This is a genomic window from Luteimonas sp. MC1750 (genome assembly GCF_016615955.1).
Lineage (GTDB): Bacteria > Pseudomonadota > Gammaproteobacteria > Xanthomonadales > Xanthomonadaceae > Luteimonas.
In genome coordinates this window covers 1299766-1357175 of sequence record NZ_CP067113.1, presented here as the reverse complement: position 1 = coordinate 1357175, position 57410 = coordinate 1299766, and the positions used below count along the sequence as shown (strand labels likewise).

Genomic DNA, 57410 nt, shown 5'->3' with positions numbered 1-57410 from the left:
GCGCTGTTCCGGCATCCGATGGGCATGCGCTGGATCCCGCACACCGCGATCATCCCATCGAAGAAGGACGCGCTGGGCGCCAGCCTCGCGGACTTCATCTGCGACCACTTCCTCGGCACCCGCCAGGTGGCGGAAAAGCTCCAGTCGATGGATATCGCCGGGGCCATCGCCGGCAAGCTCGCCGACTCCGCCTTCGCCGGCACCATGGGCCGCGCGCTCGCCAACGCCCTGCCCCGCATCCTCGACGCGCTCGACAGCGACGAGCTGCACCGCTTCCTGCACCGCATCGCCGACGCGCGCCTGCGCCAGGTCGACCTGTCGGGCGTGGTGGCGGTGGTGCTGCGCCAGCTCACCGCCGATGGCCGCCACCAGGCGCTGGTCGATGCTGGACTGGGCTACGCCGGCGAGGTCCTGGCGGCACCCGGAACCCATGAGCGCGTGGCCGATCTCGCCGGGCGCGAGCTGTGGAAGGTGCTGCGCTACCTGAAGATCGATGGCGTGGTGGCCGACAAGGTCGCCGACAAGCTCGTGGCCGGCATGGCCGGCATGGTCAGCGACATGGCCGGCGACCGCGACCACGAGATGCGCCAGCGCATCGGCGCCGAGTTCGAGCGGCTGATCGTGCGCCTGGAGGACGACCCGTCGCTGCGCGAGCGCGTCAACGCCTTCCGCGACCAGCTGATCGAGGACTCCGACCTGTCGCGCTACCTGCGCAGCCTGTGGCGCGACCTGGCCACCTGGATCCGCGAGGACGTGGAGCGCGACGATTCCGCGATCGCGACCCGCATCTCCTCGATCGGTGCGGAAGTCGGCTCACGGCTGGCCGCCGACGATGCCATGCGGGCGTGGATCAACGAAGGCGTGGTGGAACTGGTGCTGCCCGAGGTCGAACGCTACCGCGAAGGCATCCGCGATTTCATCGTCGAGCGCGTGCACCAGTGGAGCGCCGAGGAACTCACGCGCGAGCTTGAACTCGCGGTCGGCTCCGACCTGCAGTTCATCCGCTACAACGGCACCGCCGTCGGCGCGCTGATCGGCGGCGTGCTGTATGCCCTGGTGCACGCGATCCAGGCACTGGTGTGACCCTCAGCCGCGCGGTCCGCCCATCACCGGCAGGATCGCGCCGTTCACGTACGACGACATCACCGGCGACGCGAGGAAGACGTAGGCCGGCGACAGCTCTTCGGGCTGCGCCGGACGCCCCATGTCGCTGTCCTTGCCGAACTTCGCCACGTCCTCCGCCGGCTTGTCCGCCGGGTTGAGCGGCGTCCACACCGGCCCGGGCGCGACGCAGTTCACGCGGATCCCACGACCGAGCAGGTTGCTGGCCAGCGACAGGGTGAAGGCGTGGATCGCGCCCTTGGTCGCCGAGTAGTCGAGCAGCTTGGGATTGCCGAAGATGCCCGTCTCCGAGCCCGTGTTGATGATGCTGGCGCCCTGCTCCATGTGCGGAAGCGCGGCGCGCGCCATGTGGAAGTAGCCCGCGATGTTGGTCTGCAGCGTCTCCTGCAGGTGCGCGTCGGTCAGGTCTTCCAGGCGCTCGACGTGCTGCTGGAAGGCCGCGTTGTTGACCAGCACGTCGAGCCGCCCGAAGACGTCGACCACCTGGCCCACGGCGTCCTCGCAGAACGCCGGGTCACGCACGTCGCCGGCGATGACCAGGCAGCGCCGGCCCTCGGCCTCGACATGGCGACGCGTCTCCTGCGCGTCCTCGTCCTCGGCCAGATGCAGCACCGCGACGTCGGCGCCTTCGCGTGCGAACAGTACCGCCACGGCGCGACCGATTCCCGAGTCGCCGCCGGTCACGATCGCCGCCATGCCCTCGAGCTTGCCGCTGCCGGCGTAGTCCGGCGCGGTGAAGCGCGGCTGGAGGTCGAGGTCGGCCTCCTTGCCGGGCTTGGCGAGATGCTGGGCCGGCAGTCGGGTCGGCTGCTTGCGTGCGCCGGCCTGTGCGGGGGACTTCTTGGCCGGAGCCTTCTTCTTCGCCTGCTTCGCGGCCTGCAGCGCCTCGCGCTGGATGCTCCGCTGGCGCGCGGCGGTCGCCTCGCCCGTCTTCGCACTCCCGCCCGCCTTCGCCGACTTGCCTGCCTTCTTCGTCGCCATCGAAACCGCCTCCCGGAATCCATCGTTGGCCGTCGACGCTACGCGCGCCGGCGTTGGCGACCCGTCATCGCCGCGTGCAGGCGGTGTCAGCCGATTACCGGGAGGGTTTGCGCCAGGGTCTCGAAGCCTTCCCAGGGATCCTTGCGCATGCGCGCCGCGCGCCGGCGGGCGGCACGCAGGTCGAAGGCGGCGGGCCCGTCCACGCGGCCGAGCTCCTCCCAGCGGATCGGTACCGCCACCGGCCCACCCTGGCGCGCGCGCAGGGACCAGGAGGCGACGCTGGTCGCGCCGCGCGCATTGCGCAGCCAGTCGATGAAGATCTTCCCGGGACGCTTGGCCTTGGACATGGTGGCCACGTAGCGCGCCGGCGCCTGCACGGCCATGTGGTTGGCGAACGCGTCGGAGAACGCGCGCGCGTCGTCCCAGGACGGCCCCGGCGCGATCGGCACGACCACGTGCACGCCCTTGCCGCCCGACAGGCGCACGAAGTTCTCGAGCCCCAGCTTGCGCAGCCGGTCGCGCACGTCGCGTGCGCCGCGCAGCACATCGGGCCAGCCCGTGCCTTCGCCCGGATCCAGGTCGAAGACCAGCCGGTCCGGCCGCTCAGGATCCTCGATCCGCGAGCCCCACGGGTGGAACTCCAGCGCGTTCATCTGCACCAGGTCGGTCACGCCCTCGATATCGTCGACATACAGATAGGGCTCGACGCCACTCTTCTGCATCAGGTCGATGGAGCGCACGTCGTCGCCCAGGGACTCGGCGTAGTGCTTCTGGAAGAAACACTGGCCGGCCGCGCCGTCGGGGCAGCGCACCAGCGACAGCGGCCTGCGCGCGAGTTCGGGCAGCATCCAGTCGGCCACCGCGCGGTAGTACTCCACCACGTCCTGCTTGGTGTAACCGGCGCCTTCGAAGACGACGCGGTCCGGACTGGTGAGGCGCGTCGGTTCACCCATGGCCGCGCCTTACCCGGCCTTGCGCGCGGCCGTCTTCGCGGCCTTGGCCGGCGCCTTGCCCACCTTCTTCGCGGCCTTCTTGCCGGCCTTCTTCGCGGCCTTCCTTGCCGGTTTCGCTTCGGCCGCATCGTCCGTGGCCTGGGCCTTGCCGCTGCCCTTCTTCGCCGGCGTGCGCTTGTTGTTGCCGATGCTCTTCTGCAGCAGGGCCATGAAGTCCACCACGTTGGTGGTCGCATCCTCGGGCACGTCGCGATCGTCGTCGTCGGGCCGCGACACCACGCCCTGGGACTTCATCCGGTCGCGGATCACCTTCTCCAGCCGCTCGCGGAACTCGTTGCGGTACTGCGAGGGATCCCACTCGCCGCTCATCGCTTCGATGAGCTGCTTCGCCATCTCGCGCTCCTTGGCGTTGATCCGGTAGTCGGCCGCCTCGCCCTCGGGCAGCCGGTGCTCGGAGGCATCCACGACTTCCTGCGGATAGCGCAGCAGCATGAGGATCAGCGCGTCACCCTGCGGCAGCACCGCCGCGAGGTACTCGCGGGTGCGGATCACGACACGCGCGATGCCGGCCTTGCCGGTGTCGCGCAGGGTCTCGCGCAGGAGCACATAGCCCTTCTCGGCCTTCTTGCCCGGCACGAGGATGTAAGGCTTCTCGTAGAAGGTCGGGGGAATGTCGCTGGCGTCGACGAAGGTCTCGACCTCCACCGTCTCGTGGCTCTCCGGTGCCGCGGACTTGATGTCGTCCTGTTCCAGCACGACATAGCTGCCCTTGTCGTACTCGAAGGCCTTGACCACGTCCTTCCACGGCACCTCTTCGCCGGTCTCGGCGTTGACGCGCTCGTAGCGCACGGGATTCTTGTCGCGGGAATCCAGCATCCGGAAGCTGATGTCGACGCGCCGTTCGCCGGACATCAGCGCAACCGGCACGTTCAACAGCCCGAAGCTCAGGGTTCCGGTCCAGATGGGACGGGCCATGGAGGCCTCGCATGTCGATGGAAGGACTCCGGACGCTAGGCCCGGGGTGGTGAGACGGCGGTGAAACGGGGCGCATCGCGGCGGCCCGGGACCGCCCCGGGGGCTTGCGGGACCCCGTGCCCGCTGCTGTATACTGCGCGGCCACTTCGGGCGGTTAGCTCAGCGGTAGAGCATTGCCTTCACACGGCAAGGGTCGCAGGTTCGATCCCTGCACCGCCCACCAGATCCAGCAAAAACCCCCGGCTTGCCGGGGGTTCTTGTTTGTGCAGCGGCTAGGCCGCCATCAACCCGCCGCGCATCGACGGCCAGCCCGTGACCCAGCGCATCACGTCCGACGCCGGCATCGGCTCGGCGATCAGCACGCCCTGGCCGATGTGGCAGCCGAACTCCCGCAGGCACGCCAGGTCGTCGGTGGTCTCGACCCCGACCGCCACGGTCTGCACGTCGAGTTCGCGTGCCAGCGCCAGCGCCGCCTGCACCATCGCGCGACGCGACGGGTCGTGGGCGACGCCGCGGACGAAGCCCCGGTCGATCTTGAGCTCGGAGAACGGCATCTCCCGCAGCTGCGCGAGGTTGGAAAAGCCGGTGCCGAACTCGTCGATCGCCAGCCGGACACCCTTCAGGCGCAGCCTCGTCATGATGTCCAGCTGCGCCTGTGGCTCCGTCGGCAGGTGGCTCTCGGACAGCTCGAGCACCAGTCGCTCCAGCGGGAAGCCCGCGGCCGCGGCCAGGCGGGCGATGCGCTCCGGGATGTCGAGCGTGGCCAGGTTCGCCATGGTCAGGTTGACCGCGACGTCCAGTTCGCGGCCGCCGGTCGTCCAGTTGCGGGCGTCGTGCAGCGCGTTGGACAGCACGACGCGCGCCAGCGGGCGGATCAGCCCGGCCTTCTCGGCCAGCGGGACAAACTCGGCCGGCATGACGATGCCGCGCGTGCGGTGCTGCCAGCGCGCCAGGGCCTCGACCGCGACCACTTCACCGCTGTGCAGGTCCACCTTCGGCTGGTAGAGGTTGAACAGCTCGCCGGCCGTGATCGCCGATTCCAGTTCGGCCGCGTCCTGCGCGGAGAACCCGGCCGACGCCTCGCCTGCGTCGCCCCTGCCGTCGGCGTCGCGATGGCCGTCCAGCAGGGCGCGCAGCGCCGCGGGCTGCACCGGCTTGGCCAGCGTGCCGAGGACATGCAGCCCCTGGGCGCGCGCCACCTGTTCCGCGGCCTGCAGCACCCGCGCGTCGGCGCCGCTCATCAGCGCCAGCGCGCCGCCGAAACCGGCCTGGGCCAGATGGCGCACGAACTCGACGCCGTCCATGCCGGGCATGCGCAGGTCGCAGATCACCAGGCCGACGCCGGCCGGATCCGCCGACAGCCGCTCCAGGGCTTCCTCTCCGCGCGAGCACAGCTCGATGCTGGAGTACCCGCTCTTCCGCAGGCCCAGCGCCCGCAGCTGGATGTGCAGCAGCCGGGTGGTGAAATCGTCGTCGTCGACTACCAGGATCTTCAAAGCGCGTACCTCGTCATGTCCTGCCCACGCGCGCCGCCAACGGCGCGCCAGCGGCGCATCGCCACCAGCGCCGCGTCGAGCGCCTGCACCACTTCGTCCACCAGCGCGGCGAAACCCGCGCCCTGCACCGACCCGGCGTGTTCCTCGAGCCGCGCGCACAGCAGGCCCAGCGGCGCGGCGCCGACCGATCGCGCGGACGACTTCAGCCGGTGTGCCAGCATCCCGGCCCCGGCGGCATCGCCCGCGGCCGCGGCGGCCAGCAGGTCGGCGCGGATGCCGGTCGCGACCTCGTCGAAATAGGCCAGGATCTCCAGCACCACCGCGGGTTCGTCGCCAACCAGTTCGCGGAGCGCGCCGGCATCGAACTCGGCGCAAGGCAGGATGCCGTCCGCGCGTGCCTGGCTGGCTAGGCCCGGGGCCGCCCGCGCGGATGCCGGCGTTGCCGGCGCCGCCAGCCAGCGGCCCAGCACCGCGCGCAGCCCGTCGAGCTGCATGGGCTTGGCCAGGAATTCATCGAAACCGGCGTCACGCGCCTTTTCGGCCTGTCCGATGCGCACGTCGGCGCTGAAGGCCAGCACGGGCGTCCTGATGGCCGCCTCTTCGTTGCGGATCGCACGCACCAGGCCGAAGCCGTCCATGACCGGCATGTGCAGGTCGCTCAGGACCAGGGCGAAGTCGCCGCCGCGCCACCGTTCCAGGCCTTCCATGCCGTTGCCGGCCATCTCCGCGTCGACGCCGACCATGGCCAGCTGGCGGGCCAGCACGCTGCGGTTGGTGGCATCGTCCTCGACCACGAGGATGCGTCGCCCTTTGCCTGGAAATTCCGTCACGCTCCCCTCCATGGAGCAGCGGAAACGGTCGATGCTGCTTCGCAACATGTTATCCGGAGGGCTTGCCGCCCCCCGTGCTGCGCGTCACAGACCGGCAGCCTCGCAGGCCCGGACGTAGGTGAACGCCAGATCCTCGTAGTCGTAGCTGAAGTCCGCCTCGGGATCGACCTTGGCCATCGTCAGCCCTGGCCTGCCGCCAGCCTCGCCACCAACGTCGAGCCATGCGTCGGCGTCAGGGCCGAGGGTGTCGAAGTCGACCAGGAGCCTGCCTCCCGCACGGAGCACCGGTCCCGACAGCCGCGGCGACTTGGCCGACGTGAAGCGGACGCCGTCGCCCGAGCGACAGACCGTGACCTCGCCCAACCATGGATCGCGGTAGCGGCCCAGCCAGGCCGGCGCGGGGGCTGCGGCGACCGGCGCGCGTGCCGCACCCTGCCCGTCTCCGGAGGCCGCGTCCTGCGGACCGGGCCCGGCGGCCAGCGCCTGGACGTAGTGCGCGACGTTGCGCCGTTCCTGCGGCGCGCTGAAGTGCTTGCCAAGCGTCTGCTCGAGCACGGTCCGCGCGTCGCCCGCATCGCCGTTGATCAGGATCACGAAGCCGACGTCCCGCTCGGGCAGCAGGGTCACGGCGGAATACATGCCCGACAGCGTGCCGGTATGCGCGACCTTGGCCGTGCCGTCGACGTCGCTCAGGCGCCAGCCGTAGCCGTAGGCGGAATAGTGGCTGCGGTTCCAGTCGCGCATGCGCGTGGTCAGCGGCAACGGCATGTGTGCCGTCCAGACGGCGCTGCGCTGCGTTGCCGACAGCCATGGCCGCCCGTCCGGGCCGGCGGTGGCAGGATCCAACCAGGCCTGCACCCAGCGCAGCATGTCCTGCAGGCTGCAGCGCACGCCACCGGCCGCGGCCATCGGCATGTCCGCGACCAGCGGGCCATCGGGCCGCGCCACCCAGCTGCCGTCGCGGCGCCCGTGCGGCGCGGCCACCGGGCCGGCCTCGTCGACGCGCCACTCGCCGATGCGGCAGCCGTCCATGCCCAGCGGCTCGAACACCTCGCGGCGCAGCAGCACGTCGTAGGGCGCCCCGCCCGCCGCGGCCGCGACTTCCCCGGCCACGATGTAGAGCGTGTTGTCGTAGGCGTAGCGGGAGCGGAAGCTCCAGCGCGGCTTCAGGTGGGCCAGGCCGGCGATCACGTCCTCAAGGGTGAAGGCATTGGGTTCCGGCCAGAGCATCAGGTCCCCGGCCCCGGGGCCGAGGCCGCTGTTGTGGATCAGCAGGTCGCGCACCTGCATCTCGCGGGTGACCCAGTCCTCGTGCATGCGGAAGCCCGGCAGGTGCTTCACCACCGGATCGTCCCAGGCCAGCAGGCCGGCATCGACCTGGCGCGCCAGCAGCGCGGCGGTCATGGCCTTGGTATTGGATGCGACCTTGAACAGCGTGTCGGCGGTGATGGCTTCGCCGCTGCCGGCGACACCCTCGCCGCGCAGCTCGATCTGCCGCACTTCGCCGCCTTCCACCACGCCCACGGCGATGCCCGGAAGGCCGTAATGCGCCGCCGCGTCGTCCACCGCCGCGGCCACGGCCTGCGAAGGCCAGTCATCGCCGCCGGCTTGCACCGGGCACGTGGCGAAAAAAATCGCGGCCGTGGCAACGGCCGCGAAGAGGACACCCTTTCCTGCCACACCTACTCCCTTGCGGATGGAGCGGGTGGCGGCTCCGGACCGCCACCCGACCACCCGCGCCCTGCGCCCGTCAGAAGTTCCAGGTCACGACCAGCTGCGCGTAGCGCGGGGCCTGCCACGCGGTTCCCTGCCCGAAGTACGGCATCCGCGTACCCGGCGTGCTCTCGTAGCGCGAGTGCACGTTCACCATGGTCTGGCTGTTGAACAGGTTGTAGACCGAGAAGCGCGCCTTGAGGTCGATGTCCTCCACCGGCAGCGTCCAGGTCACGTTGACGCCGACGTCCTTCACCCACGGCATGCGACCGAAGGCGCCGCGCTCGGAGTAGACCAGCTCGCGCGTGGCCGGGTTGTTGCAGTTGGCCACGCACAGCCAGCCGGAGCCGCCGCCGCTGAACTCGCCAGGGCCACCGGCGCTGCGGGTGTCATCCGGCCAGACCACGCCGAAGGCCGTGATCGGACCGCCCGAACGCGCGGTCGCGGTGGCGCCGAAGCTCCACATCTCGTTGAGGCGATAGCTGCCGCGCAGCTTGAACTGGTGGCGGAAGTCGTTGAACAGCACGCCATAGCGCTCGTTGTTGGCGGGATGGTCGAAGTGCTGCACCAGGTTGGTGTCGGCGTAGCCGGTGTCGGAGTTGACCGGGCCCTCGAGGTTGCCCTCGGTCTTCGACCAGAGGTAGCTGAAGTTCACCGCCCACTTGTCGTCCCACGCGCGATCCAGCTGGAACTCGACGGCCTTGTAGGTGCGCTTGGGCTTGCTGTACCCCATGACAGCGCCGTTGCCGAACGAGGCGATGTAGCCGTCGCGCGACGAGTCGAACTGCACCCAGTCCTCGGTGTCCGGACACCACAGCGTGACCGACTCGCCCGGGTTGATGATCGGCCAGTCGCCCGAGTACCAGTCGCAGCCTTCGACGTGGTTGATGCGCGCGTCTTCCACCGAGCGCGTCACTTCCCGGTAGGTCGCGTTGACGCCGTACGACCAGGCCTGGTTGATGGCCTGCTGGAAGCCGACGATGAACTCGTCCTGGTAGACCTGCTTCAGGTCGCGCGCGACCGCGGTGCGCACGTCGTCCGGCGGCGGCGCGTTCATGTCGGTGTTGACGGCGCCAATCTGCGCGCCGAGGCTCGGGACCCGGTACGGCGCCCCGGTGATCGGATCGATCATGTCGGTCCAGCCGTTGAACACGTAGTAGGTGTGCTCGTCGGTGGTGCCGCCGCCGAAGTAGTCGGTCAGCTTGTTGGTCAGCGGCAGGTAGTAGCGGCCGGCGTTCGCGAACAGCTTGGTGGTGCCGTCACCCTTCATGTCCCAGCTGAAGCCGACGCGGGGAGACACCATGTCCTCGAAGTCAGCGCGGGCGAAGGTGGCGCCCGACGCCAGCTTGTTGTGGAACTTGTCGAAGCGCACGCCGAGGTTCAGCAGGAGGTTGGGGGTGACGCTCCAGTTGTCCTCGAGGTAGAACGCCTGTGCCTCGGTGGTTACCGGGGCACCGGTGATGTAGCGGCGCGCATCGACGATACGGGTCACGCCCGGAGGAACGACGGTCCCGTTCAGCGATGCGCCGGGAGTGACGTTCTGCACCTGGTAGCTGCGGCCATCGCCCGGATAGCGCACGGAGCTGTTGGAATCCATCACCTCCTGGTCGACGCCGAAGCGCAGCAGGTGGTCGCCCAGCGTCCACTCGAAGTCGAGCCGGATGGCCTCGCGCTCGTCCACGCGCCCGCTGATGCTGCTGTTGGTGGGATGGCAACCCCAGTCCTGCCGCGCCGAGCCGGACACCGTCACGATGCTGCAGTCGGCATCCCACGGGCTGCTGCTGGTGGCGCTGCGCTCGTTGATGCCGTACATCGCCTTGGCGACGAAGTTGTCGCTGAAATGTCCGGTGTAGGTCACCGACCAGCTGTCGCCGCCGGAGCCCGCGGTCGATTCGCCGCTCTGGTCGCCGGTCCGGCCCGAAGCCCAGTCATAGTCGTAGGTCCGCGTGGTGGATTCGGCCTTGTCGGAGAAGGCCAAGAGCTCCAGCAGGTGGTTGTCGTTGATCTGCCAATCGAGCTTGGCGCCCCAGAAATCGTTGTCGCCCTTGGTCAGGTAGGCCTCGGTCTCGTCGATGTCCTTGGGGCTGCTGTCGCGCACTTCGTACATGCCGAAGAAGAACAGACGGTCCTTCACCAGGGCGCCGGACGCCCACACGTTGGCCTTGTAGAACGAGTTCCCGTCGCGACTGGTCCGGTCGCGCTCATCCAGCGTGCCGTCGTCGTGATAGTGGTCGTTCCTGGACGAAGCCCAGGCCGAAGGCTCCATCGTGAGTTCCACGCCAGACTGGAACTCGTTGCCGCCCGACCGGGTCACGGCGTTGATCACGCCACCGGTGCTGCGGCCGAACTCCGCCGAGTAGCCGCCGGTCTTGACCTGGAATTCGTCGTAGAAGCCGAACGGCACCGACGAGAAGCCCTGCCGGCGATACGGATCGGTCACGTTGAGACCGTTGATGTAGACCGCGTTCTCGGCGACCGACGCGCCGCCGAAGGTCAGGCCGCCAAACGTCGCACCCGACGCGACCACGCCCGGGGCCAGCAGCGCCACCGAAGCCAGGCTCTGGTCGACCGGCAGGCGGGAAATCTGCTCGCGTGTCACGTTGGTCGCGGTCTCGGTCGAACGCACGTCGACCCGGTTCACCACCCGGTCGCCGACCACGGTCACCGCGGCCATGTCGGCCACGCCGCCGGCGCTGCCGAGGTTGACGGTGGTGGTGCCGCCGAGTCCCACGCTCACAGGCACCGGCTCACCCACGGCGGCGCCGTCGCGCAGGACCTGCACGCTGTAGTTGCCGACCTGCAGCTGGCCCAGGCGATAGCTGCCGTCGGCGCCCGCGGTCACGGTGCGGGTGGCGCCGGTGGTGGCGTTGACCACCTGGATCTGGTCGCCCGCGCTGGCGCGCCCGGCGACCGCGCCGGTGGCGCTCTGCGCCAGCGCCACCGGCGCCAGTGCGGACAGGCAGGTGCCCAGGGCGATACAGAGTGCGGCTCGGCGGAATCGGGTGTGGCTGGCCTTCATTGCGGTTCTCCCCGGAACAGGTGTGCAGGTGTTGGTTGGCGGTGGATCAGGTGCCGTCGTCCGTGACCGGTGGCAGCAACTGCCACTCGAAGTCGTAATTCCACTGGTCGAAATACAGGTTGCCGCCGTCCCACTCGACTTCCCCGCGCTGCAGGTCGACGGTTTCGGAACGTGGGTGGCGCTTGGCCGGCACGAATTCGCGCGACCAGTCGTCGTTGAACGCGATGCGCCAGGCGTCGAGGCCGCCAAGGTAGAAATCCTGGAGTTTCCCGTCGGCACCCGGCAGACGACCGAAGGTCACGTCCATCGGGACCCAGCCGTAGGGGGCCAGGTACATCCAGCCCCAGTCGTGCATGTTGTTGTAGTCGCCGTCGGAGAAGATCCAGCCCGACTGCCAGCGCGCGGGAATGCCGTTCATGCGCAGCAGGGTGATCAGCAGCAGGGTCTGCTGGCCGCAGTCGGCGTGGCCCTGCTCCAGTGCGTGCTGGCCGATGTTGCTGATGGTCGAGTACTCGCGGGCCCCGGCCCATGGAATCCGGTCGACGGCGGCGAAGAGCTTCTGCGCGATGCGGTAGGGGTTGGTCTCGTCGCCCACGATCCGCGCCGACTCCAGGCGCATGGCATCGCTGAAGACCACGTGCGGGGCGCGCTCGGCGACGAAGGGCGCGAGCTCGGGCGTGATGTCCGCCGGGACCACGCGGGCGGGGTCGATATCAGCGTACTGCGCGTTGACCGTCAATTCGTAGGTCACCGAGAACGCGGTGGGCTGGCCGGCGATGGCCGGTGCTTCCATGTACACGGTGCGCTGCAGCGCGGATTCGGGCGCGAGCTGGTGGCGCGCCGGGACCGTCGACTGCAGCGCGATGCCCTCCTGCTGGCCGTCGATCGCGCGCGGGAATGGCAGCCAGGCGCGGAGCGTCTCGCCTGCAGGCACCGTGTCGGGCTTCACCGTCAGCGACTGGGTCACGCGCACGCGCTGCGGCGCGACCGAGCGCTCGCCGCTCGCCACGGCCGCCTCGCGCACGGCGGCGTGGTGCGGATGCGCGACTTCCAGCGGGCTGTCGTAGAACTTCAGCGGAGTCGCGCGGCGCTGGCGCGCCTCTTCGCTGAGTCGAAACAGGTTGGAGGGTCCGCGGCTGAACCAGCGGCGCTCACCGTCGATCACCCGCGCCTCGATGAGGCCGGCAGCGTCCCAGCGCGCGAACTCGGCGTCGGTGAGGTCGGGGATGTCGCGGCGCAGGCGCGCCTTGGCAGCGGCCTCGTCCAGGCGGAAGTCGAGCAGGATGCGGCGCATGCGCTCGCGCTGGAATTCGAGCGCGGTGCGCTGGTCGGTGCTGAGCGAGGCGTCGGAAAGCGCCGCGGCAATCGCGGCCTCGGCGCCCTTGAAGTCACCCGAGTCGACGCGCTCGACGATGTCCGGCGGCGCGACCAACCGCGCCCCGATGTCGGCATTCGCCACCGTGTCCCCTGTAGGAGCGGCTACAGCCGCGATCGCCCTGCCACCGGCGTCGATGGTCCGCGACTCGCGCGCATCCGTCGCCTGTCCAGGGGATGCCGCCATCGCGGCTGTAGCCGCTCCTACAGGAAAAGCGGCGGCGACGGCGATCGCAGGAAGCGCGGCGGCGATGGCCAAGGCGTGGACACGCCATCGGCGCGGGGACTGGCCCGCGCTTGGAGACGTGTGCTGTGGATCGACTGCAGGCATCGCTGAAAGCCCCTCTCCCGGCCCCCGGAACTGCTTCGGGGCTGTGTAACATGGCGTTCATGGGGCGTCAATAATTTATTCTTTTTGGTTGATTTGTCCGAATCATGTATTCCATGATGCCGTCCGGCTCCCGTATCGCCGGAAGGGGATGATCCATGCGATCCACTGCGCTGCTCCTCAGCCTCCTGCTCGTGCTTCCGGCGTCGCTCGCCGCGCGCGAACCCGCCCCGGCCGCGCCGCCATTCGCGGTGCCGGGACTCACCGAATCCCATCTTTCGCCAGCCTTCTGGATCGAGGCCCTGCCCGATCCGGACCGGATCGTGCTGACGCCGGCACAGATCGCCGCGCAGAACGCACGCATGCAGGCGGAGGATCCGTCGATCCATGACCTCGAGGCCCTGCCCGGACGCATCGAAGGCACGCAGGTGCGGGCCTGGATCGAAGGCCTGTCGAAGCTCCCGGAACGCCCGCTCCATGATGTCCACGGCAAGCCCGTTGAACGCGGCGAACTCGACCGCATCCAGGCCAGCCTCGCGCTCGACGCCATTCCCGACAGCCAGCCGGCGCGCCACGGCATGGTCGTGCGCCGCGCGGACCTGCGCGCCTTCCCGACCCGCCTGCGCGTGTTCAGCAGTGCGGGCGATACCGACATCGACCGCTTCCAGGAAAGCGCGCTGTTCCCCGGCGATCCGGTCGCCATCGTCCACCAGAGCGCCGACGGCGAGTGGCTCTTCATCGTCAGCCAGCGCTATGCCGCCTGGATCGAGGCGCAGTACGTCGCCGAAGGCGAGCGCGATGCCATCCACGCCTGGGGCCGCCGCGCGCCATTCCTCGTGGTCACCGGCGCCACCGCGCGCACCGCGTACACGCCGGAGAACCCCGGGGTGTCCGACGTACAGCTGGAGATGGGCGTGCGCGTCCCGGTGCGCGCGGGCTGGCCGCCGATGGACGAAGTCAACGGCCAGCTTCCGGCCGCGGCGCATGTCATCGAGCTGCCGGTGCGCGGCGGGGACGGCCGGCTGTCGTTCGAGCCTGCCCTGCTCCCGCGCTCGGCCGACGTCGCCAGCGACTACCTGCCGCTGACCGAAGCCAACCTCATCCGCCAGTCGTTCAAGTTCCTCGGCGAGCGCTACGGCTGGGGCCATTCTTACAACGCGCGCGACTGCAGCGGCTTCGCCTCGGAGATCTACCGCAGCTTCGGCGTGCTGATCCCGCGCAACACCAGCGCGCAGGCGGTGAGCCCGGCGCTCAACCGCCTGCCACTGGACAAGGCCGACAGCCATGGCAAGCGGCTGGAGGCGCTGCGCGATGCGCGGCCGGGCGACCTGGTCTACATGCCGGGCCACGTGATGATGATGATCGGCCACGTCGACGGCGAACCCTTCGTCATCCACGACACCAGCGGCATGAGCTGGAAGCCCGAAGGCGCCGATGACCTGGTGCGCCTGCACCTCAACGGCGTGGTGGTGACGCCGGTCGCGCCGATGATGACCAACGCGACCACGCCCACGATCGACCGTCTCACCAGCATCCAGCGCATCCGGCCCTGACCCATGAAGATCACCGACATCCGGCTCGCGATGCTGCGGGTTCCGCTGAAGACCCCGTTCAAGACCGCGCTGCGCACCGTCGACACGGTGGAAGACATCGTGGTGATGATCCACACCGACGATGGCCGCATCGGCTACGGCGAGGCCGCGCCCACCGCGGTCATCACCGGCGACACCCACGGCTCGATGATCGAGGCGATCCACCGGATCATCGGCCCGCGCCTCATCGGCCGCGACGTCGCCGACCTCAACCGCAACGTGCAGCTGGTGCAAAGCGCGATGGAGCGCAACACCAGCGCCAAGGCGGCGGTCGAGATCGCGCTCTACGACCTGTGGGCGCAGCTCTACGGCGCCCCGCTCTACCGCATGCTCGGCGGCGGCGGCGATCCGGTGGTCACCACCGACCTCACCATCAGCGTGGACTACATCGACAAGATGGTGGCCGACTCGCTGGCGGCGCTCGATCGCGGCTTCGAGTCGCTCAAGATCAAGGTCGGCAAGGACATCGGGCTCGACATCGAGCGCGTCAAGGCGATCCACGCCGCGGTCGACGGCCGCGCCCTGTTGCGCCTGGACGCCAACCAGGGCTGGACGCCGAAGCAGGCGGTGTTCGCCATCCACGCGCTGGAAGACGCCGGCATCCACCTCGAGCTGCTGGAGCAGCCGGTGCCCGCGCGCGACATCGAAGGCCTGAAATACGTCACCGAACGGGTGCATACCCCGGTGATGGCCGACGAGAGCGTGTTCGGCCCGGCCGAGGTGATCGATCTGATCCAGCGCCGCGCCGCCGACATCATCAACATCAAGCTGATGAAGACCGGCGGGCTGTCGAACGCCATCCGCATCGCCGACATCGCCGCCGTCCACGGCGTCGACTGCATGATCGGCTGCATGATCGAGTCCGCGATCAGCGTGGCCGCCGCCGTCCACCTGGCGGTGGCCAAGGCCGGCACCATCACCAAGGTCGACCTCGACGGCCCTTCGCTGTGCACCTTCGACCCGGTCGAAGGCGGCGTGGAGTTCAACGAGTCGGAGATCGCCATCAGCGACGCGCCGGGCCTGGGCATCCGCTCGGTGCGCGGGCTCGAGCCGATCGCGGTCGGCTGAGGGGCGCATGCCGCCGCTTGCGAGGATCCGCGGCGAACGCGACCGGATGTCGGCGATCGAACGCCGCATCGCCGACTTCATGCTCGACAACGCCCACCTGCTGCGCGACTACTCCTCGCAGCAGCTGGCCAACGCGCTGGGCATCAGCCAGTCGAGCGTGGTCAAGTTCAGCCAGAAGCTGGGCTTCAAGGGCTATCCGGACCTCAAGTTCTCGATCGGTGAATCGCTGGCGCGGCTCGACCCCGAAGGCGGCGGAACCGGCACCGCGCGCGCCGCGCGCAACGACGATCCCGGGGCCCTGCTGGCCGAGTCGCTGTGGCGCGCCAAGGCCGAGGCGGTCAACGTGACCCGCGCGCTCAACGCGCACAGCGACGTTTCGCGGGTGGCCGAGGCGATCCGCGCGGCGGACAAGGTCTACGCGATCGGCGTGGGCAACGACGGGCTGCACTCGCGCGCGATCGCGATCAAGCTGGCGATGATCGGCCGCACCGCGATACACCTGTTCGATCCGGCGCTGATGGCGGTAGGCACCTCGTCGGCCGCGCCCGGCGACGTCCTGCTGGTCCTGTGCGAGCACGGCCAGGAGGCCGCGCTCTGCCACACCGCGCGCCTGTTCCGCCGGCGCGGCGGCAAGGTGGTCACGTTCACCCGCCACACCGCGAACGCACTGCGCGCGCACGCCGACATCGCGCTGCTGGTCAGCGCCCACGACCCGCGGCCCCAGGTCGAGCTGCTGCTGTACCACGCCGCGCTCCAGCACCTGCTGGACCTGGTGTTCCTGCTGCTGTGCGAGGACGAGGCCCACCTGCGTATGCTGGTGGAAAATGCAGCACCAATCGAATGAGGCCAGCGGTATGGGTGAGGATGGGACGCTGCTGCTGTGGGAGCCGGATGCTGGGACGCTGCACCTGTGGGAGCCGGATGCCGGGACGCTGCACCTGTGTGAGCCGGATGCCGGGACGCTGCCCATGTGGGAGCGGCTACAGCCGCGATTGCCGGTGATCGCGGCTGTAGCCGCTCCTACAGGGGCGCGATCGGGTGTGATCGCGGCTGTAGCCGCTCCTACAGGGATGCGATTCGAGGCGATCGCGGCTGTAGCCGCTCCTACAGGGGCGCGGTGAGGTGCGGCGGCTTTCAAATGCGGCGCGCGTCCTGCTCGCCCTTGCCCTCGGCGCCATCATCGGCCTCGCGCTGTCCTACAGCGACCCGGAACTCGGCGCGCGCGCCGCCGACCTGGTGCAGCCGATCGGCCGGCTCTGGCTCAACGCCCTGCAGATGACCGTGGTGCCGCTGGTCGCGGCGCTGGTGGTGCTTGGCGTGAACTCCGCCACCGACGCGGCCGCATCAGGCCGCACCGCCCGCCGCGCAATGGCGGTGTTCGCCGTGCTGCTGATCGCCTCGGGCAGCTTCACCGCGTTCATGGCCCCCGGCCTGCTGTCGCTGGTGCCGCGCGACCAGGCCCTCGTCGACGCCTTCCGGCTGGCCATCGGCGCCGACGACACCATCATCGGCCGTGCTCCTTCGTTCGGCGAGTGGATCACCACCGTCATCCCCAGCAACGCGCTGGCCGCCGCCGCGGCGAACGCCATGCTGCCGCTGGTGGTGTTCTCGCTGTTCTTCGGCTTCGCCGCCACCCGCATCGAACCCGAGCGGCGCGCGCGCCTGCTGGAGCTGGTGCAGGCGATCGCCGACACCATGATCCAGGTGGTGCGCTGGGTGCTGTGGGCGGCGCCGCTGGGCGTGTTCGCGCTGGTGCTGGCGGTCTGCGCCCGCGTGGGCCTGGCGGTGCTGGGCGCGCTGGGCTGGTACGTGCTGCTGCTGTGCACGCTCTACATCATGGTCACCCTGCTGCTGTACGGCGTCGCGCGCCTGGTCGCCAGGGAGCCGGTGCGCCGCTTCATGGTCGGCATCTTCCCGGCGCAGGTGATCGCGGCCAGCACCCAGTCCTCGCTCGCATCACTTCCGGCGATGATCGACTGCGCCCGCACCCGGCTCGGCTACCCGCTGCACGTCACCGCACTGGTGCTGCCGATGGCGGTGTCGCTCTTCCGCATTACCAGTCCGATCCAGTACATCGGCGTGGTCAGCTTCATCAGCTGGATGTACGGGCTGGACCTGAGTGGACTGCAGATCGGCACCGCCATCGTGCTGTCGGCGCTGATCAGCATGGGCTCGGTGGGCCTGCCCGGCCAGGTGAGCTTCATGACCAACAACCTGCCCGTGACCCAGGCCATGGGCCTGCCGGTGGAGCCGCTGGGCCTGCTGCTGGCGGTGGACAACATCCCCGACATGTTCTCGACCGTCGGCAACGTCACCGGCGACCTGACGGCGACGGCCGTGGTCAACCGCCTGGAGGCCGGCGGGGCGTGATAACACTGTAGGAGCGGCTATAGCCGCGATTGCGGGAGAAGGGCATCGCGGCTATAGCCGCTCCTACAGGGTGATGCGACGGGTTTATCGCCCAGTGGGCGCGCGGCCGGCAAATCACCGGCTCTTCGACGTCCGCATCTCGAGGACGCGCGACGGCGGGGCGAACGTGTCGGCGCGCGCGACGTCCCAGAAGGTCTTGAAGACGGCATGTCGTTCGGGCACCGCGCCCGCCAGCAGCTCACCCGGCTGCAGGAAGTGGTAGATGCTGGCCAGCGAGCTCACATGCATCTGCGAGACCCGGCGCACGATGTGCTCCGGCCCCAGCTCTGCCGGCGACGACAGCCCCGACGCACACAGCAGGTCGCGCAACGCCACCATCGTGTTGCGGTGGTAGTTGGCCACGCGCTCGCCCTTGTCCTGCACGTCCAGGTGTTTCCAGCGGCGTGGATCCTGGGTCGCGATGCCGGTCGGGCAGCGATCATTGTGGCAGCTGCGCGCCTGGATGCAGCCCAGCGAGAACATGAAGGCGCGGCCTGCGTTGCAGAAGTCGGCGCCCATCGCCAGCGTGCGCGCGATGTCGAAGGCCGAGGTGATCTTGCCCGCCGCGCCCACGCGGATCTTGTCGCGGAGATCGAGGCCCACCAGGGTGTTGTGCACCAGCATCAGCGCCTCCTGCAGCGGCACGCCGATGTGGTTGACGAACTCCACCGGCGCCGCACCCGTGCCACCCTCGGCGCCGTCGACCACGATGAAGTCCGGCAGGATGCCGGTCTCGCGCATCGCCTTGGCCACGCCGAACCACTCCCAGGGATGACCGATCGCCAGCTTGAAGCCCACCGGCTTGCCGCCGGCCAGGCCACGCAGCCCGGCCACGAACTCCAGCAGCCCCACCGGCGTCCCGAACGCCGAATGCTGGGCCGGCGAGTTGCAGTCCACGCCCACCGGCACGCCGCGCGTCAGCGCGATCTCCGGCGTCACCTTCGCGCCGGGCAGCATCCCGCCATGGCCGGGCTTGGCGCCCTGCGACAGCTTGATCTCGATCATTTTGACCTGCGGGTCCGCGGCATTGGCCGCGAAGCGCTCCGGGTCGAAGCGCCCTTCCGCGTCCCGGCAGCCGAAGTAGCCCGAACCGATCTCCCACACCAGGTCGCCGCCGTACTCGCGATGGTAGGGCGAGATCGAACCCTCGCCGGTGTCGTGGTAGAAGCCGCCGCGCTTCGCGCCCAGGTTGAGCGCACGGACCGCGTTGGCCGACAGCGAGCCGAAGCTCATCGCCGAGATGTTGAACACGCTCGCGTCGTAGGGAGCCGCGCCACCGGCGCCCACCGTGGTGCGGAAGTCGTGCCCGGCCAGGTGGGTCGGCACCAGCGAATGGTTGATCCACTCGTAGTCGTTGCCATAGACGTCGTGGATGGTGCCGAACGGCACCGTGTCCTGCACGCGCTTGGCGCGCTGGTAGACCAGCGCCCGCTGCTCGCGCGAGAACGGCACCTCCTCGGTCTCGCGCTCGATGAAGTACTGGCGGATCTCCGGCCCCACCGACTCCAGCCCGTAGCGGAAATGGATCAGCACCGGATACAGCTGCCGCAGCGTGCTGATGCGCTGGCTGACGTCGAGCAGGCCCAACAGCGACAGCGCGCCCGCGACCGCCGCCACCCACCACCACCCCGACGACCACGTCAGCGCCAACACGATGCCCAGCAGGCAGATGGCGATGCAGGCGAACCAGGCGGTATAGCGGTAGGTCATCGGAAAAACCGGAGGCGCGCCCCGCTGGCGCAGGCCTGATCCTACGTCACCCGATGATGTGACTCGGTTGCGCGAGCGGCGCGGCTGCATCGCTGGTGCCCGGGGTGGGAATCGAACCCACAAGGCCTTGCGGCCGGAAGATTTTAAGTCCCCTGCGTCTACCTGGTTCCGCCACCCGGGCCATGGCGCGCCCCGTGGCCGGGGGTGCGCAACCGGTTGAACGCGTGAAGGCCGCGCAAGCGGCCTCGCACGTGCGGGCGTACTGGGCGTGCTGGGGCGCGAAAAAATTGAGTTGGTGCCCGGAGTGGGACTCGAACCCACACTTGGCCGCGAGGCCGGGGGATTTTAAGTCCCCTGCGTCTACCGATTCCGCCATCCGGGCAAGCTCTCCTGCCGCCGGCGCTGGCGGCGCGGAGTGTCAGGCGCTGTTGCGTAAACGCTCGCGCGCGGACGCGTGCCGGTTGGACGGGTCGACGTCGTTGACGGGATCATCGGCGCGCGCGTCGGCATCGCTCTGCGCCATGGCCGGCGCCGCGCCGTCCTTGCCAACGGCTCGCGCGGTGCGCCGCGCGGTGGTGCCCGCGCTGCGGGATCCCGCTGCATGCTTGCCAGCGCCTGGCACCATCGGCAGCGGAACTTCGCTGCGGCCGCGTGCCTTGTGCGCACGCTCCGGCATCGGGCCGAACACGGGCAGCGCGCGCAGCACGGCGAAGAAGCGCAGCGTCCTCTGGCGATGCGTGCTCAGCGCGTACCAGCCCAGGCACAGCGCGAGGAACCCGGCCAGGATCAGCATGTTGGGCACGTCCAGCCGCATCAGCTGGCCGGCCACCAGGCCGGTGCCGAGGCTGAAGAGGGTCAGCACGAGTGCGGCCTGGGTCGGGCCGAAGCCGGCGTCCTGCATGAAGTGGTGGATATGGTCACGGCCGGCCGAAAACGGCGAGCGGCCTTCGCGGACGCGGCGCACGGTCAGCACGAGGCAATCCAACACCGGGATCGGCAGCAGCCAGAGCGCCAGCACCGGGTTCACCGGATGGCCCGAGTTCTGGGTCAGGCGGAACACTACCCAGGCCACCAGCAGGCCCAGCCAGGCACTGCCGGCGTTGCCCATGAAGGTCTTGGCCCGCGGCTGCCAGGGGAAGCGCATGTTGTAGAGCAGGAAGGCGCAGACCGCGCCGGCGATGACCAGCGAGATGCGCGCCAGCGACGGGTTGCCGGCATAGACGGCCGCGCACGCCAGCATCACCAGGCAGGCCGCGACCAGCGAGCCGGCGAGGCCATCGGCGCCGTCGACCATGTTGATGGCGTTGATGATGCCGACGGTGGCGAACACGGTGAACGGCACCGAGATCCAGCCCAGCTCGCCCATGCCGAACACGCCTCCAAGGTTGGCCACGCTCACGCCGGCGCCGTAGATCATGATCAGCGCGGCGACCACCTGGGCCAGCACGCGCCAGTACCAGCGCAGGTCATAGCGGTCGTCGTACAGGCCGATGCCGACCAGCAGCAGCGACGCGGCGACGAAGGAGAGCATGGTCGCGGTGGCGTGCTCGCGGATCAAAGGCAGCACCACGATGCAGCCGACCACCATCGCCAGGCCGCCGATGATCGGGGTCGGATGCGCGTGGTCCTTGCGGCCGACGGGGAAGTCGAGGAGGTTCAGTCGCGGCGCCAGGGGATGCAGGACCCGCATGACGCACCAGGTGGCGACGGCTGCGAGCAGCGCGTAGGCCAGTCCAATTTCGTTCGCAAGTTCCAGCATGTCCATGTCGATTCCCTGGACCCCTCATGGGCCCGCCCTGCGTGACCGAAGCAAGCTTCGGGCCACTCGCGCAGATGCGCAGCAAGCCACGGATTCTACACGATTGTTGCATTGCACCACGTGATGGACGCGGTCACCGGCACAAACTGCTGCCACGCGTCACACCGCATCGCCAGCCTGAATACACGCAGGAGCCGCTACAGCGGCGAAGGCGGAGCGTCCCGCCGGGACGCAGCCACTGTAGGAGCGGCTACAGCCGCGATAGCGGAGCGTCCCGGACAAGGCACACAGCCACTGTAGGAGCGGCTATAGCCGCGATAGCGGGGCGTCACAACCAGGGCGATCGCGGCTGTAGCCGCTCCTACAGGGGGGTGGATATCGGCCGGGGCGATCGCGGCTGTAGCCGCTCCTACAGGGACGAAGCCGAGGGAGGCGCCAGATCAGCCGTAGTACCCGCGGTACCACTCGACGAAGTTGGCGACGCCCTGTTCCACCGAGACGATCGGGCGGTAGCCGACGTCGGCCACCAGCGCGCCCACGTCGGCCTCGGTGTCCGGCACGTCGCCGGCCTGCAGCGGCAGCATCTCCATCACCGCCTTGCGGCCCAGGCACTCCTCGAGCACTTCGATGTAGCGCAGCAGCTCCACCGGCTGTTCGTTGCCGATGTTGTAGATCCGGTACGGCGCGACGCCGCTCGAGCCGGGGTCGGGGGACTCGCCCTGCCACGCCGGGTCCGCCACCGCCGGCCGGTCCAGCGCGCGCACGATGCCTTCGACGATGTCGTCGACATAGGTGAAGCTGCGGCGGTGGTGGCCGTGGTTGAAGACCTTGATCGGCTCGCCGGCCAGGATCGCCCTGGTGAACAGGAACAGCGCCATGTCCGGCCGGCCCCAGGGCCCGTAGACGGTGAAGAAGCGCAGGCCCGTGGCCGGCACGCCGTAGAGGTGCGCATACGAGTGCGCCATCATCTCGTTGGCCTTCTTGGTCGCCGCGTACAGCGTCAGCGGATGCTCGGTGGGCTGGCGCTCGTTGAACGGCATGGCGCGGTTGGCGCCGTAGACCGAGCTGGTCGAGGCGAACACCAGGTGCTCCACTCCGTGGTGGCGGCAGCCTTCAAGCACGTGCAGCGTGCCGGTGACGTTGCTCGATACATAGACATGCGGATTCTCGGCGGCATAGCGCACGCCGGCCTGCGCGGCCAGATGCACCACCCGGTCGGGCCGGTGCGTCGCGAACACGTCTTCCACCGCCGCGCGGTCCGACAGGTCGGCCTGCACGTGGGCATAGCCCGGGTGGTCCATGAAGCGCGCGAGCCGCGCCTTCTTCAGGTTGACGTCGTAGTAGTCGTTGAGGCTGTCGAAGCCGACGACCTGGTCACCGCGCGCCAGCAGCTGCAGGGCGACATGGCTGCCGATGAAGCCGGCGGTGCCGGTGACGAGGACTTTCATTGCGAGGCTCCGGTCGGGGAGGCGGCATGATACCCGCCTCCCGCCCGGGGCCGCGGCGGCACCGCGCGGCGCTGGCCGCGCGGCACCGCAGGCCCGGCGTCAGGCCGCCTTCTGCGCAGCCTTGCCGCTCCTGGCCAGGATCGCCAGCTTCTCGTCGGTCGCGCGCTCTTCCTTGAGGTTGGCCTCGAGCAGCGGCAGTGCGTCGCGGTAGCCCAGCTGGGTCGCCAGCACGCACAGGGTGCTGTAGGACGCGATCTCGTAGTGCTCGGACTTCTGCGCGCCGCCGATCAACGCGGCATCGCGCACCGGGCCGGCTTCCACTTCTTCGATCACTTCCTTGGCCTCTTCCACCAGGCCTTCCATCGCTGCGCACTTGATGCGCTTGAGCTTCAGGCCCTGCTTCTCGACCAGCTGGTCGATGCGCTCGATCTGGCCCAGGGTCTCCTCCAGGTGGGTCTCGAACGCAGCCTTGAGGTCGGGCGCCTCGGCCGCGCGCGCCATGCGCGGCAGCGCCTTGCTCATCTGCTTCTCGGCGCTGTACATGTCCGAAAGCTCGTGGATGAACAGGTCTTCCATCGTTTTGACAGCCATCGTGATGTCCTCGGTTTGGGGGTGGAGCGGAAAGATCGCGCCGGCCTGATCCATCCGGCGTGAAGTCCTCAGGGCGTCAGCACCACCTTGCGGCACTCGTCGTCCTGGGCGTTGAACATCTCGTAGCCCTTGGCCGCATCCTCAAGCTTCATGCGGTGCGAAATGATCACTTCGGGCTTCAGCCGGCCCTCGCCGATCGCCTCCAGCAGCTCGGGCATGAAGCGCTGCACATGGGTCTGGCCCATCTTGAAGGTCAATCCCTTGTCGAAGGCGTCGCCGAACAGGAAGCCATGGATGAAGCCGGCATAGACGCCCGGCACGCTCACCGTGCCGCCCCTCCGGGTGGCGGCGATGGCCTGGCGGATCGCCTTGCCGCTGGAGCCTTCCAGCTTGAGGTTGGTCATCACCGTTTCGGTGACGCTGCCCTTGGCCTCGAAGCCGACCGCCTCGATGGTCGCGTCCACGCCCCGGCCCGCGGTCGCCTCAACGATTGCCCCGGCGGGGTCGTCGACCTCGTCGAAGTTGATCGGGATGATGTCGTAGGTGGCGCGCGCAAAGGCCAGCCGATGGGCGTTGTCGTCGATCATGAAGATGGTCGCCGCACCGAGCATGCGTGCGCAGGCCGCGGCCATCAGCCCCACCGGCCCCGCGCCGAAGATCGCCAGCGAGGAGCCCGGTTCGACGCCGGCGTTGATCGCCGCCTGGTAGCCCGTGGGCAGGATGTCGGACAGGAACAGCACCTGTTCGTCGGACAGCACGTCGGGCACCACCAGCGGGCCGACATTGGCCTGCGGCACGCGCACCAGCTCGGCCTGGCCGCCGGGCACGCCGCCGTACAGGCGGCTGTAGCCGAACAGCGCCGCCGGCGGCTTGATCTGCTTGGCATTGAGGATCGCGCCGCGGCCGGTGTTGGTGGTCTCGCAGCAGGCGTATTCGCTCAGCAGGCAGTGGAAACACTGCCCGCAGGCGATGACGAAGGGAATCACCACGCGGTCGCCGCGCTTGACCCGCGTCACCGCGGGACCTGCGTCCTCGACGATGCCCATGAACTCGTGGCCGAGGATGTCGCCATCCTCCATCGTGGGGATCTTGCCGCGGTAGATGTGCAGGTCCGAGCCGCAGATCGCGGTGGCGGTGACGCGCAGGATGATGTCGTCGGCGGCCACCAGCGAAGGGTCCGGCATGGTTTCGACGCGGACATCGTGCTTGCCCTGCCAGGTGAGTGCGCGCATCGGGGAATCCAGTCTGCTTCGCCGCTTCGGGCGTGGCAGACCAGACTGGTCGCGAAGCCGTGATCCCGGCGTGGAGTGCTGGTCAGGCCGCGCGCTGCGCGTGGCTGACCTGGCGGGCGAACACGTTCGGATCCTGCACCGCGCGCACGCGCGGCAGGCCCAGGGCCTCGCCCAGGTAGCGCGCGTTGGCGCCGCCCAGCCAGACCGGAATCTGCGGCTCCAGCTGGGCGTCCAGCACGCGAAGCGCCTCCAGCGCGGCCCGCGCATGCCCCGGATCCACCGAACTCACCGCCACCGCCGCCGCGCCCAGCCGGTTGGCGACCCGCGCGAGCTCCGGCGCCGGAAGCTCGGTGCCCAGGTACAGCACCGGGAGGCCCATCTCGTGCAGGTGCAGCGCCGCGCCCAGCAATCCGAGTTCGTGCGGCTCGCCGCTCAGCGTCGCGAACAGCACGCGCGGCCGCCGTTCGCGCGGATGCTGGTTCAGGATCGACAGCAGGCGCGCGCGCAGCATGCTGCTGACCAGCCGCTCCTGGGCGATCGCCAGCCGGCCGTCGGCCCAGCGCTGGCCGATCTCGCGCAGCAGCGGCATCACCACGCGTTCCAGCAGCACCGGCAGCGGAAGCGTGGCGATCGCGACCGACAGCTCGCGGTCGAAGACGTCCACGCGATAGTCCGCCACCGCATCCAGCAGCTGCGCGGGCAGCGCTTCCAGGCCGCCGTAGCCGGCGTGCCGGCGCTCCTCCAGCAGCTGGTCCAGCGCGGCATCGTCCAGAGCGGCCAGGTCGCGGATCGGATGGCCACGGTCGGTCAGCCGATGCAGCCGGGCCAGCCGCTCGACCATCGCCGCGTCGTACAGCCGCCGGCCCTTGTCGTCGCGCAGCGGCACCACGGCGCCATGCCGGCGCTCCCACGCACGCAGGGTTTCGGGCGTCAGCCCACTCAGCTCGGCGGCGGCCTTGACCGGGTACATGCCGGCAACTGTACAACCAACGTACAAGCCGTGCATGTACATCCGTCTAACCGTCTCGCCCCGAGACTGGCGCCGTCACCCCAACCCAAGGACTTCGCCATGTACGTCCCGTCCCGCCTCCGCCTTCTCACCGCCGCGCTGGCCCTCGGCCTGGCCGCCCCGCTTGCCTACGCCGCGCCGTCCGGCGATTCCGCCGCAGCCGCCAAGCCGGCACGCGCCAGCGCCGACATCGTCGACACCGCGGTCGCCGCCGGCCAGTTCAAGACCCTCGCCGCTGCACTGCAGGCCGCCGGCCTGGTCGACACCCTGAAGGGCCCGGGCCCGTTCACCGTCTTCGCGCCCACCGACGCCGCCTTCGCCGCCCTGCCGGCCGGCACCGTCGAATCGCTGCTGAAGCCGGAGAACCGCGAAAAGCTCACCGCCATCCTCACCTACCACGTCGTCGCGGGCCGCTACCCTGCCGCTCGCGTTGCCGGGCTCGACAGCGCGCCGACCGTCAACGGCGGAACGGTCGACATCAAGGCGATGGGCGGCGGCGTCACCGTCGACGGCGCCCGCGTCACCAAGGCCGACATCGAAGCCAGCAACGGCGTCATCCACGTCATCGACAAGGTACTCATGCCATGAAAGCCATCAACCTCATCACCCTCGTGCTCGTGATCATCGGCGGCATCAACTGGGGCCTGGTCGGTTTCGCCCAGTTCGACCTGGTCGCGGCGATCTTCGGCGGCCAGGACGCGCTCCTCGCCCGCGTGGTCTACGCCCTGGTCGGCCTGTCCGCCCTGTGGCAGATCGTCCCGCTGCTGAAGGCCGGCGATACCGGTGAAGTCCGCGCCCAGGCGCGTCGCTGAGCCCAGCGCGTTTCCGCAGGCGGCCGTCGCGCCCTATCCATAGAGCACCATGTCCACTGCCGTCATCTGGTTCCGCGACGACCTCCGCCTGCGCGACCACCCCGCCCTGCATGCCGCACGCAGGGCGGGTCTCTCCCCGCTCCCGGTGTACATCCACGCCCCCAGCGAAGACGGTGGGTGGGCACCGGGGGCGGCCTCCAACGCCTGGCGCCACCGGTCGCTGGCCGCGCTCGACGCGTCGCTGCGCCAGCTCGGCTCGCGCCTGCATGTCTTCGCCGGTGACAGCCTCGCCACCCTGCAGGCGATCGCCGCCGCCAGCGACGCCGAAGCCGTCTACTGGAGCCGGCGCCACGAGCCCGTCGCCGCCCGGCGCGACGAGGGCGTACGCCGCGCGCTGCGTGCCCAGGGCCTGCGCGCCGATGCCTGGAATGCCAGCCTGCTGTTCGAGCCCTGGCAGCTGGAAACCAGGGCCGGCGATCCGTTCCGCGTCTTCACCCCGTTCTGGAATGCCGCGCGTCGCGCCTGGGCGCCGCAGTCGCCGTTCCCGGCGCCGAGCGAGCTCCCCGCGTTCCCGACGGCGCTGCCCGGCGAGACCACCCTCGATGCCCTCGGCCTCAAGCCCGATCTCCACTGGGACGACAGCTTCTGGGCGCACTGGACGCCCGGCGAGGCCGGTGCCGAGGCCGCGCTGCAGGCCTTCATCGCCGGCGGACTGACCGACTACCGCCGCGGTCGCGATGTCCCGTCGCAATCGCTGACCTCGCGCCTGTCCCCGCACCTGCACTTCGGCGAGATTGCGCCCTGGCGCGTCGTCGATGCCGTCGCCAGCGCCGGCCCGGTGGAAGAGCGCGCCGCCTTCGTCCGCGAGATGGCCTGGCGCGAGTTCGCCGTGCACGTCCTGCACCACTTCCCGCGGACCACCGACGCCAACTTCAATCCGCGCTTCGACGACTTCCAGTGGGCCGCGCCGGATCCGGGCCTGCTGCGCGCCTGGCAGCGTGGCCGCACCGGCGTGCCGATCGTCGACGCCGGCCTGCGCGAGATGCGCGCCACCGGCTGGATGCACAACCGCGTGCGCATGGTCGTGGCCAGCTTCCTCACCAAGCACCTGCGCCTGCACTGGCTGCAGGGCGCGCGCTGGTTCTGGGACAACCTGGTCGACGCCGACCTCGCCAACAACACGCTCGGCTGGCAGTGGGTCGCCGGAACCGGCGTCGACGCCGCACCCTACTTCCGCATCTTCAACCCGGTGCTGCAGGCGCGGAAGTTCGATCCCGACGGCGCCTACATCGCCCGCTGGGTGCCGGAGCTGCGCGGCCTGCCGGCGACGGCCCGCCACGCGCCGTGGGAAGCCGCCGCGAACGGCCGGGCCACCGGCCTGTATCCACCGCGCCCGATCGTCGACCTGGCCGAAGGCCGCGCGTCCGCGCTCGAAGCGCTCAAGCGCATCCGCACCGTCCCGCCCGAGGAGCAGGACTGACCGGCCGTTCACGGCGGCCGCCACAAGGTGGCCGGACTGCCCACGCCAAGGTGCGTCCCGATGAGCCTGGTCGAATACCGCCGCAAGCGCAGCTTCGACAAGACCCGCGAACCCGAGCCCGGCAAGCCCCTGCCACGCGGCAAGCGCGCCATCTTCGTCGTCCAGCTGCACCACGCCAGCCGCCGCCACTACGACTTCCGCCTGCAGGTCGGCGACGCGCTGAAAAGCTGGGCGGTGCCCAAGGGTCCGAGCTACGACCCCTCGGTGAAGCGCATGGCGGTGGAGGTGGAAGACCACCCGATCGACTACGCCGGCTTCGAGGGCGAGATCCCGAAGGGCGAATACGGTGGCGGCCACGTCGCGCGCTTCGACCACGGCGTCTGGTCAACCGAAGGCGATCCCGAAGCGCAGCTGGCCAAGGGCCACCTCCGGTTCGAACTGTTCGGCGACAAGCTCAAGGGCGGCTGGCACCTGGTGCGCTCGGGCAAGCCGGCGAAGCAGCCGCAGTGGCTGCTGTTCAAGGACAAGGACGCCTGGGCCGGCGAGCTGGAAGCCGACGACCTGCTGGCCGATGTCACCGCCCCGCCCGCGGCCGACCTGAAGCGCGCCGGTGCCGGCAAGGCGGTCAAGAAGAAGCTGGCCACCGTCCCCGCGCGCAAGGGCCGGCGCAAGGACTGGTCGAAGCAGGCGCTGGCGCTGACCGGCGCGAAGAAGGGCAAGACGCCCGAAGGCCCGTTCGAACCGCAGCTGGCCAAGCTGCACGAGACGCCGCCCGAAGGCGAGCAGTGGCTGCACGAGATCAAGTGGGACGGCTACCGCATCCTTGCCACCATCGCCAAGGGCGAGGTGCGCCTGTGGTCGCGCAATGCGCTGGAGTGGACCGACAAGCTGCCGGAGATCCGCGCCGCGATCGAATCGCTGCGGCTGGAGTCCGGCGCGCTCGACGGCGAGCTGATCGCCGGCGGCGGCACCAAGGACGACTTCAACCTGCTGCAGTCCACGCTCTCGGGCGAGCGCCAGGGCAGCCTGGCCTACGCGCTGTTCGACCTGCTGCACCTGGACGGCGTGGACGTGTCCAATGCGCCCCTGGTCCAGCGGAAGGCCCTGCTGCAGGCGCTGCTGGAAGGCGCGGTCGGGCATCTTGCCTACAGCTCGCACACCGTCGGCGACGGCACCGCGGCCTATGAGCTCGCAGGCCAGAACGACTTCGAAGGCATCATCTCCAAGCGCGCCGACCGTCCCTACCACCCCGGCCGCAGCGACGAATGGCGCAAGACCAAGCAGCTGGCCAGCGACGAATTCGCCGTCGTCGGCTACACCGCGCCCAAGGGCAGCCGCACGGGCTTCGGCTCCCTGCTGCTGGCCAAGCCTGATGCGGAACACGGCTGGCTGTACGTCGGCCGCGTCGGCAGCGGCTTCAATGACCGGCTGATGGCGGAGGTCACGAAGAAGCTGCCCAAGCGCGGCGAAAAGCAGCCCACTGCCCACGTCGGCACCACCGACACCGACCTGCGCACCGCCACCTGGTTCGCGCCGAAATTCGTCGTCGAAGTCTTCTACCGCGGCATCGGCCGCCAGAAGCTCCTCCGCCAACCCTCCCTGAAAGCCATCCGCCCCGACAAGAAGGTCACCGACCTCCACGATTCCGACCGCAGTCCGCCCGCCCCCGCCAAACCCCCCGCCCGCCGCGCAACCGCCGGATCCACGCCCGCCCGATCCACCCCCGCCGGATCCACCGCCGCCGGATCCACCCCCGCCGGATCCACCCCTGTAGGAGCGGCTAAAGCCGCGAAAAAACCCACCAGAAAAACCGCAAACCCCACCACTCCCACCACCACCAAAAAACCTGCCAAAAAACCAGAATCCCCTCCCCGCCAACCCCCAACCCTCTCCAGTCCCACCAAACTCCTCTACCCCGACATCCGCGCCACCAAACAGGACGTCTGGAACTACTACACCGCCGTCATGGACCACCTGCTGCCCGAGGTCCAGGGCCGCCCCGTCTCCATCATCCGCTGCCCCTCCGGCTCGGAGAAAACCTGCTTCTTCCAGAAGCACCTCACCGCCGGCCTCGAGCTCGTCTCCACCCAGCGCCTGAAGGAAGAAAGCGGCGGCAACGCCGACTACCTCGTGATCGAAGACGCCCCGGGCCTGCTCGAACTCGTGCAGTTCAACGCGCTCGAGTTCCACCCATGGGGCGCGCACGCCGCCACCCCCAACACCGCCGACCGCGTCATCTTCGACCTCGACCCCGGCCCCGGCGTCAGCTTCGCCGAGATCAAGGCGGCCGCCACCCAGATCCGCCGCCTGCTCGAACAGGCCGAACTCGAATCCTTCCTGCGCGTCTCCGGCGGCAAGGGCCTGCACGTCGTCGTGCCGCTCAACCCCGGCTGCGACTGGGACCTGACCAAGCGCTTTGCCCAGGGCTTCGCCCAGGCGCTGGCGCAGAGCGAACCCGACCGCTACGTCGCCACTGCCACCAAGGCCAAGCGCAACAAGCGCATCTTCATCGACTACCTGCGCAACGGCCGCGGCGCCACCGCCGTCGCCTCGTACTCGCTGCGCGCCCGCCCGCGCGCGCCGGTCGCCATGCCGATCGCCTGGAGCGCACTGGCCAAGCTCGACCGCCCCGACCCCTTCACCATCCAGGACGTCCCCGCGATGCTGAAGCGCCGCCGCAAGGACCCCTGGGCCGACATCGCCAGGATCAAACAAAACCTAGCCCGCTGGTCCACACAGCCCGACTGACCCCGGGTGCCCTCGCCCCTGTAGGAGCGGCTACAGCCGCGATCCCACCCCCCCACTCGCTATCATGTCTCCCCACCCCCGGAGACCTCCACCGCCATGGCCAAAGCCAACCCCCTCCAGGAACAACTCCTGAAAGCCGGCCTGGTCAAGAAGTCCAAGGTCTCCGAAGTCGCCCGCCAGCAGACCAAGGCCCGCCACGGCAAGGCCGAAGCCCCGGCCGCCGACATCCAGCGCGATGCCGAGCGAGCGCGGCTGGAGAAGGTCGAGCGTGACCGCGCACTCGAAGCCGAGCGCAAGGCCCTCGCCCGCCAGTCCGAGCTCAAGGCCCAGGCGCGGCAGATCATCCAGGACAAGAAGGTGCCGCGCACGGGCGACAGCGAGTACCGCTTCACCGCCGATGGCGCGATCCGCACGCTGCTGGTGGATGACGATCTGCGGAAGAAGCTGTCGTCAGGTGCGCTGGTGATTGCGCGGCTGGGGGATCGGTATGAGTTGTTGCCGCGTGCGGCGGGCGACAAGGTGCGCGAGCGCGACGCGGGCATGATCGTGCTGGACCATGGGCAGCTGGGGGATGCGACCGACGCGACGACCAGTGAGGACGATGCGTACTACGCGCAGTTCCAGGTGCCTGACGATCTGGTCTGGTAACGATGCCGCACGCACAGGACATCCGGCACGCCCCGCGCCGTTCGCGCTCCCTCCCCGGTGCATTGGGCGCGGTCGCCCTGGCGGCTATCGCCTGGTCGTTCCCCGGCACGTCGGGAACGCTCTACAAATGCGAGGGTGCCGAAGGCATCCCAAGCTATGTCAGCCAAAAGATGCCCGGCGCCAAGTGCACCGAGATTCACTACGCGAACGCGCCACGTGGCAACGCGTCCACACCGGCCGCGGCGTCCGTCGCGTCGAGCTCGACACCGTCCGGTGTGCCAGGACCGACAGCCCTGCCCCCGCTCACCACGCAGCGCGTCGGGGTCATCGACTTCGGCGATCCGAACGCCGCCTCTGCCCTGTCGCCCCTCCACGTACAGGGCCAGCGCTTCCATTACGTCCAGCTCGGCGACTCGCACACGGCAGGCGATTTCATGACCGGGCGCCTCCGGGCGCGCCTGCAGGCTCGGATCGGCGACGGCGGGGCCGGCTGGGCGTCGCCCGTGCGCGTGTCGGGACAGCGCCTCGACAGCGTCGGCTTCGAGCAAAGCGGCTGGGACCTTCAAAGCAGCAGGAGGGGCGAGCCGGCCGACTATCCGGCCGGCGGCCTGATCGCACGCCCTTCAGGACCGCGGGCGGAACTGCAACTCTCCGTCGCCACCACCGGCACGCCACACAGAGTCACGCTACTTGTCCAGCAGCAGCCGATGGACGCGCCCCTGGTCGTCACCGATGCATCCGGCAAGCGCATCATCGTCGCGAGCCCCGTGGCCGACGGCAGCTGGCAAGCCGCCGAGTTCGTCGCGCGCCTTCCGTTGCGCATGGTCGCGGAAGCGGGCCCGGGCACCTCCATCGGAGGCTGGTGGTTGAGCGGCCAGGCCCCCGGGGCGCTCGTCTCTGCCATCGGCATCAACGGCTCCCGGCTCGCGCAACGCAGCCGTTGGCGCAGCGGTTGGCTGCAGGATCTGGCACCGGCACGCCCTGACGTCATCGCGCTCGCCTATGGCACCAACGAGGCCTTCGACGACACGCTGGATCCCGAGGAGACCCGGCGCGACGTCGCATCCGCGGTCGCGCAGATCCGTGAACGCTTTCCTGCCGCTGCGGTGCTGATCATCGGCGCGCCCGAGTCACTCATCGCCACCTCGGGCACATGTGGCGTGCGTGCGCCAAGCCTGGACGCCGTGCAGCGGATCCAGCGCGAAGTCGCCGCCGCGGCCCGCACGCTGTACTGGGATGCACAGGCCGCAATGGGTGGCCGCTGTTCGATGAAGCGTTGGGCCGGCGAAGCGCTTGCCCGCAAGGACGGCGTGCACTTCACCAGCGACGGCTATGCGCGCCTGGGCGACGCGCTGTACCAGGGGCTGGTCGAACCGGGCGCTCCGGGCGACGCGGACTGACGCCGGCTTCCACCGGCCCGGGGGGTTAGCTGTCGGAGCCCGCAAGCTGCAGGGGCAGCGAATGCTGCTGCAGATAGGCCAGGTGCTTCCTGCGCGTTCCGCGGTCGTAGATGCCATCGGCCCGCAGCCCGAGGATCGTCTGCAGGTCACGCACCGCCTCGCCGCGCTGCCCGGCGCTGAAGGGCTGTGCCAGCACGCTCTCCGCGGTGTAGGTCAGGACCAGTCCTCCAGCCCCGCGGGCACGCGGTGGCGGATGTGCCACGACGCAGCGCCAGCGCTCGAAGCCCACTGCCGGATTCATGACGCCATCCGGCTGTATCCATCCCTGGGTGGCGATGCGGTTGGCGACCTCGATCTGATGGCCCGGCGCGGCCTCGGCCGCCGTCGCTGCAAATGCACTCCCACCCCACGCACGCCACATTTCCAGCGGGATATCCAAGCCACCCGCTCCTTCGCCGCCTTGCCAGTCGGAGTCCGTTTCGCAGCGCGCCAGCTTGTGCCAGTAGCTTTCCGGAGGCGCGGGGCGCGCCGCCAGCACGAGCGGCACGGTCCTTCCTGCAAGGCTCGGCGGATCCAGCGCCCGATCCGCGGCGTCGGACGGATCCGCAGCCGGGTCACTCGCCTCCAGGCCTCCCAAGCGCATGGCGTTGGCAATAAACGCTCGCTGCCCGCGCGGCGTCAGGTGAATGCCGTCGGAAATGAAGTACTCGGTCCGCGACTTCGAGAGGTCGTTCCAGCGCATCAGCACCACGTTGGGAAACTCTGGCGCGATCCGCTCCATGAGCGCGTTGTTCGGCCGCATCCAGCGCCGCGGCACCTGGGAGTTCACCAGGATGATGCGCCTGGCATCGGCCAGCGTAGACAGGATCTGCCGCAGCTGGTCCTCGTAGACATAGCCGTTCGTTCCTAGGTGAATCAGGGCAACGTCGCGCAGTGCCTCGGCTGCCTTGAGCCGTCGCAGCGTCGCAAGCACGTCCGCGGCCTGCCAGCCCATCGTCGCGTGCACGTCGGCGCCGGCCAGTGCCGACTTCAACACCTGGCTGGAACCCAGCAACACGGAATCCCCGACCGCAGTTAACGATGCGCCGCTGTACATGTCCATCGGCTGGCCCGGCGGCAAGGGCTCCATGGTGAACTCGGCGACCTCCGGCACGTCCAACACGGCATCCACCATGGCACCGGTCGCATTGCCCGCATCGCCCGCGTCCCCGCCAGCCTCCGATTCAACGAAGGCAAAGGCGGCGCGTACGTCATCGGCCACCTCCAGCGTGCGTGGCGCGTGCCAGAGCACCACGCCGGCCAGGACGAAGCAGGCCGCGGTCGCGGTGGTGATCGCTGCCAGGCTGAACTCCGCCCCAAGCCACTGGGTGCTGGCGCGGCGCCGCCGCCACAGCGACTCCAGCGCACCATTGCGGATCGGCATTTCGACGAAGCGATACGACAGCGCGGCCACTCCCAGCGTCAGGACCAGCCGCAGCGCGAGTACCCCCTGGTCGTTCCATCCCGGCAGGTCGATGCCGGGACGCGTCAGCATGAAGATCGGCCAATGCCAGAGGTAGATGCCGTAGGAACGATTGCCGAGCCAGCGCATCGGGCCGGCGTCGAGCCATCGCCCCAACGAGAGCGCAGGGTGGGATGCGACGATGATCAGCATCGCCGTACACGCGCTGGCCGCGAGGAAACCCCATGGATACAGCCATCGGCTCTCCTCGCCCATGCGCAGGAACAGGATCAGCAGGCCGGCAAGTGCAAGCACGCCGGCGACCGCAGTCGCCGCGCGTAGAGCCGTATGGCTGTCCGGTCCCACGCGGCCGGGTTGCCAGACCAACCCGAGCACCGCGCCGATCAAGAGCGGGAACCCGTGCGTGTCCGTTCCAAAGTACAGCCGCGACGGATCGCCCCCCAGCGGGTACCCGAGCCTGGCGCCCAGCATTGCCATCCACGCCGCCGAGCCCGCGGCAAGCAGCAGCGTCACCAGCGCGCATTGCCGGCGCGACATCATCCGCAGGCCGATGGGCACCGCCAGTGCCCAGAGCACGTAGAACTGCTCCTCGATCGCCAGGGACCACAGGTGCTGCAGCAGCGGCGCGCGGCCGGTGGCCTCGAAGTAGGAGGCCTGCGTGCGCACCAGTTCCCAGTTGGTCAGGAACAGGACGCTCGCCGGCGCATCGTTGCGCAGGTGCACCAGCGCATCGCGGGCGACCCAAGCTGATGCGAAGGTCGCCGCCGCGATCACCAGCCAGACCGCGGGCAACAGGCGTTTCGCGCGCCGCCAGTAGAACTGCCGCAGATCCAGCTGCCCCGTGCGTTCGAACTCCCCAGAAATCAGCCCCGTGATCAGGAATCCAGAAAGCACGAAGAACACGTCCACGCCCAGGTAGCCGCCGCGGGCCCAGGGCATGTCCAGGTGGAACAGGATGACCGCGCCGACCGCGATGGCACGCAGGCCATCCAGGCCGGCGATCCGCCTGTGGACAGCGCTGGTCGACTCCGCGACCGGTGGCGAGACGCAAGCGCGCGCCATGACTCCGTCAATTGCCGTCACATTCATTCACGCCCGGGCCCCCCGCCCGTTGTTCATCGTCGAGCGGCCACCTGATGGTGGCCCTGGAACACGCGAGGTCCTCGCTTGAGCCCGATGAATCAGGGGCTCTTGCCCTGCGCGCACCACTCTTCCCACTCGCCCATCTGATCCATCGTCACGACGCGGTCTTCCCCGACCTCTGCGCGGTACGAGGCCAGCCATGCATCAGCACAGGTTTCCGCCGATGCGACAGGCGTTGCCGTCGTCCAGTCGGACGCTTCGATGTTGATCGCGCCCACGCCAACGACCTTCGGGACGCCCGCGACCTGCGCGATCTTCACCGGCACCGAAAGCGCCATTTCCACTCCCCGCAGTACCGCGACGTCCGGACTCACCGGGCAGCCTGCAGAGACAAAGGTGTCCGGATAGTCCTGGGCATCGAGAATGGGGTCGGCGCCGTAGTCGTGGAACGTCGCGTAGACGCTGGCAAGGCCCGGGCCAGCAAGCGAGTTCGCCTTGAGCCAGTCATAGGTGTCCGGCGGGGTGGCGGAGTTCTCCTGGTCGCCCAAGTGCCGCAGGTAAAGATTCATGAAGTCCAGCGCGACCTGGGCGTTGGCCGCGCAGGTGTCTTCGGCCGATAGCGATGGCGACACGGCACTGGCCTGCGGGTCCGGCACGGCCACGACCGCAGCCTGCGCGGCAGCACCGGCCACCGCCGAGACTTCGCCGGTGACAGCGTCGGGCCGTCCATCGCCGCCGCACGCGGCGAGCAGGGCGAAGGCTGGTGCGAGTAAGGCGAGACGCGAAATCCGAAAGCGCATGAGGGTCTTCCTTGTTGTCGGGTGTCGCCGGTCCGGAGCAACTAACGTGCCAATTCAGGTTGGCACAGGTCTTGCTCGAAGCATCCGCGCCGCCAGTCTGCCAGCCCGACCGGGCCGGGCCGCTCGCGTGAGCCAACGGGGACAAGGAAAAGGAATGAGTCCGGACAGGGGAGTGGCGCGCGTTCTCGCGTGTTTCATGGGAATGCTCGTGCTCGCAGCGACGCTGCCAGCCAGCGGCAGTACGGGTAAGCAGGATGCGTATTGGGCCGGGTTCGCCTTCACTGGCGATGCCTCTACGCGCGCGGAGGCCGTGCCGCACACCAACGCTGCGCTCGGCGCGAATGGCGTCAACCAGCTCAACGCGCGACTGGTGGAGGCCCTCCAGCAACAGGCGCCGGCCCACATCGCGATCGTCAGCGGAACTGGAGTCGCGCAGCTCGATGGCAGCACCAGCGCCACTGTCCTTGCAGCAGCGATCGATCGCGAGTTGGTCTCGGTCGAGTCCATTGGCGGCCGATACAAGGTTCTGGTTGAACTGGCGATGCAGGCGCTGTTCTTCGATTTCCGCGAACGTCAGGTCATCGCCGCCTACCCGATCACTCTCCAGCACATCGACCTGATCGACCAACGGCCGACGCCGGCGCAACTGGAGGCCATCGTGTACGAGCTCATCCACGGCAGTGGCGCAGCGCATCTGCCGCAGGCACTTGCCCATGCGCTTGCCGACGTTCGCCTGCCTAACGCGGCGACGCGCCGGCTGCAGGTCGGAGCCGTGACGCTAACGGACACTGCGCGGCAGAAACTGCCCACGGCAGCGAGCGAACCTTTGCTGCGGGCGACGCTCGCGCACGAACTCAGCAAGACCATCGCCGGAAACACCGGCATCGGCGTGCTACCACCTGCGAGCGGCGAAGCCATCGGCAAGACGATGGCGGCGCGCTTCTCCGATGGTCGCGTGTTCCAGCTCTCGATTCCCGAGCCCGACTACGTCGTCGAACTCCAGGTCGACGACTGGCGTCGCGGCGTCATCAACGAAACTGCGGCGATGCGCCAGGAACTGTTCGGCGCCTTCTTCAGCATCCGCGTCACCGAGCCGCATTCGGGCACGGTGTACTTCCACCAGCCGCTGCGCAAGGGCGCCACCAAGGTGGTGCCGGCCACGCAGACCGACGTCGACGCGTGGTCGGCGTCGTACGACACGCTGCTCGCCGGCTTCGATTCATTCGCGAAGGCCGCGTCGGCCCAGCCCGGCCACCGCGACTGGCTGGGCGAGCAGAAGCCCGGTGGCCGCCCCCTCCAGCAACAGACCAAAGCACTCCAGGAGTTGATCCAGTCATGCCGCTGATCCGTACATTCGCGATGGCCGTTGCGGCCATCCTGCTATCCATCACCCTCGTCCTGCCGGCACACGCCCAAACCGTCAGTGCCCGTGGCACCGGCTCGGCCAGCTTCGGCATGCGACTGAACCCCGAAACCCGTGCACAGGCACTCGAGAAGGCGAAGACCAATGCGCTCGAGGCGTATGTCGCGGAAACGGGTCCCGCCAAACTCCGCCTGTTCGAAGCGCGTCGCACCGAATTGCTCGCCCAGGTCGATCGCTACGTGCTGTCCAGCGTGATCCTTGCCGAAAACGAGGACCGCAAGGCCAAGACATATACCGTCACCATCCGCGCTGAAATCAACGCCAACCTGCTGCAGGTCAGCCTGGACGGGGGTGCCGCGGTCCTGTCCGCCAGCCCGGCGCAGAAGTCGCCGCTCACCTTCCTGTTCATGGCACGTTCGCAGGACAGCGTACAGAGCTTCCAGGACCGCGAGTATCGCCGCGCGGACGCCACCAGCACCTATTCCGAAGGCACGCAGGAAGGCGAGTCCTTCCGCGGAAACACCATCGGCACCACGGGCAGCATCACGCGCAACGGTTCCGTATCCAGCACCACCGGCGGCAGCACGACGCGGCGCGCCGACGCCATCACCTGGAAAGTGGCCAGCGCGGCCAACGTCAATACGGCGATGAGCGGCGCCTTCAGCGCCGCCGGTTACGACGTCGTGGATGCCGAATACGTGGAAGGCGGCCTTTTCAGCATCGACCGCGTGCGCCAGGAGTTCAGTACCGGAGACGACCTCTCTGCGCAGACCCTGCGCGACGCCGCCCAAGGCGTCAACGCCGCCCGGATCCCCTACTTCGCCTACGGCACGCTTGACGTCGGGATGCCCGGGCAGGATCCGGCGACCGGCAACGTCCGGGTGTACGTGACCGTGACCGGCAAGGTCCTCGACATGACCGGCCGCTTCCCGCGGACCGTCTCGTCGGTGGGGCCGGTGCAGTTCGCGGGCCTGGGCGGGGATGCGAGCGTCGCCCGCACCAACGCGCTGACCGAGGCCGCCGAGCGCGCCGCGCAGCAAATGATCAACGAACTCAACGTCAAGGGCGTGCGCTGATCCAGCGCAGGCCGACACATCACTTCACCACAGGGGAATACCACCATGCGCAAGACCATAATCGCCACCGCCATCCTGCTCGGCACCACGCTGTCCATGCCCGCCCACGCGCAGTTCAACAAGCTGCGTGCACTTGCCGGCGGTTCGTCCGAAGCCGCTGCACCTGCAGCCGCGGCGCCTGACGCCGCCGCACAGGAAGCCTTGGTGCAGCGCTTCGTGGCGTCGCAGTCGCATTCGATGCAGGCCCAGGAGGCCTTTGCCCGTGCCTTCGGACTGGCCGAGGAAGTCCAGCTGCTGGAAGCCGAGCGCCTGGCCCTGTCCAGCGGCTCGGTGAACACCGATGCGCTGCAGAAGTCGATTTCGGTATCGGAGCGCGTGCAGTCGGCGCTGGACGCACGCCAGGCACAGCAGCCCGAGCTGGGCGAAGAAGCCCGCGGTCATTACGCCCAGGGCCTGATGGCGCTTCTGCTGTCGCTGAACGAGGCCCGCCAGCTGTCCGCCGACGCCAGCTCGTTCGCCGCCGGCATGAAGAACCTCAATGCCATGCAGCTCGCGACCCTCGGGCGCAAGCTCGGGGCCGGGATCTGGCTGGCCAAGGAATCGCCCGGCTACGTGCGCAACCTCTATGGCAATGGCAAGTCGGCGGTGACCTTCGCGCGCGCCTCGAAGATCGCCGTGCCGAAGGATGCCGACTCCTTCCTGGACATGATCTGACATGAGGCAGCTCATGACGGGCCCGTCCCACAGCCTGCTCGTCGTTTGCATGACGTTGTTCCTGGCCGCTTGCGGCCAGGACGTGCCAGCGCCCGACGCGTCTGCCCCAACCCCGGTCGCAGACGTCCAGCCCGCCGTGGAGCCGCCAATGCGCGGCGCACCCGACTTCGGTGCTGTCGAACGCCTCTCCCGCGAGGCGGAAGGTGTCGGCAGCACGCCGGAACTGGCTACGCTTGCTGCCCTGCAGTCGGTCGTGGCCCAGGTCAATGGCGTCCAGGTGGCAAGTCGACTCGACTCGCTTCGCGCCGGCCTGGACGTCTCCGTCGATGGCAGACACGCAGGGACGATCGACGCGCAGGCGTTCCAGCAGCACGTGATGAGCGCCTCGCAGGGACTCGTCCTCGGCTACGAGGTGCTTTCCCAAGATGAGATCGACAAGGTCGACGAGGAAACCGTCAGCCGAGTGCGTGCCAGCGACGAGGGCTACAGCTACGCCGCCTCGGCGTCTGCGGACGGCCGCGCCTCGGCCAGTGCCCGTGCAGGGAATGCGCGCGCCGATACCTCGATGCGCTACAGCGAGGACGCCTCACTGGACGTGAAGCGCGGCGCCAGCAGCTACGACTCCGACGTCACCCAACGCCGCATGCGCAGCTACTGGAAGGTGCGGCTGCGTGCCGACATCGCCCAGTTCCGTGCGCCCGAGGAGGGGGGCCGGCCGAAGATCGTGGTCGCCCAACCGCGCGTCATGGCGTCCAGTTACGCGGTCGGCGACAGCCGTGTCGCATCTGAGGAGGTGGCCCGCGCCATCCGCGGCCGTCTATCGGACACGTTGGCCCAGACCAAGCGCTTCATCGTCCTGGACCGCGAATTCGGTGACGAGATGCAGGCCGAGATAGACCACATCAACAGTGGCGACGTGCGCCAGATCGATACTGCCCGCCTCGGACAGCAGCTGGCGACGGACCTGATCCTCATCCCGACCATCGAGCGCTTCGAATACCCCCGCGCCACCCGGCAACTGCGCATGTCCGACCGCCAGGTTACGTCGTACTCCGGCGGCGGACGAATCACGCTACGCCTGCTCAACGCCGCGACCGGCGAAGTCGTGATGTCGGACAGCTTCGACCACGCCCTGGCGTCCACCGGACCGAGCACCCTGCCCCGCGTCGTGGACGGCAAGGGCATGGCGGCCACGATGATGGACGCGCTGTCAGGCCGGATCGGCACGGCAGTGGTGACCGGTATCTTCCCGGTCTCCGTGGTCGCGCTGGACGGAGACCAGGTGGTGCTGAGCCAGGGCGGCGACATGCTGCAGACCGGCCAGCGCTACGAGGCCGTGGCGCTGGGCGACGAGCTGCGCGACCCGCAGACCGGCCGCTCGCTGGGCCGCATGGAGCGCAGCTGCTGCGTGATCCGCATTGACCGTGTGTCGAGTCAGACCTCGTACGGCACGATCGAAGGCGAAGTGCCGGCCATGGGCCGCTTCAAGCCCGGCGCGATCGAGCTGCGGCAGGCCATCGCGGGGGTGCCGGCCTCGGCCGCCGCGAACGCGGACCGGGCATCGGGCAGCGGTGGCGGTGCCAAGGAGGCCGGCGCTTCGACTCCTGCACGACTGCGTGCAGCGGCGGCGGCGCCTGCTGCACCCGCGCCGGCGGAGGACCCGGACTGGTGAGGCGTCTGCATCCATAAAGGAACTGCAAACGCGGCTGTAGCGGCTCCTACAGAAAGCAAGAGGCCGGGCGAGAGCCCGGCCTCTAGCGTCAGTAGTCGGGCTCGCGCAACCCGAAAATTTCCGTGACTGAGGTGTCGTCGCCATCACCGGAGATGTTCAACAGGGACTCGATGACCCAGGCCCGTGGCTTGGCGGCGACTTGCCGAACGTTCACCGGCTTGTTCGCGTTTTCGTACTGGCCCAATCCGGTGGCATCGATCACGACGAGGCTGTCGCTGTCGTAGTTGATGGGCACCGAGCAGTCGAGGTCGCGCGGCATCCAGTGACCGTGGAGCGAATCCGGGTAGGTCGCAACGGCATCGGCGGCAGTGGCGCCGACGTTGGCGCATGCAGCCAGGAGACATGTGGCGGCAAGCACATGGTGCAGGCGGCAAACCCCGGAAGTCCGGGCCGTTCCATTCGTCATGTCCATCCCTCGTCCTTGAGTGGAAAAAGCCTGTTGGCGCCTCAACCGCCCGCAGCCTTCCTCGTGCGCTCGATGAAGGCCTCTACGGGCGGACTCGACTCGTCAGCCGCTTGTGCCTCTTCCATCCGGCTGCTCAGGTCGGCCTGGATCTGCTGGAACTCGGAGCGCGCGAATCGCATCAGCAGGTCGCGGATCATCGGCTGATAGGCGATGCCGTGATGGCCCGCAATCGCTTTCAACGCGTCGATCAGCGGGATGGGCAACCGGATCGAGACGAGCTTCATGGCCAGATCGGCGTCGAGCTGCAGCGACTCGTCCTCACGTGCCACCGCAACATGCGCATCGCTGCGCCCGTACTCGCCGATTTCCCACTTGGCGGTGACATCTGCATCACGGGCATGGTTGGTCATGGTCTGAATCCGAATGGCCATGCAGTGTCCTTTGCATTGGCGAACGGGGATCGTATATACAGTTGAGTGTATATACAAGCGCACTTGATGAGGGTTTTCAGTCCGTCGACGATGCCCGCAAGGTGTGGGCTGGGCGATCGCGGCTGTAGCCGCTCCTACAGAAGCAGACAGGCCGGGAAATCCCGGCCTGTCGATCACGCACCTGATCCGCAAGGATCAGAAATCAAACCGCACCTGCACCTGCGCCAGGTCCACGTCCACGTCGTCCATCTCGAAGCGGCTGTACTCGCCGCGCAGCGCGAAGGTATCGGTGAAGCGGTACTGCAGGCCCAGGCCGTAGGTCGGGTCGGTGCCGTCGTCGGAGGCGCGGCCGATGCCGGCGGCGCGGGCGTCGGCGTCCCAGCTGTGCACGCCGGCCTTGGCGTAGCCGCTGAACCTGTCGGTGAAGGGCAGCGTGCCGACGGCGACCAGGGAGACGGTGTCGGCGTCCAGCGAGGCGACGTTGCCGTACTCGATCTTGCCGAAGTCGGTGTAGCCCAGCTCGAAGCCCCAGTTCGGGTGCAGCTGGTAGCCGCCGTAGACCTGGAAGCCTGTCTCCTTCTCGTCCAGCAGGCCTTCGTCGACGATCGACTGGCCGACGCCCGCACCGGCGTAGAAGCCGACGGGCTCGGCGGCCTGGGCGCCGAAGGACAGCGCGCCAAGCGCGGCGGCGAGGACGGTACCGGCAAGGAGGTTGGTGGTGTTCATGGGTGGAGCTCCTGTGTTGTGAGTCACACCCAGAACATGGAGGCTTCACGCGCGGAACGAAGTCATGAAATCGTCACGAATCGTTCCATCAGCCGACTCCCACGCGGCGCGCCCCCCTGCACCAACAGCCTTTTTGGATCATCCCGCGTCAGCCTGCGTCCCGCGGCCCCGTCGTCCGCAGGCCGCCCAGCATCGCCCGGAAGCTAGGCACGATGCCCTCCAGCGCTTCGCGATGCGGCAGGTGCAGCGTCACCCGGTAGCGGCCGCCGTCGATGCGTGCGACCAGCATCACCAGGCTCACGCCGTCGCCCCTTGCGCGCAGCGCCAGCTCCACATCGGTGCCCGGCTGCGCCGCGACATACGCGTGGCCGCCCGCGTCTTCCGCGGTGCCGACGCTGGACAGCGCCAGCTGCATGTCCCCACGCAGGGTTGCCAGGTCCGTCGCCTCGTCGATCCGCTCGATGCGCATGAAGAAGCCATCGTCCACGCGTGCGTAGACGAGGTCGCAGCAGGGCTCCTCCGGCGTCATCTCCAGCTGCGGCAGCACGTAGATGGCGTATCCCTGCGGGCTCTGGAACAGCCGCGCCTCGCGCGCCTCGCGCTGGCCTTCCACGCTGACCTCAAGCGTGCGCGTTGGCGGAAGGGCGTCGATCGGGGTGAACGCGATTCCATCACCGTCGTCGGGCGTGGGCTGCCGAGCGGGCACCGTGGCGACGGACTCGCGCGGCGGCTCACTCGCGGGCGTGTCAGCGGGTTTCCGTGCGTCCGCGCCAGATCCCGGCGGCTCCGTGGCCTCCTGCGCACCGCAGGCCGCCAAAACCAGCAACGCCGCAACCGCGGCCATCGATTTCAAAGGATTCATCGCACCCTCGCATCGATGCAAAGGGCAGACCGTAGCGGCGCGTGCATGTCCACCGCGTGGATGCGCCTGCGGGCTAGCGTCCCCGGTAGGGTTCGCAGCCGACGCCGTCGTTGTCGCGGTCCAGGTGCGGGCCATAGCCCGGGTCGCCGCGCCTGACCGGTGCCGCGCCGGCGGCCCTCGCTTCGCTGCAGTTGGCGAACGCACCGCCGACGCCAGCCGCGCGCCCTGCCCGCCCGGGCGATCCATCCTGGAACTGCAAGCCCTGTCGCGGCACCGCAGACGCCGGCGCGGGCCCGCCGCCGCGATGACAGTGGTAGTCGCCCGTGCTGCGGTTGGTATGGCAGCCGTGCTTGTCGAGGCCGCCGCTGTGCGCGGCCGCCGGCCCGGCGCCCAGCAGGGCGAACGCCGCCAGCAGGCCAGCGTGCATGGTTGTTCTCATTGCGCTTCCCCTCGCCGTCGCGGCTCCCGCGGAGCCACGGCTACGGTGGCGAGCAGGTTCCATGCCACGGCGCCCTTCGCGACGAGACCTAAGCCGCCTCGCGGTGCTCGTAGTACGGCCGATCCCGGTCATCCAGCACCGCGTACATCGCGGCGAGGTTGCCGGCATCCGGCGTCAGCCATGCCTCCAGGTGCTCCGCCTTGATCGGCACGATGCAGCGGTCGTGCCCGGCCGCGGCCACTTCGGCGGGCGGCGCGTCGGTGATGGCGGCGAAGGAGTACAACTCCGAGCCGTCGGCCTCCAGGGTCCGCGTCCACAGGCAGGCCGCGATCATGTCGCGGCCGTCGCTGGGCCGGAACTCGAGCACCTGGTCCTGGCCGCCGCGGCCGACGTGCTCGTAGAAGGCGCTGGCCACCATCACCCCGTGGCCGTGGCCGAAGACCTTGCCCCAGGCGTGCTCCAGCTTGTCGCGGCGGGCGTTGTAGGTGCCGGGGTAGCGGCGCTCGATGGCCTCGGTCCAGTCGGGCAGCCGGCACTGGTAGCGCATGAGGCGCGCCACGTAACGCCCGCGCTCGCGGATGACGACCGGGCACCAGTAGCCCGGATAGATGCGCCCGAGCCCCGCATCGGCGGGCGGCGTGCGGAGTTCATCCAGGCGGCGCATCGCGGCCTCGACCTTGCCGGTGCCGATGCGGATGTCTTCGCGCGCCTTCTTCGTCTCGCGCGCCTGCAGCGAGCGCTCGGCGTCGGCGACGCGCTTGCGCTGGGCGAAGACCAGTTGGGTCAGCTGGTCGATCTCGGCCTGGTCGGCGGCGGCGATGGCGGCCCCGATGCTGGCGGGTGCCAAGGCCACGGCTTCGCGCTCCACGGCGCGGGGCATCCTGGGGCGCTTGCCAGCATCCTTGCCCTTGCGAGTCCAGAATTCCTCGACGTACCAGTCGGGGTCGATCCTCACACCGAGGGTGCGTTCGAGCTTGCGGATTTCGGCGTAGACGAGGGCGGAGTAGCACATCGGGCGAGCTCCTGACTGAGTGGTTTTACCTCGGATCCACGATGTTGCCCGGATGCACCTCAACGCAGGCAGAGCGCGAATCTTCCGGCCTTGAACCCATGCTGCACACCCTGGCAAGCGACGCGGACGCCTGGCAGGACCCGCCGTGCCGCCTCGAGGGCGGCAGCAAACCCCCTCACCCCATCAACAACCCACTGATCTCCTCCACCTTCTCCCGCAGCAATCCCGCATCCCCCCGCGTCTCGATGTTCAACCGGATCAGCGGCTCCGTATTCGAGCTGCGCAGATTGAAGCGCCAATCCCCGAAATCCGCCGACAACCCGTCCGTGTAATCCAGCTCCGGCCGTAGCGCACTGAAATGAGCCACCACCGCCGCGATCGACGCCTGCGCATCCGCCACCGTGAAGTTGATCTCGCCGCTGCACGGAAACTTCGCCATCCGGTCTTCCACCAGTTCCGCCAGCGACAGCCCGCTCGTCGACACCAGGGCCGCGATCAGCAGCCACGGGATCATCCCGGAGTCGGCGTAGGCGAACTCGCGGAAATAATGGTGCGCGCTCATCTCGCCGCCGTAGAGCGCGTCTTCGGCGCGCATCTTCTCCTTGATGAAGGCGTGGCCGCTCTTGCACAGCACGGGCGTGCCGCCGGCCTCGCGCACCATCTCCACCGTGTTCCACAGCAGCCGCGGGTCGTGCACCACCTTGCCGCCCGGGCTGCGCGACAGCAGCGCCTTGGCCAGCAGGCCGACCAGGTAATAGCCCTCGATGAAGCGGCCGGTGTGGTCGAAGAAGAAGCAGCGGTCGAAGTCGCCGTCCCAGGCGATGCCGAAGTCGGCGCCATGCGCTTTCACCGCGTCGGCGGTGGCGGCACGCGCGTCGGGCAGCAGCGGGTTGGGGATGCCGTTCGGAAAGTTGCCATCCGGCTCGTGCTGCACGCGCACGAACTCGAACGGCAGGTGCGGCGCCAGCAGGTCGATGACCGTGCCGGCGCCGCCGTTGCCCGGGCTGCTGACGATCTTCAGCGGCTTGAGCGCAACGCCGGCCACGTAGGTCAGCAGGTGCGCGATGTACGCCGACTTGTCGGTCATCGCGCGGCTGCCGCCGGCGCCCTGCCCCGGGGTGAAGTCATCGGACAGCGCGCGGTCGCGGATGGTGAACAGGCCGGTGTCGGCGCTGATCGGCCGCGCGTTCTCACGCACCAGCTTCAGGCCGTTGTAGTCCATGGGATTGTGGCTGGCGGTCACCATCACGCCACCGGCCGCACCCAGGTGATCGGTCTGGAAATAGACCTCCTCGGTGCCACAGAGGCCGATGTCGATAACTTCGCGGCCGGCTTCGCGTAGACCCTGCGCCAAGGACGTCTGCAGCGAAGGGCTGCTCAAGCGGATGTCGTGCCCTATAACGACCGCACCAGGGCCGAGCAACTCCGAGGTGGCGGCGCCGATGCGCATGGCCAAAGCTTCATCGAGCTCGTCGGGAACTCGGCCGCGGATGTCGTAGGCCTTGAATGCTTTCGATGACACGGGTGTGCTCCAGCGGTGCGGGGACCCGAATCATACCGGTGGATGCTGTCGAATCAGCGACCGCTTCGACGGCCCCAGGCTGCCACCAGCGAGCAGCCGATCCACGCGAGCAGAACCCCTGCCAATCCGCCGAGAACATTCAACGCCGCATCCTCAAGCTTTGGCTGCCGCTCATCCGTGAGCCATTGCGACAGCTCCGCGGTCACGCCCAACGCCGCTACCAACACCACGCCACGCCAGTTGCGCACGTCCAGGCGTGCCAGCCAGATCAGGAGGCCCAGCCAGGCGAAGGCGAGAAGGTGCATCCACTCCGGGGGATCCAACGGCGTCGAGCGTGTCAGGCCGTACAGGCGATGCACTCGGCCCATGCCGAACCAGTCGCCCAGCATCGCGGTGGGAAGGAACAACATCGCCGACACTGCCAACGCGGACGCGACCAGCAACACCGCAACCACCGGATGACTTCCACGGGCCAGCAGCATCGCCACGCCCAATGCCAAGACCGTCAACAGGACGTCGGCGCCGTTCATGGCGCAGGCAACAATTCGCGATACACGGCCATGGTGCGGTCGATGACGATCTCCTCGTCAAATTCCGCCAGCGCCTTGGCGCGCGCCGCCTTGCCAAGCCATGCCGCGAGCTCGGGATCATCGTGCAGCCGCGCAATGGCCGCTGCGAGTGCCGCGGCGTCGCGCGCAGGCACCAACAGGCCGTCGACGCCGTCACTCACCACTTCGCGGCAGCCCGGCACGTCGGTGGTCACCAGCGGCAGCGCGCAGGCGGCGGCTTCGATCAATCCCTTCGGCAGGCCTTCGCGGTAGCTGGGCAGCACCACCACATCGGTGGATGCAAACAACCCCGCCATGTCGTCCACATGGCCGAGCCACTGCACCACGCCCTCGTCGACCCATCCGCGCACGGTGGATTCCGGTACCGCCGCGGGATTCCCAGGGTCCGGGTCGCCGGCCAGCAGGAACTCGATCGCCCTGCCCTCGGCGCGCAGCCGGCGCGCGGCGTCCACATACTCCGCCAGGCCCTTGTCCCACAGCAAGCGCGCTGCGAGAAGCACCCGCAACGGGCGCGCGGGATCGCGCTGGCCGTCGCGTGCGACAAAGCGCGAACAATCCACACCCGATCCTGGAATCAGGCGCACATGCTCGCGGTCTACCAATCCAGCCGCTTCAAACAAGGCCACATCGTCCGGGTTCTGCAGCACCAGCCGCGCATTGCCGCCATCCAGCGCGGTACGCAGCAGCCTGCGCACCAACGGGCGCAGCACGCGGGCCTTGGTGTCGTTGCTGGTGAACACGTAGCCCATGCCAGCCACCGCGTTGACCCGCGCCGGCACGCCGGCCAGGCGCGCGGCAAGCGATCCATACACGGCGCACTTGATGGTGAAGCCGTGCACCAAGGCCGGACGCTCCCTCCGGAACAGCGACACCAGCCATGCCAGCAACTTCGCCTCGCGCAGGGGGTTGAGGCTGCGGCGGTCCATCGGCACCGGCTCCCATCGCAGGCCGAGGGCGCGCAGCTTCTCGCCGTATGGGCCTGGGGGGGAGATCAGCAGCAGGTCGTAGCCGTGCGCCTGCAGCGCCAGGGCCAGCGAACGGCGGAAGTTGTAGAGGTACCAGTCGGTGTTGGCGAACAGGACGACCTTGCGCCCGGTCACATCCCGGTAGGACATCAGCCTTCGTCTCCTTGCTGCAGCTCCAGCCAATGGGCGAACTCCGATGGCCGCAACCTGTACCGGGCGATATTGCCTTCATGCAGCTGGTGTAGTTCGTTGATCACCAGGGCCACCACATCGTCCAGCGCTCCGGCCTCCACCCGGCCTTGCAGACTGCGGCGGATGGCGCCGGTATCGCTGCGCTGCATGCCGCCCTGCACCAGTTCCATGATCACCGACCGCAGCAGTTCGCGGTGCGCCAGTCGCAGGGGATCCGGGTCCGGAAGCACGTCGCGCAACACCGTGTAGCGCTGGCACGAGCGCTCATAGGCCCATGCAAAGACATCGCGCAGCAGCTCCATCCGCCCGAGCTCGTAGACGCCCAGCAGCCCCAAGATGTACTCCTCCCGCGGCACGTCCACGAACGACAGCGGCGCCAGGTTGGCCCTGATCAACGGAATATTCGCCGCCAGCCGAGAGACACGCTTGTTGACGTCTTCGAAGGGCTGCAGGTAAGGCAGATGCACCATCGCGAAAAACGCCTGCTCGAATGGATCCCGGATCGCTTCCGCCTTTGCCAGCAGCATGTCGAACAGTTCCTCCACGCGCTGCGGGATCGACAGCGGGTGAAACACCGAGCCGCTGATGCCCACATCCATCCTGCGCAGGCGCCCGCCGGCCGCGGGTTCGGGCAGCAGGTTCTCGGCAAGCAGGGCGTGCAGGTTCTGCACGGTGTAGCGGTCAAACGCGATTTCCCCGGCCTGCTCCACCAGCATCTCGATGGCCGCCTTGTGGTTGAGGATCATCTGCGCTTCCAGGCGATCCTTGCCCTCGGCCACCCTGCCAAACTCGATCAGGTTCTGCGTGTCCAGGCGTGAATACGTATTGCCTTCCAGATGGCTGGATGCCCATGACAGGTCCACCAGCAGCCGGTTCAGGATCTGGCGCACGTAGGTCCCGGCAGGGCCATCAGCCACCGGCGCGCGACCCAGCGCATGCAGCCGGCCGCGCAACGCCGGCGACAGCCACGCAGTGCGATTGGGCTCGTAGCTGACAAGCAGATCCGCGTCGTAACCGACCGGCCGGCGCCGTGCCAATGGCTGCCACACCTGTTCGCGAATCCTCCGGCCCTCGGGCGACAGCGGAATGAACGGCTCATCCGTCCCGGTTCGCGGCGCCACCTCGTCCACCAGGCGGTAGATACGGGCGCGTCCCTCACCGACAGGCAGCAGTTGGCCGTCCGCCACCAGCCGGGCCAGATGGCGCTGCAGCGTTCGCCTCGGCACTTTCGGGTAGAGCCGCTGCAGGGCGGCGAGCCCCAATCCGTCGGGATGCCGCGCCAGTACATGCGGAAGGGTGTCTGCGGGCTGGAGAGGCATCACGACCCTAAATCGCGCCACAATGGCGCCATACTACGCCTCGATTTGGCGCGATTCCAGCATTTTGGCGCGATTGTGGCGCGCATGGCGCCACCCGTCCACAAGATCGAGAAGGGCCTCCCCGATGGTGGCCGTCCTGCCCGCTGGATCGCCATCGTGTCGCGGCACAGAAAGAGTAATCGGCACTTTCCCCTCTAATTCGGAAATGCTAATCATCGAACGATCAACAGCGGATCCGCGCTACCAACACCTTTCACCGCGCGAGTTCCTCATACAAGGCAAGCAGACCCGGCAAGACTCCATTTTCGGACATTTGATCGATCACACGAACCACCTCGACTCGCAGTCCGTCTGCAGCGATCAAACGCAAGGTTCGCTCGATTCTGCCTTCATGGTCGTAGTGAAGCGGCCGGCCTTTGGCGAGCGCCTGCATGAGCTTGAGCGCAGTCTTTGGCTCAGTCTCCGCAACTTGAGCAGCAGACTCCATGAATTCGTACAGGCCATGATGCTCTGTGACGAAAGGCGTCGCAGTAAGCAGCCAGCCGAGGTCTTCAGCATTTGGCGGCAGCCTGAACGCGAGATACTGAGCCACCTCGGCAAGCAATGACTTGCGCTCCGCAGGTGCGTCGTTGGCGAACGCTGCGCATCTTGCGCCAAACGCCAGCGCTCTCACTCGTTGATCTTCGGAAAGCCTCTGATCAGTCCATCGGCCAACAGCACGCGCCATCTCACGAACATCATCGAAATGCGCTTCGTCAAACAAGCGGCCAATCAAGCCTCCATCAATGGGTTCCTGCCCCCAAATGTAGGCGAGAGCAACTCGTTCGATCATCCTGTCTCGCGCCGCCCCGTCGATTTCATTCGACAGCAGGACCCGAGCGGGAACATCCGCGGCCATAAGCGTCGTGTAGATGGCGGCAGAGGAACTTGCGTACCCAAGGCCGATGACAGCGGCCCGGAACCTGCTGCCACCCTCCGGGAACATCGATGAAATGTTTCGCGTCACCCAATCAGCGTCAACGTAAAGCAACTGCTGGATGCGACTAGCCATCAGAGCGTAGACCTCAAGATGTCCCGTGCCGACATGCTGGAGCTCGGCCTCAAGCAAGGGACGGAACTCTTCCCATCGTTCGGCATGACCATCCTGGCACCTGTCTGCATCGCGGCACACGCGAAGCAGTACCGCGAAGAGTGCCTCAAGCGCCTTCCCTCGCGGGCTGTTGATCGCCGCCGTCAGCGCGTCATCAGCGTCATTGAGCCCCTCTGTCTGCTCAAGCGCCGACCGGACAACGTCGACGCACTGCGCTTCACGCGTTTCGTCAAATCGCAGATCGTCCTTGCTGCACAGCCAGGTAACGAACTCTACTACGATGGGAGGGATCCAATCCCGATCAGGCTCAAAGTCATCGTTCTCGTCGACAACCTCACTCCAGAAGGCGGGATCCGACAGCAGAGTGCCATAAGCCGCAAGCAAGGTATCCGCGAGAGCATCCGCGTCAATGTGCCGCTCGGATCCTTCGGCACGCTTGACCGCCTCTCCAAGCCCCGCCAACAACGCGTACTGCAACCGCCGAGACATTGGCTGTGCCCAGTCCAGGTACCGGAGAAAGTCACCTGGCGACCTGGTGGCCGCGTTGGCGACTGAGTCCAATAATGCCTTTCTGGGTGACGCCAGCGGGTGGAACGGTGGCTCGTACTCGTCGACAAGCTGAACCAGTCGTCCTTCCGAGGCTGCCGCGATGATCTCGGCATCCTCAACCGGGCTCGGGCCGGCACCAATCGACATCTGGTGATAGGAGAGGAAGTCAGGGTAGTCCCGAATCTCATGGTCCATCCCATCCGACACACGCGCGAAGGCAACATCAGCCTCGTTATTGCCTCTACCTTGGATGGCATGGAGCCAGTTCCGCTGACGATAGCGCGCCTGCTCCAGATCCGCGCCCTGCTCGCCCACAGTCAAGGCTGCAATGGCGTCAAGTACCTTCCGTCGCTCAGGATCGTCCATGTCTGCGAAGTGCTGTTTCAGCAGCAAATAGAGCTCGTGCAGGTGGCCGGGGCGGAATGTGTCCTGATTCATCTGGCCAAAGAAGACACCGGAAAGGAGCGCCCAGTTCAACCTGCATGTATGAATACCGATCCGGCGAACGATCTGATGGGGAGATGCGAGGGCTCGTGCCACATAGCCTGACGCCGCGCCTGGCTCCGCTGCCAGCCATGCCTGCAGTGAGTCGCGGGCCGCGACGACGAGTGCATTTCGAACATGGTCCCAGTCGTGGTTCTGCTCATGCTCCTCGACCGCAGGCCTCCTCATCCAGCTCCGCTCCGCCTTGTCGCCGACACCGAACGCTTCTTCTGTTCGAGTCATCAAACAAGATACGCCGGGCTCTTTGACGATACGGCCGATTTCGGAGGCGTGATGCTTGAGGAGTTGCTCAAGCCAGTAGGGGTCTGCGACCGACTTCGCTTTGCCACTCAGGTCGCTCCCTTCAACATCTGGTCTTAGTGAAGTGACGATCTCCAACAATCTGACAAGCTTGGTCCTGGACTGTTCCGCAGGCTGGCGAAGATGTGAGGTGAAGAGCCCGTCATCGAGTTCCTTCACGACCATTCCATTGTTCCAGTCGCCCCCAAGCCAGTCGGCAACAAACTCGATATCAGCAAGCGTGACGCACTGCGGCGGGACCAGTCCAAAGATCTCGGCCGAGGCAGCACTTGTGTAGTAGTTGTCGATGCGATCGCCATTCCCATCTCGATAGGCGGAAATTGCACGGACGATGCCGACAAGCTGAGTACCCAACGACACATCGCTTCTCGCCGAGGCGACCTTCCCCACGCGGGTGAGATAGTCCATCGCCGGCCAGGAAGGGAGAAACAAGCCACCGCCCGCCGCATCTGCTGGCCGTGGTGACGGGTTCTTCTCGGGAGAGAACATGCCTGCGTGAACAAGCTCGTCCAGAAAGTCCTCTGGCCGCTCATAGGTCGCAAGCAGGTTGAATCCTTGCGCAGCATTCTGGTCATTCACCGCCATCAGCGCGACCAATCCCTTCTGGTTCTTGGTCAGCTCAGCCATGGAGGAGCCTCTGCATGTCGGCGCGCATGGCCAATGCCGGTTCTTGGGCCGTAGGTACTTCGGAAGCAATCTGATCCACCACTTCCGTGAGTTGTGCCCAATCGGCGTCATCCAATGAGAACGGGATCAAAGCGATTCCCCAATCGCTGTAATACTTGCTCAGCGCCTTGCAGAGCTCGGCTTCGACAGAGTAGAAGCCCTGAAGGATGAAGTGCTTCATCTCCTTCGGCTGATCGCCTCGAGTCCGGGACTTGAGTATCACGTACTCGAGAATCTCCAACTCCTCCAGCCCGTAGCCGATGAACAGAACATTGCGCAATTCGAAGAGAAGCGTAAGGAAGCTGAGAACCGGATTCTCGCCTCGACCGCCCACCCGATCACGGTCGGACGCGTACAGCCGGATGTAATCGCTCGTGGTCAAGACCATGTTTCTGGTGTCTGTCACTGACCCGTGCAAATGCACCACACAGTTCGACTGACGAAACCTGGCGAAGTCCATATGCTCCGGCAGGTAGAGTCGCTCACGGGGTGGGATCGATATTCCGCCGTTCGCCGCCCCGGCGCTTGGCCCTCCCATTTGCGGCAGCGTAACGTCGAGCCATTCGTCGTAATTCGTCGTGACGAACTGACGAGCGATCGAACTCAGCCCAGTGTAGATCCGACGACCCTCCGGGTTCTCACTCCAACCCGGTGGTTGCAGGATCGACTTGTACGGTATCGAGATACCACTTTCACGGGCGGTGATCTCCGCCAGCGAGAGCTTGAGGCGAGGAGTCTGATTCGCCAACTGCTTCCGCTGGAGCGGGCTCATCACTTTCCCCTCGACCAGAGCGTCTATGGCCCTGTCTGCAAGGTCGGCCCAGGATGCCACGCCGGCCCGCCTCGACACCCCGGCTCCGACGAACGGAACCAGATTGCCAAGCGCAGCGACTTCGAGAAGACTTTCTGGAATATCGGGAACGGGCTTGATGCGCACGCGCTGTATCCACCTGAAGGCCCTGAAGCTTTGGCCCCATGCTTTCTCCGCAAGATTCTCTGGATTTTACAGTGCCGACCGCCTCCAACCCACCACGACCACAAGCGCCCACGCGACCCCCATCCCCGCCAACCCAGCGGCCAGGTCAAGCAGGACTTCGTCGATGCTGGCAGTCCGCCCCGGGATCCAGATCTGCACGAACTCGGTCAGCACTGCTAGCACCGCAAGCACCAGAAACAACGCACGCAGACGAACTGTCGGGAACGCCAGAATCAGCAAGACCCCCAGACCTCCAAATAGCGCCACATGCACCATATCCACGGCTGGCCACAGCTTTTCGGTCTGATCGATCTTCAAACCAAGCCAGGGCCATGCGCTGCGCAGGCGACCTATCTGCGAACTGGAAAGCAGTATCGCACCTGCAAGAATCGGGGAGGCTGCGGCCAACGCAAGCCTAGCCAACCACGACACCCAGCGCGGCTGCGTAGTCTGTCTGTCTGAGACAAGGCCAATCAATGATCTCGCACCAGGGCGATCTTTTGCCTAATCTCCTCTGCCTCTTCTTCCGCCAGAAGGCTGGCACTGCGGAACCTGACAAGATACTTGGAGACGCCCATCATCCGAGATAGAACCACCACGCCAGACCTAAAATAAGACGACGCGTAAGCAGCGGCAATCTGATGTGATGGAAGGAGCCCCTTCGCATGTTCGGACAACGCCTTCCGCCGCGTACTGTATCCGGACAGCATCTTCTGTGGCGTGACGCTCCCTTCTTCACGATAGTAATAAAGTGGATCCTTGATGAAGCCGACAGAAAGATCTTCCTTCAGCGCTGCAGACACCCACAGCTTGTAGTCCTGCGACAGCTTCGCTTGTTCGTCGTACGCATTTCTGAGCACCCAATCTTTCCGGGCAACGATCGATGCGTGAACGATTCCAGTTTTACCAAGCAGCGCCTCCCGAGCCGTTAAACGGCGACAGCCGCCAATTGGGGGAGCACGCCTGGCTACAGGCATCCCGGAGTCGGAAATCGTACATACACCTGTCGACACCAGATCCACCTCGGGATGATCTACCAAGAAGCTGACCTGACGCTCAATTCGCTTTGGCGACATCATGTCATCTGCGTCCATGCGCGCGACAAAGTCGTACTTGGCCAAACGATGGATCTGGTTCAATCTTGATGCAAGCCGCTTGTTCTCCCCGTCGGAATAAACGCGCACACGCGGGTCTTTGATCGACCTTGCAACATCAAGGGAACGGTCAGTCGACCCATCGTCCATCAGGATCAGCTCCCAATCCTCGTGCGTCTGCGCGAACACGGACCGTATGGCATCGAGCAGAAACGGTTCGGCGTTGTGGAATGGAATTCCGATCGTGACCGAAGGGAGAGGCTTGCTTACCATGCAAAGATGCTCGTATTCAGCCGATAGGGCGCAAGGCCGCTGAAGGTAGATGTGGTCAGGAAGAAGAACGCGAACGTTACGCCACCGAATCCAAGCGCCAACAATCCCCGCAATGGTGTCGTTCCGAGCCGCTCGAACACCATCGGCCATAGCAGGATGGCGACAGGGCTGAAGTAGAGATGCAGGCGCAGGATGCCGGATGGATCCACCGACGACAGGGTTGAGGCCACTGCCGGCACCAGGCCCACCAGGTAGATGTTCAGCAACCGCGCATACCAACCATTTCGATCAGGCACGATCGACTTGAACCAATACAGCATGGCACCTTGGCCCACGAGGTAAGCCACCCAGACCTCGCCGCCGCCCTCGCCTGCATCTGCGTATCTGGCGTAACGATCACTCAGGAGCTCCGCTGCCAGTCCTACGAACACGCCTAGGAACGCAACCGTCGCGGCGGTAGCAACTCCGATGCCAGACAGGCGTCTCCATCCCACTTGAGGTGAAGCCAGCCAGTAGAGTGGCAGGGCAATCAATGCCGTGCGGTGGAACGTCGCCGCGACTGCTATCAGCGCAATGTACGGCCATAGCCTCCGCTCAAGCAGAAATGGAAGCGCCAGGAAGCAGATCGCCGCCGCGATTCCCTGCCGCGCGCCGTTGAAGAAGAAGGTGTACACACTCAAGGCAACGAACAGGTAGATCGCTGTCTCATAGCGCCGGACGACGCGAGTGATCGTCGTCATGTAACAGACCACGACCACGACTGCGATCAGCAGCAGAAGGACGGCATAGGATTCGGACAGGGTCCGGGCAAACCAGGAGAGCAGGTAATAGCCCCAGTCCTGACGCTCCCCGACAATGTCGATACTTTCGCTGGCATGGAAGTGCCGGATATAGGTGCCGGTGTCGGTTCCTATCCGCCTGTCACGAAGCCCCGCAAACAATACGAGCGCCGCGCCCACTACGAACAAGCTGATCCTGCGGACACCGTAACTGCCAGATCTGCGGCCGACATAGCTCACGACCACGACAAACAACAGAAGTAGGAGATAGGGAATCATGCTGAGCCGTAGACTCCCTCAAGCAGACGCGCCCCGGATGCGGAAGAGAACCCCCGTTCCGCAAGTGCACCGCTCCTGACGCCCTGCTCCGGCACTCTGGCAACCGCCATCCGTCGACCCGCCTGCGCCCATAGCGCCGCCGGAACATCCAGCCCGACCATCTCGATCAAGCCCAGGCCCAGATCCACCTCGGGGGAGATCGCGCTGGACACCAGGGCTGGCAACCCCGCCGCCTGCGACTCCACCAGCACTACCGGGAACCCCTCGTGCAGCGAGGGCATCAGCATCACATCCGCGGCCGCCATCAGCTCAGGAATGTCCTCTCGCAGCCCGAGCAGGAGCACCTGGTCCTGCAAGCCATGCGCCTGGATCAGTGTCTCGATGGCGGCCTGCTCAGGTCCCGTGCCGACGAACAGCATCCGGTAGTCCACGCCCGCCTCTCTCAGCGCGACGGCCACCTGCACCGAGAATGCATGGTTCTTCACCGGCATGTGGCGCCCCACCTGCAGGACCACCATGCAATCACCGGACACGTCCAGTTCGCTGCGGGTGTGGGTTCCCGACGCACCGGCAAAGCGGTCGATGTCGATCGAGTTGGGAATCACGGTGACATTGCGTCGCCCAGGAAAAAGATAACCAGCCGCAGCTTTGCCGCAGGCCACATACGAAGTTGGTGCCCATGCAAGCAATCGGCGCATCAGTCGCTGGTAAAGCCCCCTTGTCGGGCTGATGGTGGTGCCATCCCGGGTGCTGTGCGCATGTGCGATACGACGCGGCACCCCTGCCATGCGAGCAGCCGCGAGATGAAGCCCACTGCTGAGCAGTGTGTGCGAATGGACGACGGACCAAGAGCCGGCACGCAACAGCCGCAACAGCGCGAAAAATCGCGCAACTGGATTACCTGCAGCAATCCGGTGGATCCGCCCCCCCAACGCCTCGATCTCGGCATCGTAGTCGCAGGGTTCGGCGGTGAAGTACACGAAGTCGAATTGGAACTGCGACCTGTCGATCTCCCTGTATAGGTTCATCACCATGGTCTCCGCGCCGGCACGATCCATGCGGCCAACGATGTGGAGTACGCGCTGCATGCTCATCGATCAGGCTCCTCACCGAGGCTTGCCGAGGCCTCGTACATCCCAATCACTTTGTCAGCCAGAACCATCCTGTAGGCAAGCGTGGTCGCCGAAAGGCGCTTGACACGCCTGGCTTTGAGATGCGCTTTCAGCATGTCCGGCACGTGGTCCGATACCCAGCTTCTTGCCTGCGCAAGAAGGCCGCTTGCCGCAGGTCCACCCGTGGCGGCGGCTTCCTGTTCCAGCCCTTGTTTGACGGCACTCACCAACTCCGACGAAAACCTGCCGCGCTCCCTGCAGCGGCCCAGTCCGTCATCGAGATAGCGGGTACCGGCCTCGCCCTTGAAGAAGTCTGAAAGCGAGCGCAGCGAACCCGTGGCATGGCTCGGCACCCCGGTACGATCGTGCCTTTTCCAAAGCGCCTTGATGTGAGTCTTGCTCCCTTTCGCGCTGTCGG

49 protein-coding genes and 3 tRNA genes (2 of these 52 only partly in view) are annotated in these 57410 nt (G+C 67.6%); 17 read left to right on the top strand and 35 right to left on the bottom strand.

The genetic code is table 11. The annotated features are described in order from the left end of the window. Window positions 1-1083 carry the 3' portion of a DUF445 domain-containing protein gene (locus JGR68_RS06395; RefSeq protein WP_199361560.1) on the top strand. 201 nt of this gene lie to the left of the window's left edge, so 1083 of the gene's 1284 nt are visible here — the last part of the coding sequence; its start codon lies off the left edge, out of view; it ends in the stop codon at window positions 1081-1083. A gap of 3 nt (window positions 1084-1086) precedes the next feature. On the opposite strand, the gene JGR68_RS06390 is transcribed toward JGR68_RS06395, so the two are convergent. From JGR68_RS06390 to JGR68_RS06380, 3 genes are all read right to left on the bottom strand, one after another. Further along, window positions 1087-2103, bottom strand: a complete 1017-nt coding sequence (locus JGR68_RS06390) for an SDR family oxidoreductase (RefSeq protein ID WP_199361561.1) — start codon at window positions 2101-2103, stop codon at window positions 1087-1089. Window positions 2104-2189: 86 nt separating this feature from the next. Further along, a complete protein-coding gene (gene ligD / locus JGR68_RS06385; RefSeq protein ID WP_199361562.1) occupies window positions 2190-3056 on the bottom strand; it encodes a non-homologous end-joining DNA ligase in 867 nt (288 codons plus the stop codon). A gap of 9 nt (window positions 3057-3065) precedes the next feature. Next, the gene (locus JGR68_RS06380; RefSeq protein ID WP_199361563.1) at window positions 3066-4031 is read right to left on the bottom strand and encodes a Ku protein; all 966 of its coding nucleotides are present in this window, start codon (window positions 4029-4031) and stop codon (window positions 3066-3068) included. Window positions 4032-4179: 148 nt separating this feature from the next. Here JGR68_RS06380 and JGR68_RS06375 point away from each other — a divergent pair. Continuing rightward, a tRNA-Val gene (locus tag JGR68_RS06375) sits at window positions 4180-4254 on the top strand. Window positions 4255-4303: 49 nt separating this feature from the next. Here JGR68_RS06375 and JGR68_RS06370 read toward each other — a convergent pair. From JGR68_RS06370 to JGR68_RS06350, 5 genes are all read right to left on the bottom strand, one after another. Then, the gene (locus JGR68_RS06370; RefSeq protein ID WP_199361564.1) at window positions 4304-5527 is read right to left on the bottom strand and encodes an EAL domain-containing response regulator; all 1224 of its coding nucleotides are present in this window, start codon (window positions 5525-5527) and stop codon (window positions 4304-4306) included. Beyond that, complete coding sequence (locus JGR68_RS06365) at window positions 5524-6357, bottom strand: response regulator (RefSeq protein WP_199361565.1); 834 nt, start codon at window positions 6355-6357, stop codon at window positions 5524-5526. Before JGR68_RS06365 ends, JGR68_RS06370 begins: the two co-directional genes overlap by 4 nt. Before the next feature lie 84 nt (window positions 6358-6441). Beyond that, window positions 6442-7971, bottom strand: a complete 1530-nt coding sequence (locus JGR68_RS06360; protein ID WP_199361566.1) for a serine hydrolase domain-containing protein — start codon at window positions 7969-7971, stop codon at window positions 6442-6444. Between the two features lie 136 nt (window positions 7972-8107). Beyond that, complete coding sequence (locus JGR68_RS06355; RefSeq protein ID WP_199361567.1) at window positions 8108-11089, bottom strand: TonB-dependent receptor; 2982 nt, start codon at window positions 11087-11089, stop codon at window positions 8108-8110. A gap of 46 nt (window positions 11090-11135) precedes the next feature. After that, window positions 11136-12722 carry a transglutaminase domain-containing protein gene (locus JGR68_RS06350; protein ID WP_234446611.1) on the bottom strand — a complete coding sequence of 529 codons (1587 nt, stop codon included), beginning with the start codon at window positions 12720-12722 and terminating at the stop codon, window positions 11136-11138. A 227-nt stretch (window positions 12723-12949) separates the two neighbouring features. Here JGR68_RS06350 and JGR68_RS06345 point away from each other — a divergent pair, with 227 nt between their 5' ends. From JGR68_RS06345 to JGR68_RS06325, 5 genes are read left to right on the top strand one after another with little or no spacing between them, the layout of a single operon-like run. After that, entirely contained in the window at window positions 12950-14344 is a 1395-nt protein-coding gene (locus tag JGR68_RS06345) for an SH3 domain-containing protein (RefSeq protein ID WP_199361568.1), read from the top strand. Between the two features lie 3 nt (window positions 14345-14347). Beyond that, window positions 14348-15451, top strand: coding sequence for a dipeptide epimerase (locus tag JGR68_RS06340; protein ID WP_199361569.1), 1104 nt, complete (start codon window positions 14348-14350; stop codon window positions 15449-15451). Window positions 15452-15458: 7 nt separating this feature from the next. Further along, window positions 15459-16295 (top strand): MurR/RpiR family transcriptional regulator, encoded by an 837-nt coding sequence (locus JGR68_RS06335; protein WP_199361570.1) that lies wholly within the window; start codon window positions 15459-15461, stop codon window positions 16293-16295. A 10-nt stretch (window positions 16296-16305) separates the two neighbouring features. Further along, window positions 16306-16572, top strand: a complete 267-nt coding sequence (locus JGR68_RS06330) for a hypothetical protein (RefSeq protein ID WP_199361571.1) — start codon at window positions 16306-16308, stop codon at window positions 16570-16572. A gap of 1 nt (window position 16573) precedes the next feature. Further along, on the top strand, window positions 16574-17821 hold the full coding sequence (locus JGR68_RS06325) for a cation:dicarboxylase symporter family transporter (protein WP_199361572.1): 1248 nt from the start codon (window positions 16574-16576) through the stop codon (window positions 17819-17821). A gap of 114 nt (window positions 17822-17935) precedes the next feature. Here JGR68_RS06325 and JGR68_RS06320 read toward each other — a convergent pair whose 3' ends face one another. The 8 genes from JGR68_RS06320 to JGR68_RS06285 form a co-directional block, all read right to left on the bottom strand. Beyond that, complete coding sequence (locus tag JGR68_RS06320; protein ID WP_199361573.1) at window positions 17936-19570, bottom strand: FMN-binding glutamate synthase family protein; 1635 nt, start codon at window positions 19568-19570, stop codon at window positions 17936-17938. Window positions 19571-19663: 93 nt separating this feature from the next. Further along, window positions 19664-19751, bottom strand: a tRNA-Leu gene (locus JGR68_RS06315). Window positions 19752-19863: 112 nt separating this feature from the next. Further along, window positions 19864-19952 (bottom strand) — tRNA-Leu (locus JGR68_RS06310). 36 nt (window positions 19953-19988) lie between these two features. Continuing rightward, window positions 19989-21335, bottom strand: a complete 1347-nt coding sequence (locus JGR68_RS06305; protein WP_199361574.1) for an MraY family glycosyltransferase — start codon at window positions 21333-21335, stop codon at window positions 19989-19991. A gap of 434 nt (window positions 21336-21769) precedes the next feature. Next, complete coding sequence (locus JGR68_RS06300) at window positions 21770-22777, bottom strand: NAD-dependent epimerase (protein ID WP_199361575.1); 1008 nt, start codon at window positions 22775-22777, stop codon at window positions 21770-21772. A gap of 99 nt (window positions 22778-22876) precedes the next feature. Then, the gene (locus tag JGR68_RS06295) at window positions 22877-23368 is read right to left on the bottom strand and encodes a ferritin-like domain-containing protein (protein ID WP_199361576.1); all 492 of its coding nucleotides are present in this window, start codon (window positions 23366-23368) and stop codon (window positions 22877-22879) included. A 68-nt stretch (window positions 23369-23436) separates the two neighbouring features. Continuing rightward, complete coding sequence (locus tag JGR68_RS06290; RefSeq protein ID WP_199361577.1) at window positions 23437-24600, bottom strand: zinc-dependent alcohol dehydrogenase; 1164 nt, start codon at window positions 24598-24600, stop codon at window positions 23437-23439. A gap of 82 nt (window positions 24601-24682) precedes the next feature. Next, entirely contained in the window at window positions 24683-25570 is an 888-nt protein-coding gene (locus JGR68_RS06285; protein WP_199361578.1) for a MerR family transcriptional regulator, read from the bottom strand. 99 nt (window positions 25571-25669) lie between these two features. Between JGR68_RS06285 and JGR68_RS06280 the strand changes: the two genes are divergently transcribed. The 6 genes from JGR68_RS06280 to JGR68_RS06255 all read left to right on the top strand — a co-directional run bounded on the left by JGR68_RS06280 (window position 25670) and on the right by JGR68_RS06255 (window position 32697). After that, window positions 25670-26197: a fasciclin domain-containing protein gene (locus JGR68_RS06280; protein ID WP_199361579.1), complete on the top strand. Its 528-nt coding sequence runs from the start codon at window positions 25670-25672 to the stop codon at window positions 26195-26197. Beyond that, the gene (locus JGR68_RS06275; protein WP_199361580.1) at window positions 26194-26421 is read left to right on the top strand and encodes a DUF378 domain-containing protein; all 228 of its coding nucleotides are present in this window, start codon (window positions 26194-26196) and stop codon (window positions 26419-26421) included. The genes JGR68_RS06280 and JGR68_RS06275 overlap by 4 nt, the downstream gene beginning before the upstream one ends. 49 nt (window positions 26422-26470) lie before the next feature. Further along, window positions 26471-27901, top strand: a complete 1431-nt coding sequence (locus JGR68_RS06270; RefSeq protein WP_199361581.1) for a deoxyribodipyrimidine photo-lyase — start codon at window positions 26471-26473, stop codon at window positions 27899-27901. 60 nt (window positions 27902-27961) lie between these two features. Then, complete coding sequence (ligD, locus tag JGR68_RS06265; RefSeq protein WP_199361582.1) at window positions 27962-30649, top strand: DNA ligase D; 2688 nt, start codon at window positions 27962-27964, stop codon at window positions 30647-30649. A 96-nt stretch (window positions 30650-30745) separates the two neighbouring features. Continuing rightward, window positions 30746-31297 carry a DUF2058 domain-containing protein gene (locus JGR68_RS06260; RefSeq protein ID WP_199361583.1) on the top strand — a complete coding sequence of 184 codons (552 nt, stop codon included), beginning with the start codon at window positions 30746-30748 and terminating at the stop codon, window positions 31295-31297. A 2-nt stretch (window positions 31298-31299) separates the two neighbouring features. Then, window positions 31300-32697 (top strand): GDSL-type esterase/lipase family protein, encoded by a 1398-nt coding sequence (locus tag JGR68_RS06255; protein ID WP_199361584.1) that lies wholly within the window; start codon window positions 31300-31302, stop codon window positions 32695-32697. A 25-nt stretch (window positions 32698-32722) separates the two neighbouring features. Here the strand turns inward: JGR68_RS06255 and JGR68_RS06250 are convergent, their stop codons facing one another. Together JGR68_RS06250 and JGR68_RS06245 are read right to left on the bottom strand one after the other, a co-directional pair. Then, window positions 32723-35248 carry an acyltransferase family protein gene (locus JGR68_RS06250; RefSeq protein WP_199361585.1) on the bottom strand — a complete coding sequence of 842 codons (2526 nt, stop codon included), beginning with the start codon at window positions 35246-35248 and terminating at the stop codon, window positions 32723-32725. Window positions 35249-35340: 92 nt separating this feature from the next. Continuing rightward, window positions 35341-36042 carry a hypothetical protein gene (locus tag JGR68_RS06245; RefSeq protein ID WP_199361586.1) on the bottom strand — a complete coding sequence of 234 codons (702 nt, stop codon included), beginning with the start codon at window positions 36040-36042 and terminating at the stop codon, window positions 35341-35343. 154 nt (window positions 36043-36196) lie between these two features. Here JGR68_RS06245 and JGR68_RS06240 point away from each other — a divergent pair, with 154 nt between their 5' ends. Genes JGR68_RS06240 through JGR68_RS06225 form a run of 4 tightly spaced genes read left to right on the top strand, consistent with a single transcriptional unit; the run spans window position 36197 to window position 40867 of the window. After that, window positions 36197-37387, top strand: a complete 1191-nt coding sequence (locus JGR68_RS06240; protein WP_199361587.1) for a hypothetical protein — start codon at window positions 36197-36199, stop codon at window positions 37385-37387. Further along, window positions 37378-38481: a hypothetical protein gene (locus JGR68_RS06235; RefSeq protein WP_199361588.1), complete on the top strand. Its 1104-nt coding sequence runs from the start codon at window positions 37378-37380 to the stop codon at window positions 38479-38481. Before JGR68_RS06240 ends, JGR68_RS06235 begins: the two co-directional genes overlap by 10 nt. A 45-nt stretch (window positions 38482-38526) precedes the next feature. Then, complete coding sequence (locus JGR68_RS06230) at window positions 38527-39195, top strand: hypothetical protein (RefSeq protein ID WP_199361589.1); 669 nt, start codon at window positions 38527-38529, stop codon at window positions 39193-39195. Between the two features lies 1 nt (window position 39196). Further along, on the top strand, window positions 39197-40867 hold the full coding sequence (locus JGR68_RS06225) for a CsgG/HfaB family protein (RefSeq protein ID WP_234446610.1): 1671 nt from the start codon (window positions 39197-39199) through the stop codon (window positions 40865-40867). An 88-nt stretch (window positions 40868-40955) separates the two neighbouring features. Here JGR68_RS06225 and JGR68_RS06220 read toward each other — a convergent pair whose 3' ends face one another. The 17 genes from JGR68_RS06220 to JGR68_RS06140 form a co-directional block, all read right to left on the bottom strand. Then, a complete protein-coding gene (locus JGR68_RS06220; RefSeq protein ID WP_199361590.1) occupies window positions 40956-41339 on the bottom strand; it encodes a hypothetical protein in 384 nt (127 codons plus the stop codon). A 35-nt stretch (window positions 41340-41374) separates the two neighbouring features. Then, window positions 41375-41743: a hypothetical protein gene (locus JGR68_RS06215; protein ID WP_199361591.1), complete on the bottom strand. Its 369-nt coding sequence runs from the start codon at window positions 41741-41743 to the stop codon at window positions 41375-41377. A gap of 216 nt (window positions 41744-41959) precedes the next feature. Further along, window positions 41960-42490: an outer membrane beta-barrel protein gene (locus JGR68_RS06210; protein WP_199361592.1), complete on the bottom strand. Its 531-nt coding sequence runs from the start codon at window positions 42488-42490 to the stop codon at window positions 41960-41962. A 148-nt stretch (window positions 42491-42638) separates the two neighbouring features. Beyond that, entirely contained in the window at window positions 42639-43196 is a 558-nt protein-coding gene (locus tag JGR68_RS06205; protein WP_199361593.1) for a hypothetical protein, read from the bottom strand. 229 nt (window positions 43197-43425) lie between these two features. Further along, the gene (locus JGR68_RS06200) at window positions 43426-43779 is read right to left on the bottom strand and encodes an excalibur calcium-binding domain-containing protein (protein ID WP_200672742.1); all 354 of its coding nucleotides are present in this window, start codon (window positions 43777-43779) and stop codon (window positions 43426-43428) included. A gap of 100 nt (window positions 43780-43879) precedes the next feature. Continuing rightward, window positions 43880-44803, bottom strand: coding sequence for an SOS response-associated peptidase family protein (locus tag JGR68_RS06195; protein WP_199361594.1), 924 nt, complete (start codon window positions 44801-44803; stop codon window positions 43880-43882). Between the two features lie 175 nt (window positions 44804-44978). Continuing rightward, window positions 44979-46325: a phosphomannomutase gene (locus tag JGR68_RS06190; protein WP_199361595.1), complete on the bottom strand. Its 1347-nt coding sequence runs from the start codon at window positions 46323-46325 to the stop codon at window positions 44979-44981. Between the two features lie 53 nt (window positions 46326-46378). Continuing rightward, on the bottom strand, window positions 46379-46855 hold the full coding sequence (locus tag JGR68_RS06185; protein ID WP_199361596.1) for a VanZ family protein: 477 nt from the start codon (window positions 46853-46855) through the stop codon (window positions 46379-46381). Then, complete coding sequence (locus tag JGR68_RS06180; RefSeq protein ID WP_199361597.1) at window positions 46852-48009, bottom strand: glycosyltransferase family 4 protein; 1158 nt, start codon at window positions 48007-48009, stop codon at window positions 46852-46854. The genes JGR68_RS06185 and JGR68_RS06180 overlap by 4 nt, the downstream gene beginning before the upstream one ends. Next, the gene (locus tag JGR68_RS06175; RefSeq protein ID WP_199361598.1) at window positions 48009-49370 is read right to left on the bottom strand and encodes a Fic family protein; all 1362 of its coding nucleotides are present in this window, start codon (window positions 49368-49370) and stop codon (window positions 48009-48011) included. The genes JGR68_RS06180 and JGR68_RS06175 overlap by 1 nt, the downstream gene beginning before the upstream one ends. Before the next feature lie 253 nt (window positions 49371-49623). Beyond that, a complete protein-coding gene (locus tag JGR68_RS06170; protein ID WP_199361599.1) occupies window positions 49624-52440 on the bottom strand; it encodes a hypothetical protein in 2817 nt (938 codons plus the stop codon). Further along, complete coding sequence (locus JGR68_RS06165; RefSeq protein WP_199361600.1) at window positions 52433-53416, bottom strand: SIR2 family protein; 984 nt, start codon at window positions 53414-53416, stop codon at window positions 52433-52435. Before JGR68_RS06165 ends, JGR68_RS06170 begins: the two co-directional genes overlap by 8 nt. Before the next feature lie 66 nt (window positions 53417-53482). Continuing rightward, window positions 53483-53863, bottom strand: coding sequence for a VanZ family protein (locus JGR68_RS06160; RefSeq protein WP_199361601.1), 381 nt, complete (start codon window positions 53861-53863; stop codon window positions 53483-53485). A 65-nt stretch (window positions 53864-53928) separates the two neighbouring features. Continuing rightward, entirely contained in the window at window positions 53929-54822 is an 894-nt protein-coding gene (locus tag JGR68_RS06155) for a glycosyltransferase family A protein (protein WP_199361602.1), read from the bottom strand. Beyond that, complete coding sequence (locus tag JGR68_RS06150) at window positions 54816-55880, bottom strand: EpsG family protein (protein ID WP_199361603.1); 1065 nt, start codon at window positions 55878-55880, stop codon at window positions 54816-54818. The genes JGR68_RS06155 and JGR68_RS06150 overlap by 7 nt, the downstream gene beginning before the upstream one ends. After that, window positions 55877-56974 (bottom strand): glycosyltransferase, encoded by a 1098-nt coding sequence (locus JGR68_RS06145; RefSeq protein WP_199361604.1) that lies wholly within the window; start codon window positions 56972-56974, stop codon window positions 55877-55879. Before JGR68_RS06145 ends, JGR68_RS06150 begins: the two co-directional genes overlap by 4 nt. Continuing rightward, window positions 56971-57410 carry the 3' portion of a hypothetical protein gene (locus JGR68_RS06140; protein WP_199361605.1) on the bottom strand. It continues 1324 nt past the right edge of the window, so only the last 440 of its 1764 coding nucleotides appear in the window; the start codon falls outside the window, past its right edge; the stop codon is at window positions 56971-56973. The genes JGR68_RS06145 and JGR68_RS06140 overlap by 4 nt, the downstream gene beginning before the upstream one ends.

What these genes read in the sequence shown, in the direction of transcription:
- JGR68_RS06250 (WP_199361585.1), bottom strand. Translation starts at nt 35,248, where the DNA reads ATGAATGTGACGGCAATTGACGGAGTCATGGCGCGCGCTTGCGTCTCG.
- JGR68_RS06345 (WP_199361568.1), top strand. Translation starts at nt 12,950, where the DNA reads ATGCGATCCACTGCGCTGCTCCTCAGCCTCCTGCTCGTGCTTCCGGCG.
- JGR68_RS06200 (WP_200672742.1), bottom strand. Translation starts at nt 43,779, where the DNA reads ATGCACGCTGGCCTGCTGGCGGCGTTCGCCCTGCTGGGCGCCGGGCCG.
- JGR68_RS06215 (WP_199361591.1), bottom strand. Translation starts at nt 41,743, where the DNA reads ATGACCAACCATGCCCGTGATGCAGATGTCACCGCCAAGTGGGAAATC.
- JGR68_RS06285 (WP_199361578.1), bottom strand. Translation starts at nt 25,570, where the DNA reads ATGTACCCGGTCAAGGCCGCCGCCGAGCTGAGTGGGCTGACGCCCGAA.
- JGR68_RS06150 (WP_199361603.1), bottom strand. Translation starts at nt 55,880, where the DNA reads ATGATTCCCTATCTCCTACTTCTGTTGTTTGTCGTGGTCGTGAGCTAT.
- JGR68_RS06240 (WP_199361587.1), top strand. Translation starts at nt 36,197, where the DNA reads ATGAGTCCGGACAGGGGAGTGGCGCGCGTTCTCGCGTGTTTCATGGGA.
- JGR68_RS06155 (WP_199361602.1), bottom strand. Translation starts at nt 54,822, where the DNA reads ATGGTAAGCAAGCCTCTCCCTTCGGTCACGATCGGAATTCCATTCCAC.
- JGR68_RS06280 (WP_199361579.1), top strand. Translation starts at nt 25,670, where the DNA reads ATGTACGTCCCGTCCCGCCTCCGCCTTCTCACCGCCGCGCTGGCCCTC.
- JGR68_RS06380 (WP_199361563.1), bottom strand. Translation starts at nt 4,031, where the DNA reads ATGGCCCGTCCCATCTGGACCGGAACCCTGAGCTTCGGGCTGTTGAAC.
- JGR68_RS06290 (WP_199361577.1), bottom strand. Translation starts at nt 24,600, where the DNA reads ATGCGCGCACTCACCTGGCAGGGCAAGCACGATGTCCGCGTCGAAACC.
- JGR68_RS06275 (WP_199361580.1), top strand. Translation starts at nt 26,194, where the DNA reads ATGAAAGCCATCAACCTCATCACCCTCGTGCTCGTGATCATCGGCGGC.
- JGR68_RS06195 (WP_199361594.1), bottom strand. Translation starts at nt 44,803, where the DNA reads ATGTGCTACTCCGCCCTCGTCTACGCCGAAATCCGCAAGCTCGAACGC.
- JGR68_RS06320 (WP_199361573.1), bottom strand. Translation starts at nt 19,570, where the DNA reads ATGACCTACCGCTATACCGCCTGGTTCGCCTGCATCGCCATCTGCCTG.
- JGR68_RS06295 (WP_199361576.1), bottom strand. Translation starts at nt 23,368, where the DNA reads ATGGCTGTCAAAACGATGGAAGACCTGTTCATCCACGAGCTTTCGGAC.
- JGR68_RS06225 (WP_234446610.1), top strand. Translation starts at nt 39,197, where the DNA reads ATGAGGCAGCTCATGACGGGCCCGTCCCACAGCCTGCTCGTCGTTTGC.
- JGR68_RS06390 (WP_199361561.1), bottom strand. Translation starts at nt 2,103, where the DNA reads ATGGCGACGAAGAAGGCAGGCAAGTCGGCGAAGGCGGGCGGGAGTGCG.
- JGR68_RS06245 (WP_199361586.1), bottom strand. Translation starts at nt 36,042, where the DNA reads ATGCGCTTTCGGATTTCGCGTCTCGCCTTACTCGCACCAGCCTTCGCC.
- JGR68_RS06340 (WP_199361569.1), top strand. Translation starts at nt 14,348, where the DNA reads ATGAAGATCACCGACATCCGGCTCGCGATGCTGCGGGTTCCGCTGAAG.
- JGR68_RS06255 (WP_199361584.1), top strand. Translation starts at nt 31,300, where the DNA reads ATGCCGCACGCACAGGACATCCGGCACGCCCCGCGCCGTTCGCGCTCC.
- JGR68_RS06235 (WP_199361588.1), top strand. Translation starts at nt 37,378, where the DNA reads ATGCCGCTGATCCGTACATTCGCGATGGCCGTTGCGGCCATCCTGCTA.
- JGR68_RS06145 (WP_199361604.1), bottom strand. Translation starts at nt 56,974, where the DNA reads ATGAGCATGCAGCGCGTACTCCACATCGTTGGCCGCATGGATCGTGCC.
- JGR68_RS06170 (WP_199361599.1), bottom strand. Translation starts at nt 52,440, where the DNA reads ATGGCTGAGCTGACCAAGAACCAGAAGGGATTGGTCGCGCTGATGGCG.
- JGR68_RS06355 (WP_199361567.1), bottom strand. Translation starts at nt 11,089, where the DNA reads ATGAAGGCCAGCCACACCCGATTCCGCCGAGCCGCACTCTGTATCGCC.
- JGR68_RS06260 (WP_199361583.1), top strand. Translation starts at nt 30,746, where the DNA reads ATGGCCAAAGCCAACCCCCTCCAGGAACAACTCCTGAAAGCCGGCCTG.
- ligD (WP_199361562.1), bottom strand. Translation starts at nt 3,056, where the DNA reads ATGGGTGAACCGACGCGCCTCACCAGTCCGGACCGCGTCGTCTTCGAA.
- JGR68_RS06330 (WP_199361571.1), top strand. Translation starts at nt 16,306, where the DNA reads ATGGGTGAGGATGGGACGCTGCTGCTGTGGGAGCCGGATGCTGGGACG.
- JGR68_RS06300 (WP_199361575.1), bottom strand. Translation starts at nt 22,777, where the DNA reads ATGAAAGTCCTCGTCACCGGCACCGCCGGCTTCATCGGCAGCCATGTC.
- JGR68_RS06230 (WP_199361589.1), top strand. Translation starts at nt 38,527, where the DNA reads ATGCGCAAGACCATAATCGCCACCGCCATCCTGCTCGGCACCACGCTG.
- ligD (WP_199361582.1), top strand. Translation starts at nt 27,962, where the DNA reads ATGAGCCTGGTCGAATACCGCCGCAAGCGCAGCTTCGACAAGACCCGC.
- JGR68_RS06180 (WP_199361597.1), bottom strand. Translation starts at nt 48,009, where the DNA reads ATGTCCTACCGGGATGTGACCGGGCGCAAGGTCGTCCTGTTCGCCAAC.
- JGR68_RS06335 (WP_199361570.1), top strand. Translation starts at nt 15,459, where the DNA reads ATGCCGCCGCTTGCGAGGATCCGCGGCGAACGCGACCGGATGTCGGCG.
- JGR68_RS06210 (WP_199361592.1), bottom strand. Translation starts at nt 42,490, where the DNA reads ATGAACACCACCAACCTCCTTGCCGGTACCGTCCTCGCCGCCGCGCTT.
- JGR68_RS06175 (WP_199361598.1), bottom strand. Translation starts at nt 49,370, where the DNA reads ATGCCTCTCCAGCCCGCAGACACCCTTCCGCATGTACTGGCGCGGCAT.
- JGR68_RS06270 (WP_199361581.1), top strand. Translation starts at nt 26,471, where the DNA reads ATGTCCACTGCCGTCATCTGGTTCCGCGACGACCTCCGCCTGCGCGAC.
- JGR68_RS06185 (WP_199361596.1), bottom strand. Translation starts at nt 46,855, where the DNA reads ATGAACGGCGCCGACGTCCTGTTGACGGTCTTGGCATTGGGCGTGGCG.
- JGR68_RS06220 (WP_199361590.1), bottom strand. Translation starts at nt 41,339, where the DNA reads ATGGACATGACGAATGGAACGGCCCGGACTTCCGGGGTTTGCCGCCTG.
- JGR68_RS06305 (WP_199361574.1), bottom strand. Translation starts at nt 21,335, where the DNA reads ATGGACATGCTGGAACTTGCGAACGAAATTGGACTGGCCTACGCGCTG.